The organism is Thalassolituus sp. UBA6592, assembly GCF_002433655.1.
Classification (GTDB): domain Bacteria; phylum Pseudomonadota; class Gammaproteobacteria; order Pseudomonadales; family Oceanobacteraceae; genus Venatoribacter.
Genome location: NZ_DJIO01000146.1, coordinates 511 through 58,181 on the forward strand (window position 1 = coordinate 511; position 57,671 = coordinate 58,181).

At 53.3% G+C, this 57,671-nt stretch carries 54 protein-coding genes and 1 pseudogene (1 of these 55 running past the window's edge); 21 read left to right on the forward strand and 34 right to left on the reverse strand.

Annotated features, from left to right (window positions below; all coding sequences use genetic code 11):
* A pseudogene (gene eno / locus B2Z72_RS14435) lies at window positions 1–461 on the reverse strand (phosphopyruvate hydratase); the annotation flags it as partial.
* A gap of 69 nt (window positions 462–530) precedes the next feature.
* Window positions 531–2,159, reverse strand: a complete 1,629-nt coding sequence (locus B2Z72_RS14440) for a CTP synthase (RefSeq protein ID WP_296983035.1) — start codon at window positions 2,157–2,159, stop codon at window positions 531–533.
* A gap of 242 nt (window positions 2,160–2,401) precedes the next feature.
* On the opposite strand from B2Z72_RS14440, the gene B2Z72_RS14445 reads away from it, so the two are divergent.
* On the forward strand, window positions 2,402–3,805 hold the full coding sequence (locus B2Z72_RS14445; protein ID WP_296983036.1) for a succinylglutamate desuccinylase/aspartoacylase family protein: 1,404 nt from the start codon (window positions 2,402–2,404) through the stop codon (window positions 3,803–3,805).
* 238 nt (window positions 3,806–4,043) lie between these two features.
* Complete coding sequence (locus tag B2Z72_RS14450; protein ID WP_297005150.1) at window positions 4,044–5,144, forward strand: hypothetical protein; 1,101 nt, start codon at window positions 4,044–4,046, stop codon at window positions 5,142–5,144.
* 111 nt (window positions 5,145–5,255) lie between these two features.
* Here B2Z72_RS14450 and B2Z72_RS14455 read toward each other — a convergent pair whose 3' ends face one another.
* Together B2Z72_RS14455 and B2Z72_RS14460 are read right to left on the reverse strand one after the other, a co-directional pair.
* Window positions 5,256–6,467, reverse strand: a complete 1,212-nt coding sequence (locus tag B2Z72_RS14455) for an alpha-hydroxy acid oxidase (RefSeq protein WP_349676697.1) — start codon at window positions 6,465–6,467, stop codon at window positions 5,256–5,258.
* Between the two features lie 91 nt (window positions 6,468–6,558).
* The gene (locus tag B2Z72_RS14460) at window positions 6,559–7,317 is read right to left on the reverse strand and encodes a Nif3-like dinuclear metal center hexameric protein (RefSeq protein ID WP_296982634.1); all 759 of its coding nucleotides are present in this window, start codon (window positions 7,315–7,317) and stop codon (window positions 6,559–6,561) included.
* An 80-nt stretch (window positions 7,318–7,397) separates the two neighbouring features.
* On the opposite strand from B2Z72_RS14460, the gene B2Z72_RS14465 reads away from it, so the two are divergent.
* On the forward strand, window positions 7,398–8,606 hold the full coding sequence (locus B2Z72_RS14465; RefSeq protein WP_296982635.1) for a trypsin-like peptidase domain-containing protein: 1,209 nt from the start codon (window positions 7,398–7,400) through the stop codon (window positions 8,604–8,606).
* Between the two features lie 113 nt (window positions 8,607–8,719).
* Here B2Z72_RS14465 and B2Z72_RS14470 read toward each other — a convergent pair whose 3' ends face one another.
* Window positions 8,720–9,616 (reverse strand): LysR family transcriptional regulator ArgP, encoded by an 897-nt coding sequence (locus tag B2Z72_RS14470; RefSeq protein ID WP_297005154.1) that lies wholly within the window; start codon window positions 9,614–9,616, stop codon window positions 8,720–8,722.
* Between the two features lie 133 nt (window positions 9,617–9,749).
* Here B2Z72_RS14470 and B2Z72_RS14475 point away from each other — a divergent pair, with 133 nt between their 5' ends.
* Entirely contained in the window at window positions 9,750–10,397 is a 648-nt protein-coding gene (locus B2Z72_RS14475) for a LysE/ArgO family amino acid transporter (RefSeq protein ID WP_296984421.1), read from the forward strand.
* A 156-nt stretch (window positions 10,398–10,553) separates the two neighbouring features.
* On the opposite strand, the gene hisC is transcribed toward B2Z72_RS14475, so the two are convergent.
* The 9 genes from hisC to B2Z72_RS14520 form a co-directional block, all read right to left on the reverse strand.
* Complete coding sequence (gene hisC / locus B2Z72_RS14480) at window positions 10,554–11,627, reverse strand: histidinol-phosphate transaminase (protein WP_296984419.1); 1,074 nt, start codon at window positions 11,625–11,627, stop codon at window positions 10,554–10,556.
* A gap of 5 nt (window positions 11,628–11,632) precedes the next feature.
* Complete coding sequence (hisD, locus tag B2Z72_RS14485) at window positions 11,633–12,937, reverse strand: histidinol dehydrogenase (protein ID WP_296984417.1); 1,305 nt, start codon at window positions 12,935–12,937, stop codon at window positions 11,633–11,635.
* Between the two features lie 9 nt (window positions 12,938–12,946).
* Window positions 12,947–13,597: an ATP phosphoribosyltransferase gene (gene hisG, locus B2Z72_RS14490; protein ID WP_296984416.1), complete on the reverse strand. Its 651-nt coding sequence runs from the start codon at window positions 13,595–13,597 to the stop codon at window positions 12,947–12,949.
* Between the two features lie 245 nt (window positions 13,598–13,842).
* Window positions 13,843–15,108 (reverse strand): UDP-N-acetylglucosamine 1-carboxyvinyltransferase, encoded by a 1,266-nt coding sequence (murA, locus tag B2Z72_RS14495; protein WP_296984414.1) that lies wholly within the window; start codon window positions 15,106–15,108, stop codon window positions 13,843–13,845.
* A gap of 9 nt (window positions 15,109–15,117) precedes the next feature.
* Window positions 15,118–15,357: a BolA family protein gene (locus tag B2Z72_RS14500; protein ID WP_296984413.1), complete on the reverse strand. Its 240-nt coding sequence runs from the start codon at window positions 15,355–15,357 to the stop codon at window positions 15,118–15,120.
* 120 nt (window positions 15,358–15,477) lie between these two features.
* Window positions 15,478–15,780, reverse strand: a complete 303-nt coding sequence (locus tag B2Z72_RS14505) for an STAS domain-containing protein (protein ID WP_296984411.1) — start codon at window positions 15,778–15,780, stop codon at window positions 15,478–15,480.
* Between the two features lie 11 nt (window positions 15,781–15,791).
* Window positions 15,792–16,253, reverse strand: a complete 462-nt coding sequence (mlaD, locus tag B2Z72_RS14510) for an outer membrane lipid asymmetry maintenance protein MlaD (RefSeq protein WP_296984410.1) — start codon at window positions 16,251–16,253, stop codon at window positions 15,792–15,794.
* Between the two features lie 2 nt (window positions 16,254–16,255).
* Window positions 16,256–17,038, reverse strand: coding sequence for a lipid asymmetry maintenance ABC transporter permease subunit MlaE (mlaE, locus tag B2Z72_RS14515; protein WP_296984423.1), 783 nt, complete (start codon window positions 17,036–17,038; stop codon window positions 16,256–16,258).
* Complete coding sequence (locus tag B2Z72_RS14520) at window positions 17,038–17,850, reverse strand: ABC transporter ATP-binding protein (protein WP_296984409.1); 813 nt, start codon at window positions 17,848–17,850, stop codon at window positions 17,038–17,040. Before B2Z72_RS14520 ends, mlaE begins: the two co-directional genes overlap by 1 nt.
* Window positions 17,851–18,033: 183 nt before the next feature.
* Here B2Z72_RS14520 and B2Z72_RS14525 point away from each other — a divergent pair, with 183 nt between their 5' ends.
* From B2Z72_RS14525 to yjgA, 12 genes are all read left to right on the forward strand, one after another.
* On the forward strand, window positions 18,034–19,008 hold the full coding sequence (locus tag B2Z72_RS14525) for a calcium/sodium antiporter (protein WP_296984408.1): 975 nt from the start codon (window positions 18,034–18,036) through the stop codon (window positions 19,006–19,008).
* Window positions 19,008–19,982 carry a KpsF/GutQ family sugar-phosphate isomerase gene (locus tag B2Z72_RS14530; RefSeq protein ID WP_297005157.1) on the forward strand — a complete coding sequence of 325 codons (975 nt, stop codon included), beginning with the start codon at window positions 19,008–19,010 and terminating at the stop codon, window positions 19,980–19,982. The genes B2Z72_RS14525 and B2Z72_RS14530 overlap by 1 nt, the downstream gene beginning before the upstream one ends.
* Complete coding sequence (gene lptC / locus B2Z72_RS14535; protein WP_296983567.1) at window positions 19,982–20,539, forward strand: LPS export ABC transporter periplasmic protein LptC; 558 nt, start codon at window positions 19,982–19,984, stop codon at window positions 20,537–20,539. Before B2Z72_RS14530 ends, lptC begins: the two co-directional genes overlap by 1 nt.
* The gene (gene lptA, locus B2Z72_RS14540; RefSeq protein WP_296983569.1) at window positions 20,529–21,134 is read left to right on the forward strand and encodes a lipopolysaccharide transport periplasmic protein LptA; all 606 of its coding nucleotides are present in this window, start codon (window positions 20,529–20,531) and stop codon (window positions 21,132–21,134) included. Before lptC ends, lptA begins: the two co-directional genes overlap by 11 nt.
* A complete protein-coding gene (gene lptB / locus B2Z72_RS14545; RefSeq protein WP_297005160.1) occupies window positions 21,131–21,856 on the forward strand; it encodes an LPS export ABC transporter ATP-binding protein in 726 nt (241 codons plus the stop codon). Before lptA ends, lptB begins: the two co-directional genes overlap by 4 nt.
* A gap of 151 nt (window positions 21,857–22,007) precedes the next feature.
* The gene (locus tag B2Z72_RS14550) at window positions 22,008–23,492 is read left to right on the forward strand and encodes an RNA polymerase factor sigma-54 (protein WP_296983572.1); all 1,485 of its coding nucleotides are present in this window, start codon (window positions 22,008–22,010) and stop codon (window positions 23,490–23,492) included.
* A 68-nt stretch (window positions 23,493–23,560) separates the two neighbouring features.
* On the forward strand, window positions 23,561–23,863 hold the full coding sequence (gene hpf, locus B2Z72_RS14555; protein WP_296983573.1) for a ribosome hibernation-promoting factor, HPF/YfiA family: 303 nt from the start codon (window positions 23,561–23,563) through the stop codon (window positions 23,861–23,863).
* 6 nt (window positions 23,864–23,869) lie between these two features.
* Window positions 23,870–24,328: a PTS IIA-like nitrogen regulatory protein PtsN gene (gene ptsN / locus B2Z72_RS14560; protein ID WP_296983574.1), complete on the forward strand. Its 459-nt coding sequence runs from the start codon at window positions 23,870–23,872 to the stop codon at window positions 24,326–24,328.
* A 22-nt stretch (window positions 24,329–24,350) separates the two neighbouring features.
* Window positions 24,351–25,214, forward strand: a complete 864-nt coding sequence (gene rapZ, locus B2Z72_RS14565; RefSeq protein ID WP_296983575.1) for an RNase adapter RapZ — start codon at window positions 24,351–24,353, stop codon at window positions 25,212–25,214.
* Entirely contained in the window at window positions 25,214–25,483 is a 270-nt protein-coding gene (locus tag B2Z72_RS14570) for an HPr family phosphocarrier protein (RefSeq protein WP_296983576.1), read from the forward strand. The genes rapZ and B2Z72_RS14570 overlap by 1 nt, the downstream gene beginning before the upstream one ends.
* A 107-nt stretch (window positions 25,484–25,590) precedes the next feature.
* On the forward strand, window positions 25,591–26,946 hold the full coding sequence (gene mgtE, locus B2Z72_RS14575) for a magnesium transporter (protein ID WP_296983577.1): 1,356 nt from the start codon (window positions 25,591–25,593) through the stop codon (window positions 26,944–26,946).
* A gap of 17 nt (window positions 26,947–26,963) precedes the next feature.
* Window positions 26,964–27,476, forward strand: coding sequence for a ribosome biogenesis factor YjgA (gene yjgA, locus B2Z72_RS14580; protein ID WP_296983578.1), 513 nt, complete (start codon window positions 26,964–26,966; stop codon window positions 27,474–27,476).
* Window positions 27,477–27,509: 33 nt separating this feature from the next.
* Here yjgA and B2Z72_RS14585 read toward each other — a convergent pair whose 3' ends face one another.
* The 7 genes from B2Z72_RS14585 to B2Z72_RS14615 form a co-directional block, all read right to left on the reverse strand.
* Entirely contained in the window at window positions 27,510–28,316 is an 807-nt protein-coding gene (locus tag B2Z72_RS14585; RefSeq protein ID WP_297005163.1) for a carbon-nitrogen hydrolase family protein, read from the reverse strand.
* Window positions 28,313–32,416: a YhdP family protein gene (locus B2Z72_RS14590; RefSeq protein WP_296983581.1), complete on the reverse strand. Its 4,104-nt coding sequence runs from the start codon at window positions 32,414–32,416 to the stop codon at window positions 28,313–28,315. Before B2Z72_RS14590 ends, B2Z72_RS14585 begins: the two co-directional genes overlap by 4 nt.
* A gap of 7 nt (window positions 32,417–32,423) precedes the next feature.
* Entirely contained in the window at window positions 32,424–33,875 is a 1,452-nt protein-coding gene (rng, locus tag B2Z72_RS14595; RefSeq protein ID WP_296983594.1) for a ribonuclease G, read from the reverse strand.
* 2 nt (window positions 33,876–33,877) lie between these two features.
* Window positions 33,878–34,450: a Maf family protein gene (locus B2Z72_RS14600; RefSeq protein WP_296983583.1), complete on the reverse strand. Its 573-nt coding sequence runs from the start codon at window positions 34,448–34,450 to the stop codon at window positions 33,878–33,880.
* Window positions 34,447–34,926 (reverse strand): rod shape-determining protein MreD, encoded by a 480-nt coding sequence (mreD, locus tag B2Z72_RS14605; protein ID WP_296983584.1) that lies wholly within the window; start codon window positions 34,924–34,926, stop codon window positions 34,447–34,449. The genes B2Z72_RS14600 and mreD overlap by 4 nt, the downstream gene beginning before the upstream one ends.
* 2 nt (window positions 34,927–34,928) lie before the next feature.
* Window positions 34,929–35,771 (reverse strand): rod shape-determining protein MreC, encoded by an 843-nt coding sequence (gene mreC / locus B2Z72_RS14610; RefSeq protein ID WP_296983585.1) that lies wholly within the window; start codon window positions 35,769–35,771, stop codon window positions 34,929–34,931.
* A gap of 168 nt (window positions 35,772–35,939) precedes the next feature.
* Window positions 35,940–36,977 carry a rod shape-determining protein gene (locus B2Z72_RS14615; protein ID WP_297005166.1) on the reverse strand — a complete coding sequence of 346 codons (1,038 nt, stop codon included), beginning with the start codon at window positions 36,975–36,977 and terminating at the stop codon, window positions 35,940–35,942.
* Between the two features lie 140 nt (window positions 36,978–37,117).
* On the opposite strand from B2Z72_RS14615, the gene gatC reads away from it, so the two are divergent.
* The 3 genes from gatC (at window position 37,118) to gatB (ending at window position 40,566) form a co-directional block, all read left to right on the forward strand.
* A complete protein-coding gene (gene gatC, locus B2Z72_RS14620; protein WP_296983588.1) occupies window positions 37,118–37,405 on the forward strand; it encodes an Asp-tRNA(Asn)/Glu-tRNA(Gln) amidotransferase subunit GatC in 288 nt (95 codons plus the stop codon).
* A gap of 234 nt (window positions 37,406–37,639) precedes the next feature.
* The gene (gatA, locus tag B2Z72_RS14625) at window positions 37,640–39,091 is read left to right on the forward strand and encodes an Asp-tRNA(Asn)/Glu-tRNA(Gln) amidotransferase subunit GatA (protein WP_296983589.1); all 1,452 of its coding nucleotides are present in this window, start codon (window positions 37,640–37,642) and stop codon (window positions 39,089–39,091) included.
* An 11-nt stretch (window positions 39,092–39,102) separates the two neighbouring features.
* A complete protein-coding gene (gatB, locus tag B2Z72_RS14630; RefSeq protein WP_296983591.1) occupies window positions 39,103–40,566 on the forward strand; it encodes an Asp-tRNA(Asn)/Glu-tRNA(Gln) amidotransferase subunit GatB in 1,464 nt (487 codons plus the stop codon).
* Between the two features lie 74 nt (window positions 40,567–40,640).
* Here gatB and B2Z72_RS14635 read toward each other — a convergent pair whose 3' ends face one another.
* The 12 genes from B2Z72_RS14635 to B2Z72_RS14690 form a co-directional block, all read right to left on the reverse strand.
* Window positions 40,641–41,915: a tetratricopeptide repeat protein gene (locus B2Z72_RS14635; protein WP_296983592.1), complete on the reverse strand. Its 1,275-nt coding sequence runs from the start codon at window positions 41,913–41,915 to the stop codon at window positions 40,641–40,643.
* Window positions 41,906–43,408: an adenylate/guanylate cyclase domain-containing protein gene (locus tag B2Z72_RS14640; protein ID WP_296983593.1), complete on the reverse strand. Its 1,503-nt coding sequence runs from the start codon at window positions 43,406–43,408 to the stop codon at window positions 41,906–41,908. Before B2Z72_RS14640 ends, B2Z72_RS14635 begins: the two co-directional genes overlap by 10 nt.
* 416 nt (window positions 43,409–43,824) lie before the next feature.
* Window positions 43,825–44,238: a ClpXP protease specificity-enhancing factor gene (locus B2Z72_RS14645; RefSeq protein ID WP_296984040.1), complete on the reverse strand. Its 414-nt coding sequence runs from the start codon at window positions 44,236–44,238 to the stop codon at window positions 43,825–43,827.
* An 11-nt stretch (window positions 44,239–44,249) separates the two neighbouring features.
* The gene (sspA, locus tag B2Z72_RS14650; protein ID WP_297005169.1) at window positions 44,250–44,876 is read right to left on the reverse strand and encodes a stringent starvation protein SspA; all 627 of its coding nucleotides are present in this window, start codon (window positions 44,874–44,876) and stop codon (window positions 44,250–44,252) included.
* A 101-nt stretch (window positions 44,877–44,977) separates the two neighbouring features.
* Window positions 44,978–45,733 carry a cytochrome c1 gene (locus tag B2Z72_RS14655; protein WP_296984036.1) on the reverse strand — a complete coding sequence of 252 codons (756 nt, stop codon included), beginning with the start codon at window positions 45,731–45,733 and terminating at the stop codon, window positions 44,978–44,980.
* A gap of 2 nt (window positions 45,734–45,735) precedes the next feature.
* Window positions 45,736–46,962: a cytochrome b gene (locus tag B2Z72_RS14660; RefSeq protein ID WP_296984035.1), complete on the reverse strand. Its 1,227-nt coding sequence runs from the start codon at window positions 46,960–46,962 to the stop codon at window positions 45,736–45,738.
* Window positions 46,962–47,558: a ubiquinol-cytochrome c reductase iron-sulfur subunit gene (petA, locus tag B2Z72_RS14665; RefSeq protein WP_296984034.1), complete on the reverse strand. Its 597-nt coding sequence runs from the start codon at window positions 47,556–47,558 to the stop codon at window positions 46,962–46,964. The genes B2Z72_RS14660 and petA overlap by 1 nt, the downstream gene beginning before the upstream one ends.
* 227 nt (window positions 47,559–47,785) lie before the next feature.
* Window positions 47,786–48,178 carry a 30S ribosomal protein S9 gene (gene rpsI, locus B2Z72_RS14670; RefSeq protein ID WP_296984033.1) on the reverse strand — a complete coding sequence of 131 codons (393 nt, stop codon included), beginning with the start codon at window positions 48,176–48,178 and terminating at the stop codon, window positions 47,786–47,788.
* Between the two features lie 4 nt (window positions 48,179–48,182).
* Window positions 48,183–48,614: a 50S ribosomal protein L13 gene (gene rplM / locus B2Z72_RS14675; RefSeq protein WP_296984031.1), complete on the reverse strand. Its 432-nt coding sequence runs from the start codon at window positions 48,612–48,614 to the stop codon at window positions 48,183–48,185.
* Window positions 48,615–48,931: 317 nt separating this feature from the next.
* Window positions 48,932–49,243 (reverse strand): hypothetical protein, encoded by a 312-nt coding sequence (locus B2Z72_RS14680; RefSeq protein ID WP_296984030.1) that lies wholly within the window; start codon window positions 49,241–49,243, stop codon window positions 48,932–48,934.
* A gap of 76 nt (window positions 49,244–49,319) precedes the next feature.
* Complete coding sequence (locus tag B2Z72_RS14685; protein WP_296984029.1) at window positions 49,320–51,146, reverse strand: ATP-binding response regulator; 1,827 nt, start codon at window positions 51,144–51,146, stop codon at window positions 49,320–49,322.
* An 11-nt stretch (window positions 51,147–51,157) separates the two neighbouring features.
* Window positions 51,158–51,787 carry a response regulator transcription factor gene (locus tag B2Z72_RS14690; protein ID WP_296984028.1) on the reverse strand — a complete coding sequence of 210 codons (630 nt, stop codon included), beginning with the start codon at window positions 51,785–51,787 and terminating at the stop codon, window positions 51,158–51,160.
* A gap of 784 nt (window positions 51,788–52,571) precedes the next feature.
* Here B2Z72_RS14690 and B2Z72_RS14695 point away from each other — a divergent pair.
* Both B2Z72_RS14695 and B2Z72_RS14700 read left to right on the forward strand, forming a co-directional pair.
* Complete coding sequence (locus B2Z72_RS14695) at window positions 52,572–54,056, forward strand: hypothetical protein (protein ID WP_296984027.1); 1,485 nt, start codon at window positions 52,572–52,574, stop codon at window positions 54,054–54,056.
* A gap of 191 nt (window positions 54,057–54,247) precedes the next feature.
* Window positions 54,248–57,367, forward strand: coding sequence for a hypothetical protein (locus B2Z72_RS14700; RefSeq protein ID WP_296984026.1), 3,120 nt, complete (start codon window positions 54,248–54,250; stop codon window positions 57,365–57,367).
* Window positions 57,368–57,452: 85 nt separating this feature from the next.
* Here B2Z72_RS14700 and B2Z72_RS14705 read toward each other — a convergent pair.
* Window positions 57,453–57,671: part of an EF-Tu/IF-2/RF-3 family GTPase coding region (locus tag B2Z72_RS14705; protein ID WP_297005171.1), annotated on the reverse strand (this coding region is incomplete at its 5' end). 454 nt of the annotated region lie beyond the right edge of the window; the window shows 219 of its 673 annotated nt.

The following is a 57,671-nucleotide window of genomic DNA, read 5'->3' on the forward strand; positions in this document are numbered from 1 at the left end:
ATGATGTTCATCATAGGTACAGGCATGGAATAAACACCGGCAGTACCGTTGATATCAGCGATGTGTTCGTACAGTTCAACGCCTTTCGCTGCAGCAGCGGCTTTGGCAGCAGCCAGAGACACAGCCAGAATCGCGTTGGCACCCAGTTTGGATTTGTTTTCAGTACCATCCAGCTCCAGCATTTTGTTGTCCAGAGCACGCTGGTCCAGCGCGTCCATACCGAGCAGAGCAGGTTTGATGGTGTCATTGATATTGGCAACGGCTTTCAGAACGCCTTTGCCCAGGTAACGGCTTTTGTCACCGTCACGCAGTTCCAGTGCTTCACGGGTACCGGTGGATGCACCACTTGGAGCACAGGCAGTACCAAAGAAACCGCCTTCCAGGGTTACATCGGCTTCAACCGTCGGGTTACCGCGGGAATCCAGAACTTCGCGTGCTTTAATATCGATGATGTTTGCCATGCTTGTCTCCAATAACAGAGGCTTTCTGATGCCGCCCCGGACAATCCGCCCGGGCAACGACGTCAAAGATTAATGTGTCTTTTTATGTTCGAGTGCTGCTGCGATAAAGGCCGAGAACAGACCGTGGCCATCACGCGGGGTAGAAGTAAATTCCGGGTGGAACTGACAACCCACAAACCATGGGTGATCAGGTACTTCCACTACCTCTACCAGTTCGCCGTCTACCGAACGGCCAGCAATACGCAGACCGGCTTTTTCCAGGTCCGCAACCAGAGATGAGTTCACTTCGTAGCGGTGACGGTGACGCTCAGTGATGACGTCTTTCCCGTACGCTTTGGCGGTGGTGGATTCCGGAGTCAGTACACATTCCTGGCCACCCAGGCGCATGGTGCCGCCGAGGTCAGACTCTTCGGTACGGGTTTCCACGTTACCGGAAGCGTCCTGCCATTCAGTGATCAGACCAACCACAGGGTGTTTGGTATCGCTGCTGAATTCAGAAGACTGCGCGTCATCCCAGCCAACCACGTGACGGGCGAATTCAATCACAGCCACCTGCATACCCAGACAGATGCCCAGGTACGGAATTTTGTTTTCACGGGCGTACTGAACCGTGCGGATTTTGCCTTCCACACCACGGTTACCGAAACCACCTGGTACCAGAATAGCGTCAACGCCCGCCAGGATATCAATGCCTTTACGCTCAACGTCTTCAGCATCGATGTAACGGATATTCACTTTCGCTTTGTGGTGAATACCGGCGTGATCAATGGCTTCGATCAGCGACTTATAGGCATCCAGCAGATCCATGTACTTACCGACCATGGCGATGGTGACTTCTTTTTCCGGGTTCAGCTTGGCATCGGCCACAGCATCCCACTCAGACAGATCCGCTTCGCGACAGGTCAGATCGAATTTCTCCACGATCAGGTCATCCAGACCGGCTTCGTGCAGCATACGAGGAATCTTATAGATGGTGTCTGCATCTTCCAGCGGAATAACAGCACGCTCTTCTACGTTGGTGAACAGAGCGATTTTACGCAGTGCGGAGGCGTCGATCTTATGATCTGAACGACAGATCAGCACGTCAGGCTGCAGACCGATGGTGCGCATTTCTTTCACAGAATGCTGAGTTGGCTTGGTTTTGGTTTCGCCAGCCGTCGCGATATAAGGAACCAGAGTCAGGTGCAGAGACAGAGCGCGCTTGGAGCCCATTTCCACTTTCATCTGACGCACGGCTTCCAGGAACGGCTGGGATTCGATATCACCCACGGTACCGCCGATTTCCACCAGCGCGACGTCGGAGCCTTCGGCACCTTCCAGTACGCGGCGTTTGATCTCGTCAGTGATGTGCGGAATCACCTGCACAGTACCACCCAGATAGTCTCCACGACGTTCTTTCGCCAGCACGTCCGTATAAATACGACCGGTGGTGAAGTTGTTACGGCGTGACATGGTGGTGCGGATGAAGCGCTCATAGTGACCGAGGTCGAGGTCAGTTTCAGCGCCGTCGTTTGTCACGAACACCTCACCGTGCTGGAAAGGGCTCATGGTGCCAGGGTCGACGTTGATGTATGGATCCAGCTTGAGCATAGTGACCTTAAGGCCACGGGCTTCCAGAATGGCAGCCAGAGATGCTGATGCGATGCCTTTCCCCAACGAAGAAACAACACCACCCGTGACAAAGATAAAACGTGTCATAGAAGGTCCGCGAATACGAGATTTAGAAGTCAAAACGGAAGGTCAGGCGCCTCCATGGCGTCTTCCTGAACCCTCACTCAGGATGGGAGGGCAGAATACCAGAAGAGGCTATCCGGGTAAAACCAAAAGCACCGCTCCGGCACATTTTTCTTACCGGTCAAAAACAGCCAGCAATCTGCGAACTCTCCCGCCCGGTATATGTCTACAATTAGCCAAATACTCAATTAAGCCGGATCTGTCCTATGCGCCTTTTTCAGGCCACCAACCTGCCTTTCATTACTATTCTCCTGCTCCTGTCACACACCAGCGCCCGCGCCACCGAGCTGGCCAACGAAGAGGATGTCGCCCCCCTGCCGGTAACCGTACCTGCTGCCGCTGCAAACAGTCAGCAATCGTCTGCCCAATCGGATGAAAGCGCTGAGCAAACTGGCTCTGAAAAAAGCGGCCAGACAAAAATTGGAGCAGTGGCGGACGCTACCGCAACGGAAACCGCACAGGAACCTCAGTTCAGACCGGCTCCGCTGACCATCCTGGGTAATTCCGTTGGCATGGGCCAGTTCCGCAAACTCTCCTGGAGCCCTGAACAATATTTCTCCAGTATTGAAACCCCGGTTCCGGTTCTGGTCGCGCGCGGTAAAAATCCTGGGCCGACCGTGTGCCTGACCGCCGCCATTCATGGCGATGAACTGAACGGCATTGAGATGGTACGCCGCCTTATGTATCGCCTGGAGCCGGATAAAATGAGCGGCAGCGTGATCGGTATTCCGATTGTGAACCTTGATGGCTTCCGTCGTGGCAGCCGCTACCTGTCTGACCGCCGCGACCTGAACCGCCATTTCCCCGGCAATCCGAAAGGCAGCGCCGCCGACCGCATCGCCTATTCATTATTCACAGAAATCATTGCCCCGCACTGTAACTATCTGGTTGATCTGCATACCGGCTCACTGAAGCGTACTAACCTGCCGCAGATCCGCGCCGACCTGACTGATGAGAAGGTGTTCAATTTCAGTAAGCATTTTGGCGGTATCACGGTACTGCATGGTCAGGGCAGCAGAGGCATGCTGCGCCGCGCAGCCATGGATGCCGGTATTCCATCAGTGACACTGGAAGCCGGTGGCCCGAATGCGCTGGAAGAAAGCGCCGTGGATGGCAGCGTAAAAGCCATCGAGACTCTGCTGCAGAACCTGGAAATTCAGCCAACACTGAGATTCTGGGGCGCGCCGCAGCCCGTGTTCTACCACTCTGATTGGGTGCGTTCAGATCAGGGCGGCATTTTAATGTCTGTGGTGTCTTTGGGTGACAAAGTAAAAGAAGGCGAAGTGCTGGGCCATGTCACTGATCCGATTACCAATACCGGAAGCAATATCGTTGCCCCCTTCTCTGGCCGCGTGATTGGTATGGCAGTCAATCAGGTGGTACAGACAGGCTTTGCCGCCTACCACCTGGGCGTTGAAAAAGAAGCGGAAGAAGTTAAGGAAGAGGCGCTGGATAAAGACAAAGCAGACACCACTGTCCCGCTGACCAGCCCGGCAAACCAGCCAACGGATGCTGAGAGTGATGCAGATGCTGCGGATGCCACAGAGTCGTCCAGTGCAGACACAGCCCAAAATGACAATCCGGACGCAGCGGAAAACGCAGACCAATAACCCGGATAGCCCCTCCAGCACACACCTGATACCTGCTTCAGCCAGAGCCGGTCACTGTTTCAGCGACCGGCTTTTTTGCTTCCCCCGCCGCCGATGCAGCCATTCCCGCCACCAGTCCACATGCCCCACCAGACATAAATATCTGACTTATCAATAGTTTGGTACACATCACATAAACGAACGTACCGAACAGGCATAATCGCGCCCCCGTCGTATCAGCACTGATTAAGGACAAAATGTGAAGACTCTGAAAGCCGGCTTATTGGCCGCTCCTGCCCTGCTGCTGGCCGCCTGTGCCAGCGCCCCGAAAGACACAACGCCTGTTAATGACACCAGCGTTATCCGCTCAGAATACCGCATGGATGGCGTTATTTTTCCGGCCGCTAAAATGACCGAAGTGCGCTACACCCGCGCCGATCAACAACGCATTGATGAAACAACCGAATTTGATTCATGGCTGGCGCGTAAACTCACCGGTAATGCTGAGTCCACAGTTATTACGCGTCTGGACCGCAACCTGATCTGGGAAATCCACAAAGAAAGCAAATCCTATACTGAATGCCCGCTGACAGGTTGCGACGATGCAACACTGTGGGATCAGATCCGCTCCGACATGGGCGGAGACGAAGACACATCAGAAGATGAAGATAACGCGTCATCGTTCGATCCGACCGGCGGTGAATCCTGTCAGCTGACGGCACAGAAGCCTGTATTTAAAGTCACCGCGAAAGATAAAGGCCGCACCATCAATGGCTACAAAGCTGACCAGTATGTCGTCAGTCTCGAAATCGCCATGAAAGATAAAGACGGTAATAAAGACACCAACCTTATCACCATGGATTTCTGGGTAGCGGAACACGATGCAGCCATTAACTCTGCCCTGGCCATGGAAAAAACCTTCAGCGATGCGCTTTACAGCAAAGTAAACCCGCTGGATCGCTTTGTCAGTGCCGACATTAACGCATTACTGGCCAGCATGTTGGCCAACAGCGCTGAACTGAAAAAAATCGGTGAACAACTGAGTAAAATTCAGGGCTACCCGGTATCCGTGAAGATGGAGTGGTTCAGCGAGAAAAACACCTGTCCGCAAACAGCCGCAACGGAAGAAAAAGAGGATTCCGCGTCTTTTGATGTCAACGATCCGGTCGGTTCACTGGGCAGTATGGCCTCTGGGTTCCTCTCTGGCATCGCCAAAAAAGAAGTCGAAAAACGCTTTACACCAACTGCAGACAAACCGGTTCTTACCTATATTCAGAACGTAAAAAGTATCGGTATCGAAGGCCGTCACGACAGCCTGTTTAACGTACCGCATGGCTACAAACTGCAGGACCGTCGCTGATATTTGGCAGTGAATAAATCCGGAAAATAAAAAAGCCGCTGTCGATAACGTCAGCGGCTTTTTTTATTTTCAGCTCTGTTTTTGGCTATCTGAATACAGCCCTGAGCTGCGCTATTCGTAGTCAGAGAAATACCCACGTGGAATCAGCAGGTTGTCACGGCGCATATTGCGGATATCCCGTTCGCCACACAGCGCCATGGAGATATCGGCTTCTTTCTGCATCACCTGCAGCGCTTTGGTGACACCGTCTTCGCCCATGGCTCCCAGGCCATACACAAACGGACGACCCGCCATGGTCCCTTTGGCACCCAGGGCCAGCGCTTTCAGAATATCCTGGCCGGAACGGATACCGGAATCCATAAAGACTTCTGTCTGACCGCGTACCGCATCAACAATGGATGGCAGCATACGAATGGACGACAGCGCTCCGTCCAGCTGACGGCCACCATGGTTGGAAACCACAATGGCATCGGCACCGAAGTCTGCAGCTTTGCGTGCATCCTCAGGATCGAGAATACCTTTAAGAATTAATTTGCCGCCCCACATTTTGCGGATCGCCTCGACTTTATCCCAATCCAGACGCGGGTCGAATTGTTCGGCGGTCCAGCTCAACAGGGAAGATGCATCTTTAACACCTTTGGCGTGCCCCACAATATTGCCGAAGAAGCGGCGTTTGGTCTGCAGCATTTCCAGCCCCCAACCCCATTTGGTTGCCAGGTTGAGCATGGTCGGTAACGTCAGTTTCGGCGGCGCAGATAAACCGTTTTTCAGATCTTTATGGCGCTGGCCGAGAATCTGCAGATCCAGTGTTAATACCAGAGCAGAACAACCGGCATTTTTTGCACGCTCAATAATGGCCGCAAGAAATTCCTGATCCCGCATCACATACAACTGAAACCAGAAGGGTTGCGTAGTATGCGCAGCGACATCTTCAATCGAACAGATGGACATGGTCGATAACGTAAACGGCACACCGAATTTTTCCGCCGCTTTTGCTGCTTTAATTTCGCCATCAGCATGCTGCATTCCCAGCATACCCACAGGTGAAATAGCGATCGGTAACGACACTGGCTGACCGATCATTTCTGAGGCGGTGCTGCGCCCGGACATGTCCACAGCGACTTTCTGGCGCAGGCGGATATCGGCAAAATCAGAGGAATTTTCACGGAAGGTCTGTTCGGTATAACTGCCGGACTCGGCATAGTCATAGAACATTTTGGGAACGCGTCTGCTGTAAATCTTACGCAGATCTTCAATACAGGTAATGACTGGCATGGCTAGGACTTCGGAAAGATGGGTGATAATGGAATAAATCCAACCCATTCAGTGTATCACCACACAGGCGCGCAAAAGGGGCGCCTGTCTGGAAACATAATTCCATACCAGTAAGAAAACTGCGTATTTAAATCAATGGTCAGACCGGGTTATCGATATCGATGAACTCAACATCCAGATCAAACTCGCCAGCCAGATATTCGCCCAGCGCTTTCACGCCGTAGCGCTCAGTAGCGTGATGCCCGGCACTGAAAAAATGAATACCGGTTTCCCGCGCCAGATGTACGGCCGGCTCGTTAATTTCACCGGTCAGAAACGCATCCACTCCGGCATCCACTGCCTGTTGCAGATAACTCTGTGCAGCACCCGTACACCAGGCAATGGTTTCAATGGTGTCGTTATCTTCGCCAATATGCATAGGCTCACGCTGCAGACATTCACCCAGCCAGGCGCAGAATTCCTTACCACTCATAGGCCGCGGTAAACGGCCAATATTACCGACAGAGTAAGGATCGGCATCGTTTAACAAACCATCGGTCTGCAGATTCAGTATGTCTGCCAGCTGGGCGTTATTACCGTACACAGGGTGAGCATCCAGTGGCAGGTGATAAGCGATCAGGTTGATATCATTAGCCAACAACGCCTTCAGCCGTTCTTTTTTAATGCCGGTTACGCGCGGATCTTCGCCTTTCCAGAAGTAGCCATGATGTACCAGAATGGTGTCTGCGCCGAGGGCGATAGCCTGATCAATCAAAGCCTGATTGGCCGTGACACCAGTGACGATACGGCTGATATGTTCACTTCCTGCGACCTGCAGACCATTTGGGCAATAATCCCGGAAACGGCTGGTTTGCAATAAAGTGTCAAGGTGCTTCAGAAGTTCCTGTCGATTCAGCATGATGGGCCTCGGTACGGGTTCTGGTATTATTGGCGGTTTACTATGTCCGCCAGTTTATGTGCCCCGGGGAGGTTCAGCAAATGCGTCCGCTGCAGTCTGTTATCAATATTATTGTGGTCCCTGCCCTGACCGGCCTTGCGGTAGCGTTAGCTGTGCTGCTTTGGGCCCCGGGTCAGAATCCGGCAACGCCTGCTCTTCCTGCAGGAAGCGAACTGAATACCGATGGTACCCAGGTAGCTCAGCCACCGGTCAGCAGTGGCCCGGTGAGTTATGCCGACGCTGTCGACAGAGCGGCGCCAGCGGTGGTGAATATTTACACCCGCAAGGTGGTCAAGCGCAAAACGCATCCGTTATTCGACGACCCCTTCTTTCAGCGTTTCTTCCGTACTAACCCTGAGCCCAATGAACGCATTCAGTCCAGCCTGGGTTCCGGTGTCATTATGTCGCCGGACGGCTATGTGCTGACCAATAACCACGTCATTAACGGTGCCGATCAGATTGTGGTCGCCCTGCACGATGGCCGTGATGTGAATGCACAGGTCGTCGGTACCGACCCGGAAGCCGATCTGGCAGTGCTGAAAATAGATCTGGCCGACCTGCCTTACATGCAGGTAAAAGAAAACAATAAACTGCGTATTGGTGATGTGGTGATGGCTATTGGTAACCCGTTTGGCGTTGGTCAGACGGTTACCCTGGGTATTGTTTCAGCCACTGGCCGAACCGAACTGGGCATTAATACCTACGAAGACTATATCCAGACCGATGCAGCCATTAACCCAGGGAACTCAGGTGGTGCACTGATTAACGCCCACGGCGAACTGGTCGGAATTAATACGGCGATTTATTCCAAATCCGGTGGCAGCCAGGGTATTGGCTTTGCTATTCCGGCTTCCGTCGCCATGCGCACCCTGACGGATATCGCCACCCATGGCACAACCATTCGCGGCTGGCTGGGTATCGAAGTGCAGGAATCATCACCTCAGCTGCTGAAAGCACTGGGCCTGCCGGAAGCATTGACCGGCCTTATTGTTACCGGTATTTATGAACACGGCCCGGCGGATAAAGCCAAACTGAATGTGGGTGACATTCTGGTGAAAATTAACGGTGAAGAAGCCGATAACGCCCGCCGGGCAATGAATCAGATTGCCGCACTGCGCCCCGGTGACCAGATCGACCTGGAGTACATTCGCGAAGGCAAAACCGGTACGACCCATGCCATTGCTGGTCAGCGCCAGCCCCATACGGCTGCCAATGCCTCTGAAATCCCGCCGGCTGCAACGGTCGAGTAATGGTTTAACAAACCACCGGAAACAGCGGGCACAGGTTGCCCGCTGTTTTGTTTTGAGCGCTGAATAAATTCTTTTTCAGTGCGCAGAGTCTATTTTTTCAACCCGCACAGTGCCTATTTTTTCATCGGCAGAAGCACCTTACCCGCGACATCACCAACCGCCAGCCGCAGTTGCTTCAGCGTCTGACTTTCAGTCTGCCAGTAATGCCAGTACAAAGGCACATCCAGATAATAGCCCGGCACCACATCCACCAGATCGCCATTCTGAATATGCTCCGCCACCTGAATCTGTGGCGCCATACCAAACCCCAGCCCCGCAAGCATCATACGGATAAAGCCGCTTGATGAGGGGCAACGGTGTGCCCGCTGTGGCTCACCAACCGGAGAGTTGGCTGCAAGGAAACGGTGCTGCAGGCGATCGTCGGCGCTGTAAATCAGGGTTGGCAGCTGCGCCAGCGGTGTACGCCTTTTTATGCTGCGGCTGCGCAGCGCAAAGCGCTCGATAAATGCCGGACTGGCCAGCGAACGATAACGCATAACCCCCAGCGGAATACTCAGCCCGCCGTTGACCGGCGCCGGCTCGGCACAGATACAGGCCATCACTTCCCCGTTACGCATGCGCTGTAACGCTACATCCTGATCTTCAATCACCAGATCAAAATCGATATTGCCGACGTCTTCACAGGCAGACAAAGCCTGCGCCAGCCAGGTATCCACACTGTCCGCATTCACCGCCAGCCTTACCCGCAAAGGTCCGGCGCTCTGATCAGGCAGCACCAGACCCTGCTCCAGCTGATGCACCTGCTGCAAATGGTTGGTCAGACGCTGACCCAATTCCGTTAATCGCGGTGGCGTGGTTCGCAGCAGAACCGGTTGCCCGAGCCGGTATTCCAGCTGACGGATACGCTGACTGACCGCTGGCTGACTGATATTGAGTTTACGCGCCGCGCGTTCAAAACCGCGCTGCTCGATAACCGCCGCGAGTGCTTCCAGTGCCGGATAATCAATCATAATTTCTACTTATATCTCATAAGATTTATTATTTTGAATAATATCAGCCTAACGACTATCTTGCCCGCTGTTAAGACACATTAAGCGCAGTTGCCACAAAACAATAAGGTAACTGCAGACAGAGGGTATCCCCGTGAACGTACTGACAGGCGACCTGTTAAATACCTTTTCTCAGCTGCTGGCCGGCTTCCTGCTGACCGCCGGGCTGATTGTTTCTATCGGCGCGCAGAATGCCTGGGTGCTGAATAAATGCCTGCGTAACGACAACCCATGGGCCGTGACGTCAGTGTGCATCGCTATCGATGCCACGCTGATTTTTGCCGGTGTGTTTCTGATGGATAAAATTCAGCAGCAACTGCCATTATTAGTGCCGGTATTTACCCTGCTGGCCATTGGTATCCTGACCTGGATGGGCCTGAAGGCATTGCAGCGGGCAATCAACAATAACAGTGACGGTCTGCTTGCCAGCGCCGGTCATATCACCCGCAGTGGCTGGCATGCGGCTGGTCAGGCCGCCATGATTTCACTGTTTAATCCGCATGTGTATGTCGACACCATGGCATTAATCGGCAGTGTCGGCGCACGCCAGGCATCGCCTGCGGTATTCGCTGCCGGTGCATCACTTGCATCATTCTGCTGGTTTACCATGATGGCCATGGGTGCAAAAAAACTGCGCCACCTGCTGAGCTCTCCCGCTCACTGGCGGGTATTCGACGGTCTGATGGCAGCGGTGATGTTTCTGGTTGCCACCTCGCTGGTGTTTGATGTGCTGCTGCCTTAGCCGCTGTCGTGGGATGTATTGAGCATAAAACGGAGGCAAACGGACAATAAAAAAGCCTGAAGCGCGCTAACGTTTCAGGCTTTTTTACTTCTGGCTTTTCGATATAAAAATAACAGACATAGCGACAGACACAGTAACGAACCTGTCGAAAAACGGTCAGAGCATCTCTTTTAACGCATCCAGCAGAATCTGATTCTGCTCATCGGTACCGATAGTAATACGCAGGAACTGAGCGATACGTTCAGTCTTAAAGTGGCGCACAATAATGCCCTGCTCACGCAGAGCGGCAGCCAGCTCACCGGCATCCTTCTGCCCATGACGGGCAAACACAAAGTTGGCAGCAGACGGCAGTACGTCGAAACCAAGCTCCGTTAAACCGGCATTCACCTGCTCGCGGCTGGCGATAACTTTATTACAGGTATCATTGAAGTAGTCACGATCATCAAACGCAGCGGCAGCACCGACCAGCGCCAGACGATCCAGCGGATAGGAGTTAAAGCTGTTTTTAACCCGCTCCAGCGCTTCAATTAAATCTTCATGCCCAACGGCCAGACCAACACGCATCCCCGCCAGAGAACGGGATTTAGACAAGGTCTGGGTAACCAGCAGATTCGGGTATTTATTCACCAGTGCGATGGCACTTTCACCACCAAAATCCACATAAGCTTCATCGACCAGCACAACGCTTTGGGTATTGTTCTGCAGCAGTTTTTCAATCGCTGCTAACGGCAATAAGCGTCCGGTCGGTGCATTAGGATTAGGGAAAATAATCCCGCTGTTTCCATTTGCAGAAACACTCGCACTGATGAAATCATCGACGTTAATCTGAAATTCTTCGTCGAGGGGAATCTGTTTGGCTTCGATGCCATATAAACCGCAGTACACCGGATAGAAGCTGTAAGTAATATCCGGGAACAGCAGCGGTTTGCCATGCTGAAACAAACCGTGAAACGCATGAGCCAGCACTTCATCCGAGCCGTTACCAACAAACACCTGACTGGTTTTTACGCCGTAATAATCTGCCACAGACTGCTTCAGCTTATCGCCATTCGGGTCCGGATATAAACGCAGATCATCTGTCAGTTCGGCCTGCATGGCCGCCACCGCTTTGGGAGACGGACCGTACGGGTTTTCATTGGTATTCAGTTTTACCAGCCGTGTCATTTTCGGCTGTTCACCCGGTACATAAGGCACCAGATTTTTAACAAACGGACTCCACAGCTGGCTCATTGTTTTCAGTCCTTAATGCGGAATTCAGCGCTGCGGGCGTGAGCAGTCAGGAACTCACCACGGGCCAGGACAGAAGCGGTTTTACCCAGTTCAGAAGCGCCGTCAGCGGAGCACATAATCAGTGACGAACGCTTCTGGAAGTCATACACCCCCAGCGGCGAAGAGAAACGCGCAGTGCCGGACGTTGGCAGTACGTGGTTAGGCCCGGCGCAGTAATCGCCCAGCGCTTCTGCGGTGTAACGACCCATAAAGATCGCACCGGCGTGGCGGATTTCCGGCAACCAGCTTTGCGGATCTTCGACAGAAAGTTCAAGGTGCTCCGGTGCAATGCGGTTAGCAATAGCAATGGCGTCGGCTTTATCTGCTGCCAAAATCAGCGCACCACGCTCACTCAGCGAGGTACGGATAATTTCTTCACGTTCCATGGTTGGCAGCAGTTTGTCGATGGAGGCTTTTACCGCATCGAGGAATTCTGCATCGGTAGACACCAGAATCGCCTGAGCGTCTTCATCGTGTTCTGCCTGGGAGAACAGGTCCATGGCAATCCAGTCCGGATTGGTCTGGCCATCACACACCACCAGAATTTCAGACGGACCAGCGATCATATCGATACCGACCTGCCCAAATACCGCACGCTTGGCAGTGGCCACATAGATGTTGCCTGGACCAACAATTTTATCCACGCCCGGTACGGTATCAGTGCCGTATGCCAGTGCGGCAACGGCCTGCGCACCACCAACGGTAAAGACGCGGCTCACACCGGCAGCGGCAGCGGCAGCCAGCACCAGCTGATTCAGCTCGCCGCCCGGAGTCGGCACCACCATGATAATTTCCTGCACACCGGCAACGTGGGCCGGGATAGCATTCATCAGCACGGATGAAGGATAAGCCGCTTTACCGCCCGGTACGTACAGACCCACACGATCCATAGGCGTCACTTTCTGGCCCAGCATAGTGCCGTCGGCTTCGGTGTAGGTCCAGGAATCCTGTTTCTGTTTTTCGTGGTAGCTGCGCACGCGTTCCGCGGCTTTCAGCAGCGCTTCGCGACGCTCCTGCGGCAGGGCATCCAGTGCAGCCTGCAGCTGTTCCTGATTCAGTTCCAGCTCGGCCATGGATGTCGCTTCCATACGGTCGAACTTATTAGTGAATTCGATCAGGGCTTCATCGCCACGGGTGCGGATGTCATAAATAATATCGGCAACGGTTTTCTGTACGCCGGCATCGGATACGGATTCCCATGACAGCAGGCTGTCCATCTGTTGGGCAAAATCACTTTGGGCAGAGCTGAAACGACGGATTTCAATAGTCATTTTTTCACCTTATTTCTGTGCGTCACGCTGACGTTCTACGGCGGCTTTCATCTGGTCAATAATCGGCTGAATCTGCGCGTGCTTCACTTTCATGGCCGCGCGGCCAGCGACTAAACGCGAGCTGATCGGTGCGATCAGATCACGGGCTTCCAGACCATTGGCCTTCAGCGTATTGCCGGTGTCTACGATATCCACAATCATATCGGCCAGCCCCATAATCGGCGCCAGTTCCATGCCGCCGTACAGTTTAATAATGTCGACCTGACGGCCCTGCTCTGCGAAATAGCGCTTGGCCACGTTGACGAATTTGCTCGCTACTTTCAGACGGCCCTGAGGCATTTCTGCACCTTTCAGTGCAGCGGTCATCAGACGGCAGGTGGCGATGTTCAGATCCAGTGGTTCACACAGGTTATCGCTGCCATATTCCATCAACACGTCTTTACCGGCCACGCCCAGATCGGCAGCGCCATACTCAACGTAAGTCGGCACGTCGGTGGCACGGATCACCACCAGCTTGATATGGTCATGATTGGTATCGAAAATCAGCTTACGACTCTTTTTAATATCCTCGGCCGGATGGATACCGGCTTCCGCCAGCAGTGGCAGAGTGTCATCGAGAATACGCCCTTTTGACAGAGCAATGGTCAGTGGTTGAGTCATGAGTTGCTGATCCTCTTTTTTCAGCGTGTTTTAAGTCAGTTTCAGTTTTTCAATAGCAGGCTGTGATTTTCACGTTTGAAGGTAGTGCCTGCTCACTGCAATGGCAATACAGACAATGAAAGCGTCGGCGAAGCAGCAGGGGCAAGGCAAAAAGCGGCGAAAAAACGGAGTGTACAAATTGTACATGAGTATTTTGAGACGCTTTTTAACACAGCACCTGCAATGCAGGCAGCTTTCACAAGCTATCAGCCAGATATTCTGCGGATATTCGCACCCAACTGCTGAAACTTTTCTTCAATACATTCATAGCCGCGGTCAATGTGATAAATACGGTTCACATCGGTCGCGCCTTCGGCCATCAGGGCCGCAATCACCAGCGACGCCGAAGCACGCAGGTCGGTCGCCATAACCGGAGCAGCCTGCAGCTTCTCTTTACCGGTTACGATGGCAGTATTGCCTTCAACGGCGATATCCGCGCCCATACGCACCAGTTCCTGAGCGTGCATAAAGCGGTTTTCGAATACGGTTTCAATCACGGTACCCGTGCCTTCGGCCAATGCATTCAGCACCATAAACTGTGCCTGCATATCGGTCGGGAATGCCGGGTGCGGAGCGGTTTTGATATTTACCGCTTTGGGACGCTTACCGTGCATATCCAGCTCGATCCAGTTGTCACCAATGGTAATATCGGCACCGGCTTCTTCCAGCTTATGCAGAACCGCTTCCATGATCAGCGGATCGGTATCTTTGGTTTTCACCCGGCCACCGGTCACGGCTGCCGCTACCAGATAGGTACCAGTTTCAATACGGTCCGGCAGCACATCGAAGGAACAGCCGTACAGTTTCTCAACACCTTCGATCACCATGGTGTCAGAGCCGGCACCTGAAATCTTAGCGCCCATGGCATTCAGACAGTTGGCCAGATCCACGACTTCCGGTTCACGGGCCGCGTTTTCAATGGTGGTGGTGCCTTTCGCCAGTGTCGCTGCCATCATCACGTTTTCGGTACCGGTTACGGTCACGGTATCGAAGAAAATATTAGCGCCGGTCAGACGACCGCCAGGCACGACGGCTTTAATATAGCCATCCAGTACTTCAACTTCAGCGCCCAGCGCTTCCATACCACGGATGTGCAGATCAACCGGACGGGAGCCAATGGCACAACCGCCAGGCAGGGATACTTCGGCTTCGCCGTAACGCGCTAACAGCGGACCAAGAACCAGAATCGAAGCGCGCATGGTGCGCACCAGATCGTAAGGCGCTACACAGCTTTTGATGTTGGCGCAGTCGGTTTCGACCGACATATCTTCATCGATCGCCACTTCCACACCCATGCAGCCGAGCAGTTCCAGCATGGTCGTAATATCGTGCAGGTGCGGCAGGTTACCTACGCGCATAACACCTTCCGCCAGCAGAGTCGCTGACAGAATCGGCAGGGCAGAGTTTTTTGCACCGGAAATACGGATCTCACCGTTCAGCCGGTTACCGCCCTCAATTCTCAGTTTGTCCATAGAAAGCTCTTATTGTGCGCTGGCTTTTTCAGCAGGGGTAAAAGTGCGGATAGATACAGCGTGCAGACGGCCGTCTGCAATGTATGGATTCAGCAGTTTGTACACGAACTGCTGGCGTTTTACCGCGTTCAGACCTTCAAACGCTTCACCGACACCTTCCACCACGTTGTGGTAGCCATCGCCGTCGACGGTCCAGTTGATTTCAGGGGATTCAGTTTGCAGGACTTGCAGGATTTCTGCCGGGGACATACGGTTTACCGTTCAGATTTCGAAAGCGCCATATGATAGCGGATTTGCGCCCCGGAACGAAGCGCACAGGATAGGTAAAGTGACAGCCCGATCACGAAATTCAGTCAGGCATGACGGATATCAGGCAATCAGGGGGGCAAACAGCGGATCGAGATCGCTGATATCTATGATAGGACGCATATGTTCCGGCAGATTGAGGATGCTCAACTGGCAACCACTGGTTTCTGCCGCCCGCAGCCATTCCAGCACCAGCGCCACGCCGCTGCTGGACACCCGGGTAACACCCTGCATATCGACCGTCCAGCGGTCGCCGGCAGCACTGATCAGCTTTTTACCCGGTGCAATCACAGCGGTTACCGTGCTGTGCAGCAGGTCGCCGCTCAGCTCCGCGGTATGTTCGTCGATGCGTTTCAGCTCAGCCATAGTGTGCCCGATCAGTTCTTTTCAGCGCTGTTAAACAGGAAACGGCCAATCAGCTCTTCCAGTACAATGGCGGACTGAGTGTCGTCAATCCAGTCACCATCTTTCAGATAGTCTTCCTCAGCGCCTACGGTCAGACCGATGTATTTCTCGCCCAGCAGACCGGCGGTCAGGATGGAGGCTGAGGTATCCGTGGTCAGAGTGCTCATGGATTTATCAATCTCCATTTCCACCACCGCTGAATACCATTCGGTATCCAGATAGATGTTGGTCACCCGGCCAATGGTCACACCGGACATGGATACTTTGGCTTTTTCAGTCAGACCGCCCAGATTTTCAAAATGGGCTTTGATGGTATAGGTATCATCACTGCTGCGGATGGTCAGGCCACTGACGCGGAAAGCCATCAACACAATGGCAATCACGCCCAGAACCATAAAAGCGCCGACACTCAGTTCAATGTAACGCATGCGCATGTTCAGATACCCCCCAGCATCACGGCTGTCAGAATAAAGTCGAGTCCAAGTACGGCCAGTGAAGAAATCACCACCGTCTGAGTAGTTGCTTTACCGATCCCTTCGGAAGTCGGCACGGAGTCGTAGCCCTGAAAGACTGCGATCCAGGTAATCACCAGACCGAATACCAGGGATTTCACAACCCCTTTCACCACGTCTGAATAAAATTCTACCGAAGCCTGCATATTGCCCCAGTAAGCACCTTCATCAATGCCTACCAGATCAATGGCTACATACGCCCCACCCCAGATACCTACGGTGGAAAACAGCAGCGCCAGAATCGGCATAGAAATAAGACCAGCCCACAGACGCGGCGTTATTACCCGCTTCAGCGGATCGACACCCATCATTTCCATGGCCGTCAGCTGTTCTGTGGCCTTCATCAGACCAATTTCAGCGGTCAGGGCTGAACCGGCACGACCGGCAAACAGCAGGGCTGCGACCACCGGACCGAGTTCACGCAGCAGCGACAGCGCCACCAGCGTTCCCAATACGGTTTCAGAACCAAAGCTGACCAGAATGTTGTAGCCCTGCAGCGCCAGCACCATACCGACAAAGAAACCGGCGACGACGATAATAATCAGTGAGCGCACACCCACTGAGTAAATCTGCTTGATCAGATCAAAGAAACCGGCACTGCCCGGACCGCCCCACATAATCGAGTGCCACAGCATAATGGTGGCGCGGCCAATGGATTCGATCGCCCGGGTACCGCTCTGGCCGATGCTCTGCAGTTTGTTCAGCATCATTCCACTCCGCTCAGAATATCGCTGCGGTAATCCGCCGCCGGGTAGTGGAATGGCACCGGACCATCAGGATCGCCGTTAAGGAACTGCTTCACTTCCGCATTGCCTTCGTTGATAAGTTCTTCCGGGGTGCCAAAGCCGATCACTTTGCCGTCGGAGACGACACACAGGTAATCAGCAATGGAACAGGATTCTTCGACATCGTGGGAAACCAGCAAACTAGTGAGACCGAGCGCCTGATTCAGACCGCGGATCAGTTTCACAATCATGCCCATGGAGATGGGATCGAGGCCGGTAAAAGGCTCGTCGTACATAATGATTTCCGGGTCCATGGCGATAGAACGCGCCAGCGCCACCCGTCGTGCCATACCGCCCGACAGTTCTGCCGGTGACATATTACGCGCACCACGCAGACCAACGGCTTCAAGCTTCATCAGTACCAGATCGCGGATCATTGATTCCGGCAGATCGGTGTGCGTACGCAATGGAAAAGCAACGTTATCGAATACGTTCAGGTCGGTGAACAGTGCGCCGGTCTGAAACAGCATGCCCATCTTCTGACGGCGCAGCTCAAACAACTTTTTACGCGACAACTGAGCGACGTTCTGACCATCAACAATGACGGTACCTTTATCCGCGATCAGCTGGCCACCAATAAGACGCAGCAGTGTTGTCTTACCGGTACCGGACGGTCCCATGATCGCGGTCACTTTGCCACGCGGGAAATCCACATCCAGATTGTTGTAAATGAGTCTGTCCCCGCGACTGAAACTCAGATCACGGATAGAGACATAGGGCTGACTCGCAGTCATGCACAGTCCCTGCCTGATACGGTTTAATTGCCCGCTAGCTTAGCGGAATGTTCATTCAGAACCAACAGTCCTCGTTTAACGTCTCATACAGCTGAGCAAAACGATAAGTTGCAATTGCGTACAGAATCCCCTCCGGTACAATGTCGCGCTTTATTTCTGAACCCTCAGGACCTGCCCAATTCCATGCTGACTGCCCCTATGCTGACCGCCGCTGTTGCCGTAATCGCCGGACTCGTCCTGCTGGTCTGGAGCGCCGATAAATTTGTGATCGGAGCCGCGGCGACCGCCCGCAGACTGGGGATGTCTCCCTTATTAGTTGGCCTGACCATCGTTGCCATGGGCACCTCCGCACCTGAGATGTTCGTATCTGCCATGGCTTCCATCGACGGCGCAGGCAACCTGGCCATCGGTAATGCCATTGGTTCCAACATCACCAATATTGCACTGGTGCTGGGGGTAACCGCCCTGATCAGTCCGATTCCGCTGCAGAAAAAACTGCTGAAGAAAGAACTGCCGGTACTGGTGCTGGTGAGCATTATCGGCGGCCTGACGCTGGCCGATCTGGAACTGAATCTGCTCGATGCCATCATTCTGCTGACTGCCATGGCGGCCGCCCTATATCTGATGTTTCTCGGCTCCAGTGAGTCCGGTGAGTCTGTTGTAGAAGAAGACGAAGCAGAAGAAATTGAAAACACACCACTGCGCAAAGCCATTATCGAACTGGTAATTGGCCTGGTCGCACTGGTTATTGCTTCTAAACTGCTGGTGTGGGGCGCAACGGATATTGCCCACGCATTTGGCGTCAGCGATCTTATTATCGGCCTGACCATCGTTGCTATCGGTACCAGCCTGCCCGAGCTGGCGGCGTCTGTGGCCAGTGCCCTGAAAGGCCACCACGATATTGCTATCGGTAACGTGATCGGCTCGAATATGTTTAATTTACTCACTGTTATGCCGATTCCCGGCCTGCTCGCCGTTACTCAGGTTGACCCGCAGGCGCTGTATCGTGATTACTCGGTTATGATGGTGCTGACCGTTGCGCTGGTGATTATGTTCCTGGTGAACTACCGCAGCGGCACTCTTGGCCGTTTTTCCGGTCTGTTACTGACAGCCAGTTTTATTGGTTACATGTCGTCTTTATATTTTATGGCAAGCTAATGACTACCAATTTTGATTTTGATTTTCTGCAATCCGCCCGTCGCACCATAACCCTGGAGCAGGAAGCGATCGGGCACCTGATCGACCGTCTGTCCACAGATTTCGCCATCGCCTGCAAACTCATCCTCGAATGTAAAGGCCGTGTGGTGGTTACCGGCATGGGGAAATCCGGCCACATCGGCACCAAAATGGCCGCCACTCTGGCCAGCACCGGCACGCCGGCATTTTTTGTTCATCCGGGCGAAGCCAGTCACGGTGATATGGGCATGATCCAGCCGGAAGACGTGGTCATCGCGCTGTCGAATTCCGGTGAAAGCAGCGAAGTAACCAGCCTGCTACCACTGTTCAAACGCCTCGGCACGCGCCTGATCAGCATGACCGGTAAACCGGAATCAACACTGGCCACCGCAGCTGACGCGCATCTGGATACTGGTGTTGAACAGGAAGCCTGCCCGCTGAATCTGGCACCAACCTCCTCTACCACCTGTGCTCTGGTGGTTGGCGATGCCCTGGCTGTGGCTCTGCTCGAAGCCCGCGGCTTCACCGCCGAAGACTTTGCCTTCTCTCATCCAGGTGGTTCACTGGGCCGTCGTCTGCTGCTGAAAGTCGAAGACATCATGCACGCCGGCGCCGAACTGCCAGTCGTCGAACCAGCAACGACGCTCTCTGAAGCCCTGCTGGTCGTGACGTCCAAAGGTCTGGGCATGACAACCGTGCAGCTGGATGGCCAGATGCAGGGGATTTTCACCGACGGTGACTTACGTCGCGCCATCGACAACGGTGTAAATATTCACACCGCCACCATGGCAGACGTTATGACCTATGGCGGTAAAAGCACCACGCCAAAAACCCTGGCAGCCGAGGCCCTGAAGCTCATGGAAGACAACAAAATTAACGCTCTGGTGGTTAAGGAAGGCGACAAAGCCGTTGGCGTTATCAATATGCACGACCTGCTGCGAGCGGGCGTGATCTGATGCGTAAGCGCTGGTTGCTGCTGATCATCACGGCATTTTTCGGCCTGGCTCTGCTGGCAGTAGATCGCTACACCAGTGAACTGACACCAGCCGGAGCTGATCAGGCTGATAACGAGCCGGATTACTACGGTGAGAAGCTGATCAGCCGCCAGTACAGCGACGAAGGTATTCAGTCGCAGAAATTCACTGCAGACAGCTCCAGCCACTATCCGGGTATCGGCAACACCTATTTCAGTCAGCCGGAATTTACCGTGCTCGACGAAGAGGGTTCGCAATGGCTGATCTCTGCGGTTGAAGGCACCATGACAGATGCGGATAAAACCCTGCAGCTGATCAATGACGTAAAAATCCGCCCGCTCGACACTGCAGCCAATCATAATCTGCTGATCCGCACTGAGCGCCTGACATACCACCACAGCACCGGCATCGCCGAAACCGATCAGCTCGTCACCATTACCAGTGACCGCGCCAACATGACGGCCGTTGGTATGCGCATGGACGTTCCGGCTCAACATATCCGCTTTAATGCAGAGGTTAACTCACGTTATGAACCTTAAGTCTCTGACCGCTCTTCCCTTCTCTCTGCTGCTGGCGATTCTGACATCAGCGGCTCAGGCCTTGCCGGAAGACGAACAACAGGAACTGGTTATCCGCTCCCAGCAGGCGGAAATGGATCGCCGTACCGGTGTCGTGATTTATCAGGGTAATGTCATTCTTACTCAGGGTACGCTTAAGATCGAAGCCGACCGGCTGGAAATCCTGCATGAAGGCAACGTATTAAAAAGCGCCGTCGCCGATGGTAAACCGGCACGTTACCAGCAGCAGATTAATGTCGGTAAGCCAGTCACTTACGCCAATGGTAAGCGCATTGAATATCTGAGCGATCAGCGTGAAGTAATCATCACCGGAGACGCCAATCTGAAACAGGGTGGCGATCAGTTCAGCGGTCAGCGCCTGACTTACGATATGAATGCCGAGACGGTCAAAGCCAACGGTGGCACCAGCACAGTTAAAGAAGGCGAAGAAAAGCCGGAAGACTCCCGGGTACGGATGGTGATCCAGCCTAAGAAAGACGATAACGCCGCGGAATCATCCGGCAATAACGCGGAGCCGTCCGGCAACAGCACTGAGCAATCCGGAAGCAGCCAATGAAAACACTGAAGGCAGAACATCTGGCCAAAAGCTACAACGGCCGTGAAGTAGTCAAAGACGTGTCCATGGAAGTCAGCAGCGGCCAGATCGTCGGCCTGCTGGGTCCGAACGGTGCGGGTAAAACCACCTGCTTTTATATGATCGTCAACCTGGTACAGGCCGATAAAGGCACGATAACCATCGACGGCGAAGACATCAGTCACCTGCCAATGCATGGCCGGGCACGCAAAGGTATCGGCTATCTGCCGCAGGAAGCTTCCATCTTCCGCAAGCTCAGTGTGTCAGACAACATACTGGCCATTCTGGAAACCCGCAAAGACCTCAACCGCAAACAGCGTCTGGAGCGTCTGGAAGGCCTGCTCGACGAGTTCAACATCCAGCATATCCGCGACAGTCTGGGCATGGCCCTGTCCGGCGGCGAACGCCGGCGGGTGGAAATTGCCCGCGCTCTGGCCGCCGAACCGTCCTTTATTTTGCTCGATGAGCCTTTCGCCGGGGTTGACCCAATTTCCGTAGCTGACATCATGGACATTATCCGTCAGCTGAAAGCGCGCGGAATTGGTGTACTGATTACCGACCACAATGTGCGGGAAACCCTCGCCATCTGTGAAAAAGCTTACATCGTCGGTGGCGGTCACATTATTGCAGAAGGAAATGCCGACGAAGTACTCGCCAGCGAACAGGTACGTAAAGTGTATCTGGGGGAGGACTTCCGCCTCTGATCAGAGCAGCGAATGGATTCAGATACGCAGGAGGATACTCCTGTGCAGTGGGACTGGCCCAACCTGAAGTGACCAACAAATCAGGTTGTGGGTTCCCGGCCTTGGCGTATAATGCACAGATTGTGCCGACTATGGGTAAGTACTGAACTCTATGAAAGCGTCTCTTCAGTTAAAGATGGGTCAGCAACTGACCATGACCCCTCAGTTACAGCAGGCAATCCGTCTGCTGCAGCTCTCTACCCTTGACCTCCAGCAGGAGATTCAGGAGGCACTGGACGCCAATCCTATGCTGGAAATGGAAGAGCACGAGGGTGACGATACAGCGGATCACTCCTCTATGGAGGTGTCCGAGAGCAAAACAGAAGTTACTTCCAAAGACGATTCCGATACTCCGGAACTGGACGAACAATGGTCCCAGGAACAACTGCCGGACGATCTGCCGGTAGACAGCCAGTGGGACGATACCTATCAGGCAACAGCCGGTGTTTCTTCCGGCAACAGCAACGCCATCGACGACGACTTCGATTACGATTCCCGCCACGCCTCCACTGAAAATCTGCAGGATCACCTCGAGTGGCAGCTTAACCTGACACCAATGTCCGACGCTGACCGCGAAATCGCCACCATGCTGATTGATGGCGTGGACGACGATGGTTACCTGCACACCACCATTGAAGATGTGGTGGAAAGCATGGACCCGGAACTGGAAATCGAAGAAGAAGAAGTTCTGGCCGTCCTGCATCGCCTGCAGCAGTTTGATCCGGCCGGTGTTTTTGCCCGCGATCTGCGTGAATGCCTGTTGCTGCAACTGGCGCAGCTGGCACCGGAAACCGAATGGCTGAAAGAAGCCCGGCTGGTAATCAGTGACTACATCGAATTACTCGGCAGCCGCGATTACCAGACCCTGATGCGCAAGACCCGTCTGCGCGAAGATGATCTGAAATCTGTACTGTGCCTGATTAAAGAACTGAACCCGAAACCCGGTGCCGGCGTCAGTGGTGAACAGGCAGAATACGTTGTGCCGGATGTGATCGTGCGTAATGTGCGCGATGAATGGCGGGTCGAACTGAACCCCGACATCGCACCCAAACTGCGGGTGAATGCGGATTACGCTGCACTGGTGCGTCGTTCAGACAACAGCACAGATAATGCTTTCCTGCGTGATCACCTGCAGGAAGCGCGCTGGTTTATCAAAAGTCTGCAAAGCCGCAATGAAACCCTGCTGAAAGTGGCCACCAAAATTGTTGAGTATCAGATCGACTTCTTCGAAGAAGGTGAAGAAGCGATGAAACCTCTGGTGCTGCACGATATTGCCGAAGCGGTTGGCATGCACGAATCGACGATTTCCCGTGTGACCACACAGAAATACATGCACACCCCGCGTGGTATTTTTGAACTCAAGTACTTTTTCTCCAGTCATGTCAGCACAGATGGCGGCGGCGAATGCTCGTCCACTGCTATCCGCGCCATGATCAAAAAGCTGATTTCAGAAGAAAATGCCCGTAAACCACTCAGTGATAACAAAATCGCAACTATGCTTGGAGAACGCGGTATTCAGGTTGCACGACGCACCGTAGCCAAGTACCGTGAAGCTATGTTGATTCCACCTTCAAATGAACGTAAACAGCTGATTTAGAACACTGAATTTAATCCTGAAGCTGATTAAATAGTAAAAAACAGAACCAGCACACAAGGAGCCTGGAAATGAAGATCAATATCAGCGGTCACCATGTAGAAATTACCGAAGCCCTGCAGAGTCATGTCGACGACAAGATGTCGAAGCTGACCCGCCACTTCGACAACATCACCAATGGTCAGGTTACTCTCACTGTGGTGAAAGGGCGCATGACAGCAGAAGCAACCGTCCACGCCAGTGGCACAGATCTGAACGCCAGTGCAGAAGGCGACGATATGTACGCCGCCATTGATCAGATGGTAGAAAAGCTGGATCGTCAGCTTCTTAAACACAAAGAAAAACTGGTAGCACGTCAGAAAGGTCAGGGCTGATTTTTTATGGAACTGAGTATCGGCGACATTCTTACGCCAGAACGCGCATTAATTAATGTAGAAGTCTCCAGCAAGAAAAAACTGCTGGAGTTTCTGTCTGGCTTTGTTGCCGAGCAGCTCAGTGACTGCTCAGCCGACGATATTTTCGACAGCCTGCTCAGCCGCGAGCGGTTGGGCAGCACCGGCATTGGGGAAGGCATTGCCATTCCCCATTGCCGTCTGCGCCAGTGCACTCAGGCCATCGGCATTCTGTTGCGCCTGGCCGAACCTGTGGACTACGACGCCATCGATCAGAAACCGGTCGATCTGGTTTTTGCTCTGTTAGTGCCGGAAGAAGCCACCGAAGAACATTTAAAAGTACTGGCCATGCTGGCCAGAAACTTCAGCGAAGCGGGTTACCGGGAAGCCCTGCGCAATGCCCCGGACGCTAAATACCTCTATCAACGGGCGCTCGCCAGCGCTTAACCCAGGGATATGGAGATAACCGATGCGCCTGGTAGTCATCAGTGGACGTTCAGGATCAGGTAAATCCAGCGCACTGCACGTGCTCGAGGATCAGGGCTTTTATTGTATAGATAACCTGCCCATCTCCATGCTTCCGACTCTGGTCACCCAGACCGAAAGTGAAGAAAAGCTGTCCCGGGTGGCCGTCAGTATCGACGCCCGCAACCTGCTTCACGCCTTCGATAACATCGACGAAATCCTGCACCAGCTGCCCAATGATGAATACCGCCTGGATGTCATCTATCTGGATGCCAGCGAAGAAGTTCTGCTGCAGCGCTTCAGCTCCACCCGGCGTAAGCACCCACTGACCAGCCCACACCTGTCGCTGGCGGAAGCCATTGATCAGGAAAAAGAACTGCTCGACCCCATCGCCAATCTGGCGGATCTGACCCTCGATACTACCAATATGTCGGTACACGAGCTGCGCAGTCAGATCAAAATGCGGGTCGCAGACAAATCCAGCAACGATATCGCCATTCTGTTTGAATCCTTCGGCTTCAAACACGGTATTCCCATCGATGCCGATTATGTTTTTGATGTGCGCAACCTGCCGAATCCCTATTGGGACCCGGGCCTGCGTGCACACACAGGGCTGGAACAGCCAGTGATTGAATTTCTTGGCAACGAGCCACAGGTGGCGCTGATGAAAGACGATATTGCCGGTTTCATCCGTCGCTGGCTGCCGGCCTTTATCGAGGCAAACCGCAGTTATATGACCATCGCCATCGGCTGCACCGGTGGCCAACACAGATCCGTTTATGTCGCCGAGCGATTGAAAGAGGAATTCGCTGATCTGTACAGCAATGTGCAGATCCGCCACCGCGAGCTGAGCAACCAGGAGTCCTGATGATTAAAACCCAGCTGACCATTATCAATAAACTGGGCCTGCATGCCCGGGCTGCCGCCAAACTGGTGTCGACTGCCTCGGCCTTTTCCAGTCAGGTAAAAGTCGGCTATCCGGAGCGTATGGTTGACGGTAAAAGCATCATGGCGGTGATGATGCTGGCCGCCAGTAAAGGTACCGTTCTGGAACTGCACGCCGAAGGTAACGATGCGGAGGCTGCGGCGGAAGCCATCACCGATCTCATCAACCGCCGCTTCGACGAGGAAGAATAGGTTTTAAAACAATTAATTACACGCATTCTTGCGAGTAGTTTCATGGTATCTGTTGTCTGACCCGGATACACTCTCAGTTCATATAACCCGCCCCGGAACAAGGTACGATGGCAGAGCAAAGCGAACGCGCCCGGACAAAACTGCACAGTCTTAACGCAGCTCTTGAGAGCGGCGCGATGACGCAGGTCCGCCGTATCCTGAACTCGGGTCTGGCGCCGGTTGATATTGCCCACCTGATTGAATCCTCACCGCCTAAGGCGCGTAAGATTCTGTGGGAGATGGTCGACAAGGAACTGGAAGGTGAAGTACTGCAGAATCTGAGTGAAGAGCTGCAGGGTCACTTCCTGAGCGATATGAGCGCCGAAGAAGTCGCCGATATCGCCTCCGAGCTCGACACCGATGACGTCGCCGATATGCTGCAGGCGCTGCCGGAACGTGTGACCCAGGAAGTTCTGGAGTCCATGGACCAGCAGGACCGGGATCGCCTCGAGTCAGTACTGGGTTATGCCGAGGACAGTGCCGGTGGTCTGATGAACACCGACACCATCACCATCCGTCCGGACATCACTCTGGATGTGGTGCTGCGCTATCTGCGCCGCCACAAATCCCTGCCCGCCATGACGGATAACCTGCTGGTCGTCAGCCGTAACAACGAATTTATCGGTACCCTGGCCATCAGCAAACTGCTGGTCAGTGACCCGCATCAGACCGTGCGGGAAGTGATGAGTACAGACGCCAAAATCATTCCTGCCACCATGCATGACAGCGACGTTGCCAAACTGTTCGAGCGCCACGATCTGGTATCCGCTCCGGTTGTCGACGACGATGGCGTGCTGGTTGGCCGGATCACCATCGATGACGTGGTTGACGTTATCCGCGAAACTGCGGACCACTCACTGATGAGTATGGCCGGTCTGGACGACGAAGAAGACACCTTCGCTCCGGCCCTGAAAACCAGTCGCCGCCGTGCGGTATGGCTGGGTATTAACCTGCTGACCGCGCTGGCAGCCTCCGCCGTGATCGGCATGTTCGACGAAACCATCGAAAAAGTTGTCGCACTGGCTGTACTGATGCCGATTGTTGCCAGTATGGGCGGTATTGCCGGCAGTCAGGTACTGACCCTGGTGATCCGTGGCCAGGCACTGGGACACCTCAGCGGCAGTAACTTCCGCTGGCTGTTTAACCGGGAAATCATTGTCGCCGCCATCAATGGTGTGCTGTGGGCGGTGGTTATCGCCATCATCACCTTTGTCTGGTTCAGGGACCCGCAGATCGCCCTGATCATTGCCGCCGCCATTGTCATCAACCTGCTGGTTGCCGCTGTGGCCGGCGCTGGCCTGCCTCTGCTGCTGAAAGCACGGGGAATTGATCCTGCCCTTGCTGGCAGCGTGGTTCTGACTACCGTCACAGATGTGGTAGGATTCCTCTCCTTCCTCGGGTTAGCGACCCTGTTCTATCTGTGAACCGAATACCAAATACTATGAAAGATGATCAATACGAAGACGACGACATCGAATATGTCAGTAAGTCTGAACTGAAACGTGATGCTGAACGCCTGAAAGTCATGGGCAAAGAGCTGAGCGAAATGACACCGGCCAAATGGGCTGAGCTGCCGATTTCAGAGAATCTGCGCAGCGCCCTGAAAGAAAGCCAGCGTCTGAAGCAGAATGAAGCCAAACGCCGTCACCTGCAGTACATTGGCAAGCTGATGCGCGAAGAAGATGTCGATGCCATTCAACATGCGCTGGATCTGATGGACCCGTCGAGCGAAGTCTTTGGTCGCCTGATCCGTCAGCAGGAAATGTGGCGTACCCGCCTGATTAACGACAACAACGGCCTCAATGACTTTATTGAGGAATATCCGCATGTTGATCGCCAGCAACTGCGCAACCTGGTACGTAACGCCAGTAAAGAAATGAGCAGTGAACCGCCAAAACCTGGCAGTAACTACAAGAAGCTGTTTCAGCTGATCCGCGAAGTCATGGCTGACTGAGCGCCACGGCGCCCGCAGCCCCACTTCTGCACATCACTCCGCTGTATTTAACGCCACGTGATTCAGCGGCATAGCCCGGCGGATTTCCTGCAATCGCTGCAGATCAATATCCGCCAGGCTGACACCGGGTTCTTCGCCCGCCATGGTCAGCACTTTTCCCCAGGGATCGATGACGCAGGAATGTCCCCAGGTCTGGCGCTTGTCATCGTGCCAGCCACACTGGTCTGCAGCAACGATATAGCACTGATTCTCCACCGCCCGGGCAGTCAGCAGCGTCTGCCAGTGCACCTGACCGGTTTTATGGGTGAACGCCGCAGGCACCAGCAGGACTTCTGCACCGGCCGCGGTTAATGCCTGATACTGTTCCGGGAAACGCACGTCAAAGCAGATACTCAACCCCAGCTTGCCCACCGGACTGTCGATAACCACCAGCTCATTGCCCGGCGCAAAGCGTCTGGATTCTTTATAGCTGCCCTGAGTGTCGCCCACATCCACATCAAACAAATGAATTTTATCGTAGCGCGCAACCTGATGACCGCGATGGTCGAACACCAGACACGCAGAACGCACCCGCGGATCTCCGTCAGGGGAATTCTGCGGCACCGCACCGGCCACCAGCCAGATACCAAATTCACGCGCCCACTGCGATAACTGTTTCACCCAGCCATCATCGTCGGCCAGAGCCTGAAACTGGCTGCCGTCGAGGGTCAGAAACATCTCGGGTAACAGCACCAGCTGCGCTCCGCATTCTGCAGCTTCACGCACCATCAACCGGGCTTCACCCATGTTGTAAAGCACATCGGCCTGACTGTTCATCTGTACTACGGCTACCTGACTCATTCGTCATCGTCCTCCATCAGATTAAAGACATCCAGAACACTCATTACCCGGCGCCAGATACCGCGCTTCTCTTTTTTGCCGTCAATGGTATTGTTGAAGGCTTTATCAATTTTCAGATCCGGCTGCTGCCAGGTACCGGTAAGGTTATAGCGGGCGCTGGTGAAGCGCGCCAGTTCATCACCGATCAGCTTTTCCGTGACATAGATGGAGGCCGCCACCGGCGGTGCCAGACCCGCCAGCAACGCCACAATCGGCAATGTGCTGGAGACCGGGAAGGTAACTACCATCTTCATATCCAGGGTTTCATCCACCAGATTGGTACTGCCTGAGGTCAGAAAAGTACCGCCGGTACCGTCCATACTCAGAGGCTCGGTCAGCGTCAGCAGACCATTTTCAATTTTGGCTTTGCCGCGGAAAACGTCAAACGCCACGCCCTCCTGATAGATATCAGAGAAATCGAGCATCAGACGGCGGGAAATGGCATTGAAGTTAAGGGCACCGAAGGCTTTCAGCGCACCGGTGCCTTCTGCCGCCATGCTGCCATTGCGGATGCGCAGGCTGGCCAGGCCATTCAGTGTCGGCGTATTGAACGCCATGGGTGAACCGTCCCAGCTCATCTGCAGCGAGGCATTCATATCATTGCCTTCGATCACCGCCTCCTGACGGAAGGCGCGCTGTATTGCACCCAGATCCTTACTGGTCAGGTTGAGCACATCCAGCCGGGTTTTATGGCCATCCGCTGTGTGATCCCAATACACGTCACCTTTTACTTTCAGCCCCTTGGTATCACTGTCGATGACATGAAAGACGGTGCCTTTGTCCTGAGGTCTGGCTTCCAGCTGCCAGCGCCCGAAGTTACGGGTGCCAATGTAGAGCTCCGTCAGAACCATGTTAAATGCCGGAATATCCGCCGGCATCATATCCTGCAGCGGATCTTCCGGACTGAAATCTGCCTGGGATGACGTTCCGCCTTCAGCTGCGCGCTGTTCATCATCCAGCTCCGCCAGCGACTGTGGTTCCTCAGCTTGCGGTGGGAAATGGATGTAATCGAGGTTCAGATCAATCGGACTGTTGTCCGGATAAAGAGTGGCCTTACCTTTGATCAGCTCGCTGTTGAAATCGAAGGTCCACTCGTTCCAGCGCTGATTGGCAATAACCGTCGCCGGGCCGGAGGGCGTTCCCCACAGATTAACGTCATCAAGTGCAATATTGATCATTCGCACCGGCCCGGACTGAGCAGCAGCATGCTTAGCCGTACCTGTGGAGGCCGTTGCGCCATTCAGCGTCTGACGACGTTGCGCAGCCTGCTGTTTTTCTTCCGCGTCCAGCAGCGCCATCATGTGCTGCCAGGTTTCCCACCAGACATCGGCCTGCAGGGTTTCACTGATGCTGCCGCGGATTTCCAGACCTTTGTCGCTGGGCAGGAAAGGTTCGGTATCACCGAGATAAACCTGCCCGCGGTTCAGCCCTTCATCATCCAGTGCCAGCGCCGCTCTCACCCGGTCGTCATACACCAGATTAATGCGGGTTTCGCGTCCGGGCTGCACTTCCACCGCCAGCTGGCGCTCTTCATCCGCCGCCTTACCGTAGGGGTAAGGCAGGTCGATCACGGTATCTTTAAGAGGCGTATTCAGCAGGAATGTGAGGTTATCACCGCCAATAGCCAGATCCGCGCTGTAATTCATCCGCCCACTGACCGGATCGAGCAGCACTGTCGGCAACCATTCGCGCACTTCGGCAATGCCCGCATCACCATCGGCATGCAGCTGAATATCAAAACCCTCTCCGCGTTTCAGCGAAGCAATCCTGCCATTAAACGCACCGCCAAAGGTCTTGCCGTTTAACGCATCGGCGTTCAGCCCGTCGGCGCTGGTGTAATTAAGCCGCCCATTGATATCACTGAACGCGAGGTTCAGATCCGGCAGTGTGAGCTGTGTGTCTTTGATATCGGCCTGCAGGCGGATGTCGGGCAGCGCAGCCTCCTCTCCCAACGGCATCTTCAGCTGTAACGCTGCATCCACCGGGCCGTCGGCCTGCCAGCTGTCGAGCTGGTTATTCACCAGCGACTGCAGCGGTGTTGCCGTGAAATACTGAATGGCTTCGCCGGCATCGCCCTGCAGATGGGCCCGCACATCCAGTAAAGAGTGTCCGTCGCGTCCGGGAGTGATGGTCACACGACCACTGCGGTTAACCAGAGTACCGCCAAGCGTGCGCCCCTGATCAATATGCACGTCCAGCTCCGGAGCGCGTAGCAGCAGACGCCCGGAAAGCTCCTCTGCCGCCGGCCAGTCCGCCAGATATTTCACCCGCGCATCGCTGAAATTGAGATACAGCTGGGCGGAATCCGTGTTGGCAATATGCTCATCGTGCAGAGGACGGCGCATGACGAAAGCAGCATCAGTGAAGTGTCCGTCGGTGACGCTGTCATCAATCCAGCTGCGGATGCCATCGTTCAGCAGCGCTGGCACCAGCTGATGACGCAGCGAGGCCTCGGCCTTTGGCATCCCCACCATCAGATTGATGGCTGATTCTTTGTTGCTGCCAATACGCGGCAGAGTTAAGCCAAGTTCAACCGCCACCGGCCAGATGCCGGGATCGTCTTCGGTACCGGAAAGATAGCCGTTCAGACCATTAACCTGCAGACGGGCATAATCCGGCTCCACTGACCAGAAAAAACTGCCGTGGGCCTGCTTAAGATCCCAGGCATTGTCGTAAATACCGCTGAGCAGCATACGGAAATCTTCACTGTCGACATCCAGACGGCCACCGTGTGGCTGCAGCTGCACCTTGCCTGAGATATCCTCAAAGGCCGGAATACCGCTGTAGGCGTCGGTGCTGACCTCATGCAGGTTCGCTTTAACATCCATTTTCCACGGCGTGCCGGGGATTGCCGACAGATGCACAGCACTGGCCTGGCCACGGGCGTTGATGTTACTGATATAACGATCAAACGGTGCCGGCAGCAGACTGTGGCGGCTGAGGAAGTCGGTTGCTTCGGCAATATCCGCCTGTGGGATACCCACCTGCCAGCCCTTGTAAATCAGGCCGGTGGAGGCTTTCAGCGCAATAGAACTGAGACTGAAATCATTGAAAGGTAGGGTCTGATCAAAGTGCGGGCGCACCTGCAGGTGCCAGTCCTCACCATTGTGTTTACCCGCCACCCGCAATGTGCCATTGCTCAGGGCAATTGGCTCAGCTTTAGTCGCGATGGTCAGCTGGGGAATATCGGCATTCAGGTACAGAGAGCTTAAGTCGCCATCACTGACCGTAAGCCAGGCTTCTGCGCCGGCGCTGAAGTTATCCACTTTCAGACCAGACGGCAGATTATCCGGAATAAAACGGCTCCATTCCTGCGACTGTACGTCGAGATAAACTTCGCCATGTTGTTTGTTCCAGGGCCACAGATCACCCTGCATGGAGGCCATGGCGCGGATACTGGCCACCTGCTCGCGCCCCCATTCAATATGGCTGTCGAATTCGTGATTGGGTCCCTGATTGCGCAGCGCCAGACGTTCAACGTTGAGCACTTCGCGGGTCTGATCCGGATCAAATGCCACCAGCTGCCAGTCGGTCAGTTCAATGGATTTCTGCAGCTGCAGCCAGCGCAGCCACAGCGGCTGTTCATCACGCCCGGCGGAGGAGCGGCTTTTATCCGGCTGAGCCGGTTGCTCAGCGGGTTTATGGGCAGCCAGATCCAGCGCCCACTGACTGCCAATACGCCAGTCCGGGCCGCCCAGATGGTGCACCTCGGAAGCCACGCCATTGATGATGATGTGCTGAAAGACCGGCAAGCGATAAAACAGACTGGCGCTGACATCCAGTTCGGCCTGCACACTGCGTACGGAAATGCCGTCGCCCGCCGGGCCGAACTGAATGTCGCGGATCTCAACGTTGGGGGATAAGCGGTTCCAGCCACCTTTTAACTGGCCGATATACACCGGCTGGCCGAGCGCTGCTGACAGCTGCTGCTCCAGATCCGCACGGTAGGTTTCCACCAGCGGAATCAGCTGACGGCCAAGACTGGTATAAAGAGCAAGCGCTACCGCGGCCACCACCAGGGTGACCCAGATCTGAGTCCACAGCGCGCGCAACCAAAGCATAAGCGGCCTATTGAAGAATGATGTCGTACTGGTCCTGAGCGTAAAGCGCTTCGACCTGCAGTTTGATCGCTTTACCGATAAAGGCTTCGAGGTCAGCAAGACCCTGACTGTCTTCATCCAGCAGTCTATCCACTACCGCCTGGCTGGCCAGCACCAGATAGTTACCGGCACCGTAGGCGCGGTCCTCACGCAGGATTTCGCGGAACAGCTCGTAGCAGATGGTTTCTGCTGTTTTCACCGAACCGCGTCCTTCGCAATGCGGACAAGGTTCCATCAGCATCTGTTCCAGACTTTCGCGTGTGCGCTTACGCGTCATCTCCACCAGCCCCAGCTCAGAGACGCCACTGATCTTGGTTTTGGCGTGATCTTTTTCCAGCACTTTTTCCAGCATACGCAGAACCTGACGCTGATGTTCCACTTCTGCCATATCGATGAAATCGAGGATGATTATGCCGCCCAGATTACGCAATCGCAGCTGGCGACCAATGGCAGTAGCCGCTTCAAGATTGGTTTTAAAGATGGTTTCTTCGAGATTACGGCGACCAACAAAACCACCGGTGTTCACGTCAATGGTGGTCATGGCTTCGGTCTGATCAATCACCAGATAGCCGCCGGATTTCAGCTGCACTTTGCGCTCCAGCGCACGCTGAATTTCGTCCTCGACGCTGTACAGTTCAAACAGCGGTCGCGGACCCGGGTAATAACCTATGCTGTCGGCAACTTCCGGCACATACTGCTGCACGAACTGCTCGATTTTCTGAAAGGTCTCACGCGAGTCGATAAAAATCTTACTGACTTCCGGGCGCGCATAATCGCGCAGAGTACGCAGCGACAGCGGCAACTCGTCATAGACCAGACTCGGGGCTTTATTGTCTTTGATGCGCTCTTCCAGCTTGCGCCACAGACGGCGCAGATAGCGGGTATCGGCGAGAATTTCCTCTTCGCCAACGCCTTCGGCAGCGGTACGCAGAATAAAGCCGGCTTCACCGGTCAGGCCCTCACCTTCCATGCAGGCATGCACCAGATCTTTCAGGCGGTCGCGCTCGCCGCCTTCTTCGATACGCTGCGACACGCCGACATGATCCGCCCCCGGCATATACACCAGATAGCGGGAAGGGATGGATAGCTGAGTCGTCAGACGCGCACCTTTGGTGCCGATCGGGTCTTTGGTGACCTGCACGATCAGCGCCTGACCTTCATGTACCAGCTGGGTAATCGGAGTATTGCTGTCGCCCTTGCCGATTTCAGCAGCGTGAATAAACGCCGCGCGTTCCAGACCAATATCGACGAAAGCGGCCTGCATACCAGGCAATACGCGCACGACCTTGCCTTTATAAATATTGCCCACCAGACCACGATGATTGGTGCGCTCAATAAATATTTCCTGCAGGACACCGTTTTCAACGATGGCCACCCGGGTTTCCGTCGGGGTGACATTCATCAGAATTTCTGCGTTCACGTTCATTCCTTATTCCAGATACTGATACCGGCCTGCGCAAGCAGTGCGGCCGTTTCTGTCAGCGGCAGGCCCACCACATTGCTGTAGCTGCCTTCGATACCGGCCACCAGCACGGCTCCCAGCCCCTGAATACCATAGGCACCGGCTTTATCTGCCGGCTCGCCTGTGGCGACGTAATCATTAATTTGCTGCTCAGTCAGCGCACAGAAGCGCACCCGGGTAATCACCGTCAGTACACGCTCTGCATCAGCACCCACCAGCGCTACTGCCGTCATCACCTGATGTTCACGGCCGGACAACGAACTGAGCATGCTGCGGGCATCCTCATCATCAACGGGTTTACCGAGAATGTGCCCTGCCAGAACCACACTGGTATCTGAGCCAAGTACTGAATCGTCCGGATAACGCTGTGCCAGTACTCTGGCCTTCTCCAGCGCCATACGTTCAACATACTGTTGTGGATCTTCCCCGGCTATCGGCGTTTCGTCGATATCAGCAGCTTCGCAGCGGAACTGCACGCCAATCTGTTGCAGCAGTTCACGACGGCGTGGCGACGCCGAAGCAAGAATCATCATTTCAGGTTAAGCCTTACTTTCACGAAGTGGCCCAGTGCATAGACCCATGGCCACAGCAGCGCGGAAGTCAGCGCCGGTGTCCACAGGGTAACCGGTGTCACCTGATCGCTGACCACAGCACTGCTCCAGTAAATCAGCAGCTGTTGCACGCCGATGAGCAGGAAGACCACACCGGTCTGCTGCAGAAAATTGAACATCATCATGCGGCGGTACAGCACCTGCAGCACGAAAATATGAACTGCCATGGTCAGAATATGAGTACCGATCAGCGTATCGTGTTCCACGTCCAGCATCAGGCCCAGAGGCAATGCCAGCCAGATACCAAAGGTCGAAGGCGCATTCAGAACCAGCAGAGTCACCACCAGCAGTACCCAGCTGGGCTGCAGCCAGAGCAGAATATCCGGCATCGGCATGTGTTCCATGACGAATGCCAGAAAGAGAGTCACCAGAGCAAGAATAACAGCACGGATATCCATGATTATTGCTCCGACCAGAGTTCAGAGGGCGGCACTTTGCCGGCAGCTTTGGAGAACACCAGCAGCAGATGGCGACTGCGGTCCAGCTGCGCACTTGGTGCGGCTTTTACTGCGGCAAAAGATTTACCGGGAATATTTTCAACGCTGGTCACCGTCGCAACCGGATAGCCACGCGGATAACGACCGCCAAGACCGGAGCTGACCAGCAGGTCACCCTGTTTGATATCTGCGGTGTTGGGCACGTAAATCAGCTCAAGTTCGTCCAGAGAACCAGTTCCCACGGCAATGGCGCGCACCCCGTTGCGGTTTACCTGCACCGGAATCGCATGGTTGGAGTCGGCAATCATAAGAACACGGGAGCTGTACGGCATAACATCAATGATCTGCCCCAGCAGACCATGGGCATCAAGTACTGGCTGGCCGATAAAGGCACCATCTTCGCCGCCCTTGTTGATCAGAATCTGTTGGCTGAAAGGGTCCGGGTCCACGGCAATTACAGAGGTGACCAGTACGCGGTCATCGACCTGTTCAGAGGCGCTCAGCAACTCCCGCAGTTCCGAGTTTTCCGCTTCTAGCGACGCCAGTCGCTGAGAGCGCAGCTCGAGCACCAGATTGCGCGCCGCCAGCTGTTTATTTTCCGCCATCAGTTCCTGGCGGGTGGAAGAGGATTCGCTGAACCATTCACTGACGGCAGCAGGCACCACAGCGATCTGCTGCGGCAAAGCCAGAAGGTAACCGGTAACATAACGAACGGGTTGGCCCCAGGGAGTGATACTGTCCATCCACATCAGAGCCAGAGAGAGCACCACTATGCCCACGACCCGTTGCCGCTGGTAGGGCGACACCTGAAACTGCGACTTAATAACCTGCTCCCGCCGAAACAATCACAAAGCGCTTACTATACCGTCTGCCCCCTGCTGTCACCAGTAAAGAGGGCGTAAAGGCACAGTCGCGAGAAAGATATACCAGAATAAAAAAACGGAGCCGGAGCTCCGTTTTTCGGTATCAGAAGGTCATTCCTGACCCAGGACTTCCAGCTGAGATTCGCTGGCCGTTTCCAGGAAGCGGCCACCACCACGCGCCACACAGGTCAGCGGGTCTTCAGCAACGATCACCGGCAGGCCGGTTTCTTCGCTCAGCAGTTTGTCGAGATCACGCAGCAGCGCGCCACCACCGGTCAGCACCATACCGCGTTCAGCAACGTCGGACGCCAGTTCTGGCGGAGATTGCTCCAGAGCGCCTTTCACCGCCTGAACGATCTGCGCCAGGGATTCCTGCAGAGCTTCCAGAATCTCGTTTGAGTTCAGGGTAAAGCTGCGCGGAATACCTTCAGCCAGGTTACGGCCACGAACGTCGATTTCACGGACTTCTCCGCCCGGATAAGCGGTACCGATTTCCTGTTTGATGCGTTCAGCCGTCGCTTCACCGATCAGGCTGCCATAGTTGCGGCGGATGTAGGAAACGATGGCTTCGTCGAAACGGTCACCACCTACCTTCACAGACTCCGCATAAACTACGCCACTCAGGGAAATGATGGCGATTTCAGTGGTACCACCACCGATGTCCACCACCATTGAACCACGCGCTTCATCCACCGGCAGACCAGCACCGATCGCTGCGGCCATAGGTTCATGAATCAGATAGGCTTTGCTGGCACCGGCACCCAGAACAGAATCAACAATGGCGCGGCGCTCAACTTTGGTGGCCTGATAAGGAACACACACCACTACGCGCGGGCTTGGTGGCAGGAAGCTGGTTTCGTGTACTTTTTTGATGAAGTACTGCAGCATTTTTTCAGTCACTTCAAAGTCAGCGATAACACCGTCTTTCATTGGACGGATTGCCTGAATGTTGCCCGGAGTACGCCCTAACATACGCTTAGCTTCAGTACCTACCGCTGCAACACTTTTCTGATGACCCTGCAGGCGGATCGCCACTACCGATGGCTCGTTCAGTACGATTCCCTTGTCACGCATATAAATCAGGGTATTGGCTGTTCCCAGGTCGATTGATAAATCGCTGGAAAACATGCCGCGTATCTTTTTAAACATCCAGATGATTCCTGTTAACAGGTAGCAAAAATTGTTGGTAACTCTAGCAATGGTGGGGATTTAGAGCAAGGCGCATTTATGCTACGCTCGGCCCCCACCGTAATCTATTTCCACTGATCTCATTATACTGGAGTAAGCACATGGCTCTGGACCAGCAACAGGTTCGTGACATTGCCGAACTGGCCCGTCTGCAACTGGACGATGACCAGATCGCCGAATACCAGAAAAACCTCAGCAATATTCTTGACCTGGTTGATCAACTTTCTGCCGTTGATACCAGTTCTGTTGAGCCGATGGCACACCCGCTGGACGCTGTTCAGCGACTGCGTGCTGATGTCGTCACCGAAGAAAATCAGCGCGAACACTTTCAGCAGTGTGCACCTCAGACTGAACAGGGCTATTACCTGGTACCGCGCGTCGTTGAATAGCAGTTGAATAAAACACGCCACCAGAATCAGGCAATAAATTGCTGAAGACTCTGCAACATACCACGGGCCAGACCGGTTATCCGGGGCAGCAATCACAGAATGAATACTGTGACAGTTTCGCCAAAGCGTCAGTGGACAACGCCTTATCAGCAGTACTCATTGTTAACAGCGCAGGCCGAAAACGGCCGGTAAGAGCAGAAGCCCGGAGAAAAGTTCCGGCAACAAGGAAACATTATGCACAACAAAACCATTGCTGAGATTGCCCGCGATCTCGCAGCCGGTGAATACAGCAGTGTTGAAATCACCAGCGAACTGCTGAACCGTGTAAAACAGCTGGACGGTGACATCAACAGTTTCATCACCGTCACCGAAGAGCAGGCACTGGCACAGGCCAAAGCCGCTGACGAACGCCGCGCGGCCGGTAACGCCGAAGTCTGGACCGGCATCCCGATGGCCCATAAAGACATTTTCTGCACCAACGGTGTGGTCACCAGCTGCGGCTCAAAAATGCTGAGTAATTTTGCCGCACCTTACGACGCCACCGTGGTCGATAACTTCAATAAAGCCGGTGCAGTTTCTCTGGGTAAGCTGAACATGGACGAATTCGCCATGGGTTCATCCAACGAGAGCTCTTTTTACGGCGCGGTCGCCAACCCGTGGAATAAAGAACACGTGCCTGGTGGTTCGTCCGGTGGTTCCGCTGCTGCGGTTGCCGCAGGTTTCGTACCCGGCGCTACCGCCACCGATACCGGTGGTTCAATCCGCCAGCCAGCAGCCTTCTGTGGTGTTACCGGTATTAAACCGACCTACGGCCGCGTGTCACGCTGGGGCATGATTGCTTATGCATCCAGTCTGGATCAGGGCGGCTGTATTACCCGTAACGCAGAAGATGCCGCCATGATGATGAACGTGATGGCCGGCTTCGATGCCAAAGATTCCACCTGTGTTGATCAGCCGGTACCGGATTACACCGCCAGCCTGAACGACAGCATCGAAGGCATGACCATCGGTCTGCCAAAAGAATATTTCAGCAGCGACCTGAGTGCAGAAATGCAGCAGGCGGTACGCGATGCTATCGCTGAATATGAAAAGCTCGGCGCCAAAGTAAAAGAAGTATCCCTGCCCAACGCCAAACTGGCGATTCCGGCTTACTACATCATCGCGCCGGCAGAATGCTCTGCCAACCTGTCGCGTATGGATGGTGTACGTTTCGGCTATCGCTGTGAAGATGCGCAGGACATCAACGATCTGTACAAACGCTCCCGTGGCGAAGGCTTTGGTAGCGAAGTGAAACAGCGGATTATGGTCGGTGCTTACGCCCTGTCTGCCGGTTTCTACGACGCTTACTACAAAAAAGCCCAGCAGGTGCGCCGCCTGATTAAAAATGACTTCACAGCGGCACTGCAGGAAGTGGATATTCTGGCTGCGCCAGTAACTCCGACGCCGGCATTTAAACGCGGTGAAAAAACCTCCGATCCGGTAGAAATGTACCTCGAAGATATTTTCACCATTTCCCTCAACCTGGCAGGTATGCCGGGCATGTCGATTCCGTGTGGCATGGTGGATAACCTGCCGGTGGGTCTGCAGCTGATCGGTGATTATTTCGCCGAAGGCCGTCTGCTCAACGCAGCACACAAATTCCAGCAGGCAACTGACTGGCATCTGAAAACACCAGCGGGCATGTGAGGAGCGATACGATGGAATGGGAAGTAGTAATCGGCCTTGAGATTCACGCTCAGCTGGCCACCAAATCAAAAATTTTCTCCGGTGCTTCTACTCAGTATGGTGCCGAAGCCAACACTCAGGCCTGTGCCGTTGATCTCGGCCTGCCCGGTGTGCTGCCGGTATTTAACGAAGAAGCTCTGCGCATGGCGGTAAAATTCGGCCTGGCGATTGACGCTGAGATCGGCAAAAAATCGGTTTTTGACCGCAAAAACTATTTTTATCCGGATCTGCCGAAAGGCTATCAGACCACCCAGCTGCATCACCCGATTGTTGGTATGGGTCACATTGATATCGAACTGGACGACGGCACGACAAAACGTATTAACGTTACCCGTGCTCACCTCGAAGAAGACGCCGGTAAATCCGTCCACGAAGGTTTTGCCAGCATGTCCGGTATTGACCTTAACCGTGCCGGTACGCCACTGGTAGAAATCGTATCTGAACCGGAAATGCGCAGCGCCAAAGAAGCCGCCGCCTATTTCCGTAAAATGCACAGCATCGTGACGTATCTGGGTATCTGTGACGGTGATCTGTCCCAGGGCTCCATGCGTTGTGACTGTAACGTTTCCCTGCGCCCGAAAGGTCAGGATGAATTCGGCACCCGTACCGAAATTAAAAACGTGAACTCTTTCCGTAACGTTGAGCGTGCCATCGAAGTCGAAATCGAACGTCAGATGGACATCCTCGAAGACGGCGGCAGCATTGTGCAGGAAACCCGCCTGTACGACGCCGACAAAAACGAAACGCGCAGCATGCGTTCCAAAGAAGTCGCCAACGATTACCGTTACTTCCCGTGCCCGGATCTGCTGCCGGTTATTATCGATGATGATTATATCGAAGCCGTTCGCACGACTCTGCCGGAACTACCGGACGCCAAATGTGCGCGTTTCGTTAACGATCACGGCCTGTCTGCCAAAGACGCTGCAGTACTGGCCTCCGACCGCGAACTGGCACAGTACTTCGAAACAGTAGCTGACGCTGTTGGCGACTATAAGCTGGCCGCAAACTGGGTACAGGGCGATGTCTCTGCTGCGCTGAACCGCCTGGAGATCAGCGTCACTGAACTGCCGGTTTCTGCGGCACAGCTGACGCATATCCTTGAACTGATTAAAGACAGCACACTGAACAACGGTGGCGCCAAAGAAGTCTTCAACGCATTGGTTGAAGGCAAAGGTGACGACAGCGTTGAAAGTGTCGATAAACTGGTCGACTCACTGGGTCTGAAACAGGTATCCGATACCGGTGCTATCGAAGCCATCGTGGCACAGGTGCTGGCTGATAATCCGAAACTGGTGGAAGGCTATCTGGCCACACCGGAAGATAAACGCGGCAAAGCGATCGGTCCGTTTATCGGTTTAACCCGTAAGGCTGCTGCCGGGGTTAATCCACAGGTAGTAATGGATGTACTGAAGAAAAAACTGAGCGAACTGGGTTAATTCCCATTAGCCAGAAATAAAAAAACCGGGCATCGCCCGGTTTTTTTATGCGTAAAATAGCGACCTTTAAATTTTTACATTGTTTCTGTATTAAACATCTGTAAAGTTTGTTTACGCAGAATAATCCGTTTCAGATAGGTCTGAGCGATGTGGTTTTCAGGCTCGACCATTAATACGGAATCAAAATAATCCGAGGCTTCATCATAGCGGCTCTGATTAAACAGTACGCTGCCAAGCTCAATATAATCTTCAATACTGGCCTTTAACGCATCACGTGCCTGCGCATAAAGTGCCCGCGCCTCTTTATGCTGTGGCTCTTTATGCAGTATGTCCTCCATAGCCTCCATTGCCCCACGATAATCACCATCGGCAATCATCTTGCGGGTATCGCTTAAAATGGAATCGGATTCCAGCGCCAGACGCTGACGCACAATTTTTTTCAGCATCAGAGAAGCCGGCGCGTATTCCTTATCTGCATCCACCGCTTTTACTGCCCGCTCTTCCGCCTGTGCCAGATCACCACGACGGAAAGCACTGTCGGCAAGGTTAGTCAGGTAAATGGCGTCTTTACGTTTCTGTAAACGATACAGGCCATTAACGCCCTCACGGGCAGTAGCCTCTGTTGCACGCGCTTTTTTAAATGCTTCTGCTGCAGCATCAAAATCACCGGACAACATGAAATGATACCCCTGGCGCACCTGCGCCATACCGTTGCGCCGCTGCTCCAGATAGGTTTCAAACTCGCCCATATGCTGATCGTAAGCCAGCGAATTATCGTACTGATAAGCGAGGATTTCTTTACTCAGGCTTTCGGCCTGCTGCTGCCTGCGCTGCTTCTTATTTATATCCTGAGCGTTGCGTAACGACCTTTGCACGCCCCACAACTGACTTTCAAGTTCGCTGATACGCCGGGCATTTTCCGGACGGTTCAGCATGCGCCAGTAATATTTCTCTGCATCCGCGTAATCCGGATCCGTACGCATTATTTTGTTAAATTCTTTCAGGGCCTTTTCATAATCTTTGGCAGCCAGTGCTTTCTGCCCCCGGTTATAGGCAGCCTTACTCTCTGTACGGATCTGATTTTTCAGCAGCTCGATGGTTTCCGGCACAACAGGGGCCAGATCACCATAAAACCGTGCCTGCTGATATTCGCTCAATGCTTCATGCAGGTAGCCACTGCCGCGCAGAAAAGTCGCCCGTTCAACATGACCTTTAACGTCTTCCGATACCCGCTCGTAAATATCCCTTTTCTGCGCTGGCGATAACATGCTGTACACAGATGTACAGCCAGCGAAGGATGTCAGTACCAGTACAGCAACAAGGTAACGCAATAGACTACTTATGCGCATGTTAATGCAACGACCTCTACGGGTTGACTGAAGCCTTTTATATGAAGCGGATCTGCCGGAACCGCACCGATATTGGCACCACTTTCTTTATACAATGCAGCAGGCATAAGAATTTCCCCACCTTTTGCATGTGAGCACAGACGGGCAGCAAGATTGACCGGCGCTCCGACACTGGTGAAATCCATACGGTCAGCCGATCCCATATTGCCGGCAACCACTTCGCCCTGATTAATACCGATACCCGTATTCAGCGTCACCTGCTCACGCGCGGCACGATCATGGTTCATAAAAATAATGGCCTGCTGAATATCCATGGCCGCCCGCAGCGCACGCAAAGGTGCGTCATCGCCTTCAAACACAGACATCACCTCATCACCTATGAATTTATCGATATCCCCGCCATGGCGACGGATAATCTGCGCCTGCAGTTCAAGATAGCTGTTAACAACCTCCACCACTTCTGCCGGCTCACGGTTTTCACTCATCGCGGTAAATCCACGGATATCACTGAACAGGAAGGTCTGCAGCCGCTTACTGCCGCCAAGCGCCATTTCACGACGACCATCACGGATATGGTCCAGCGTTGAACCAGAGACAAACTTCTGCATCTGACGGTGCTCACGCAGACCTTTCACCATGCGGTTAAATTCCCGCGCCAGAAATCCGATTTCGTCACTGGTCTTCACTCTCAGGACAACATCCAGATCATTGTCGGCCACCCGCCGGGCAGCATCCGTCACCTGCAGAATTGGCCGGCTGAGCCGTTGGGAAATCCACCAGGCCAGAAAAATCGCCGGGATCAGGATTAACAGCGTTGTTATGGTCGACAGCCTGCCCGCCTGACGCACAGGCCCGGCCACGGCTTCACGGTCGTAATACAGCACCACAGCACCGACAACGTGACTGCGGCCATTGGCGTGAAAAATAACTGGGCGGATAAAACGATAGGCTTTGGTTTCTTTGCCTGAAGCAGAAAAAGCAGCAGAGTCACGACGGATTTCCCTGCTTTCAGCACTGTGCAGCCAGGACGTCAGCTCACCGTCAGTCAGTGCCGGAGCCGCGTTTCTGAAGCCGGCAAAGTAAGAAAAAACGTAATGGTCGCCTGCGGGCTCCAGCGCATAAATAGAAATATCCAGCAACTGACTGGCGCGATCTTCCTGTGCTTCCTTGATCATCTCTTCAAGGTTTACACGGTTCTCGTAAGTGCGCTCAACAATGGCATTAAAAGAGGCGTCGGCCACCCGGCCAATCGCCATATTGCCCACTTCAATAGCTTTCCCGCGAATGGATTCCTCCATCAGACCGACCAGAAAGTGGTTGAGCGTTATCACCGACAGAAGCACGACCAGCACCATGGCCAGAATCAGTTTAAGTTTGAGACCACCCCAATGCAGAAGTCGGCGATGCGCCCGCTGAAAATACCTGAGCAAATCTGCGGCACCACGCTGCACCGGTTCGGACATACGATAAAACAGTGGCTTCGGATCAGACATTGCTGCTCTCAACCTGATTAATAGAACCGGGGAAATATGTCCCGGACTGCATCATTACGTTCATCTGCCCGGTGTTCTCCTGCCCACGCGAACCACACGTCCTGTGATTCTTTCAGGAGATGCGCACCGGCGAACACCGGAGCAACACGGGTACATTCCCCAGGTGCCGTTACTCCAGAGTGTGCAATCCATGCATTACTGTTTGAGATTGCCCTCTGATCAGGGCATGTAACTGCATGATAGTTTCAGCAGTCAATTTACTGCCTCTCCATCATGTCATACAAAGATAGCGCCAACTAACCTGCTCGCATTCATAGCCGGCGAATAAAATACCGCTGGCAAAACAGGCGATGGACAATTGAAAAACCGCCCGGAGGGCGGCTTTCTTGGCCACTGAAGCGGCCGGACTGACAGAATTACTTAACCACCTTAAGCGATGGTTTGCCACTGCCGGGGGACTCGTGAGATTTCCCCGGGCCTGGTGTTGGCCGCGTCGGTGGCTGATCCGGATCCGGAGCACCGGCCTCTGAACCAAACACCATGCCCTGGCCATTTTCCCGGGCGTAGATCGCCAGAATGGCCACCACAGGCACAAACACCTGCATCGGGACACCACCAAAACGGGCATTAAATGACAGGCCGTCGTTATCTATTTCCAGCGACTTTACTGCCGATGGACTGATATTCAGCACGATCTGACCGTTATTAACGTAATCCTGCGGAACCTGAACACCCGGCAACGCGGCATCCACCAACACGTAAGGCGTGCAATGGTTGTCGAGAATCCACTCATTGAGTGCCCGCATCAGGTACGGACGGCTGGGTGTCATGGTATCAGTCATCAGTCACGCATTTCCCGTTCAGCTTCAGACAGGCTGGCCTGGAAGCTTTCGCGTTCAAACAGACGCTCCATGTACTGCAGCATTGGCTTGCACTGTTTTTCGTTCAGCTCGATACCCAGTACCGGCAGACGCCACAGGATAGGTGCAACACAGCAGTCCACGATGGAAAACTCTTCACTCATAAAGAATGGCAGTTCAGCAAAGATCGGGCTGGTAGATACCAGACTGTCAGTCAGCTCTTTACGCGCTGCATCAACGTCTTTGCCTTTACCGGTCAGGATGGTTTCAACCAGCACAGCCCAGTCTTTCTCGATACGGTTCATCCACAAACGGCTCTGCGCACGGGCAACCGGGTACACCGGCAGCAGTGGCGGATGCGGGAAACGCTCATCGAGGTATTCCATCATTACGTTTGGCTCGTAAAGAACCAGATCACGGTCGACGAGAGTCGGCAGTGAGTTGTAAGGGTTGAGGGTCGCCAGATCTTCTGGCTTGTTGTCCGGATCCACGTCATGGATCTCGACTGCTACGCCTTTTTCGGCCAGCACGATACGAACACGATGGCTGTAATGATCAGCTGCATCTGAATAGAACGTCATGGAAGAGCGCTTTGCCACAACCCCCATAGTTTCCTCACTTATCTGAATAAAATCTGATTAACCTAAAACAAACGCAGCCCGGACCGCTTGCACGGCCGGGCTGGCGCTGTCAGTAAGACAGAATCGTCTTATTTAACGTCTTTCCAATATTCTTTGTTCAGCATGTAAACAGGAACAAAGAAGATAGCCAGGAAGAGAAGTACCCACCAGCCAAGGCTCTGACGCTCAAGTGCGATTGGTTCCGCCATGTAAACCATGAAGTTTACCAGATCGTAAACCAGTTTATCGAACTCTTCTTCGCTCAGCTCACCTTCCTCTGCGAGGTACAGAACATTTTCATGCTCTTCAGTGATTTCCTGACCAGTCAGAGTGTCATAACCGACTTTGACTTCAGCGGTTCCCATTTTCTGAGTGCCCTGCAGGTGACCCAGAACGTTAGGCATACCCACGTCTTTGAAGACCACGTTGTTCACGCCCCATGGACGGCTCGGATCTTCGTAGAAGCTGTGCAGATAGGTGTAAACCCAATCCGGACGACGAACGCGCGCTACCAGAGTCAGATCTGGTGGCGGGTTACCGAACCAACGCTTGGAGTCAGCCTTGTCCATAGAGATGGTCATCAGGTCGCCGAACTTCTTGTCAGCAAATACCAGATTTTCCATCATCAGTTCTTCCGGGATACCCAGGTCTTTCGCTACACGGTTGTAACGGGCGTGCCCCATCGAGTGACAGCCCATGCAGTAGTTAGCGAAAGTTTGTGCACCACGCTGCAGAGAAGCAGTGTCGTGCAGGTCAGTGCGGTGTTCTTCCAGATGGACATTGCCACCGGCTGCCATAGCAACCGCCGGAATAAACGCTGCAATTAATGCAAATACCTTTTTCATTCTCAGTGGCCTCCGGTTACACGCTCTGGTACTGGTTTTGTTTTCTCCATGCGGGTGTAGAACGGCATCAGCAGGAAGAAAGCAAAGTAAATAACTGACGCGATCTGAGCGATCATGGTCAGGGTTTCAGTTGCAGGTTGTGTACCCAGCCAGGTCAGCAGCACAAAGTCGATAGCGAACACGACGATGAAGATTTTGCTGATCCAGCCTTTGTAGCGCCAGCTCTTAACCGGGCTGCGGTCCAGCCATGGCAGTACGAACAGAACTGCGATAGCACCGGCCATACCGATTACACCGAACAGCTTATCCGGAACCGCACGCAGGATGGCGTAGAACGCACCGAAGTACCATACAGGAGCAATGTGCCCAGGTGTCTTCAGACCGTTAGCCGGTTCGAAGTTAGCGTACTCCAGCATGAAACCGTTACCTTCAGGGAAGAAGAACATAACGGTACAGAAAATCATCAGGAAGACCACGATACCCACCATGTCGTGCACAGTGTAGTAAGGGTGGAACGGTACGCCGTCCAGCGGTTTGCCGTTTTCATCTTTCAGTTTCTTGATATCAACGCCGTCAGGGTTGTTAGAACCCACTTCGTGCAGCGCCAGCAGGTGCAGAACCACCAGCATCACCAGCACCAGAGGTACCGCGATTACGTGCAGAGCGAAGAAACGGTTCAGGGTGGCGCCGGAGATCAGGAAGTCACCACGGATCCATTCAGTCAGTGCATCACCGTAAGGCAGTACAGAGAACAGGGAGATAATTACCTGTGCACCCCAGTAAGACATCTGACCCCATGGCAGTACGTAACCCATGAAGGCTTCAGCCATCAGAGCCAGATAGATCAGCATACCGAAGATCCAGATCAGCTCACGTGGCTTCTGGTAGGAACCGTACAGCACAGCACGCATCATGTGCAGGTATACAGCGATAAAGAAGAAGGTAGCGCCAGTGGAGTGCATGTAACGCAGCAGCCAGCCCCATTCAACATCACGCATGATGTATTCAACGGAAGCGAAAGCGCCTTCAGCACTTGGCACATAGTTCATGGTCAGCCAGACACCGGTCAGGATCTGGTTGGCCAGCATCATCATCGACAGAACGCCGAAGAAGTACCAGAAGTTAAAGTTCTTCGGAGCATAGTACTTGGACATATGCTTTTCATAGGTCTGAGTAACCGGCAGACGATCGTCAATCCAGCCCATCAGAGTATTTTGGTTCTTGCTCATCAGGCTTTCTCCTCGTCTACACCGACCACAATCACGCTGTCACTCTCGTACATATAAGGCGGTACTTCCAGGTTAATAGCCGCCGGAGAGCCTTTGAATACGCGACCAGACAGGTCAAAACGGGAACCGTGACAAGGACAGAACCAGCCGCCTTTCCAGTTAGGATCGAACGGTTCTGGTTTCACTTCTGCATTGTACTTAGGAGCACAACCCAGGTGGGTACAAACGCCCAGCAGTACGATCAGTTCGGGTTTAATCGAGCGGTTAATATTGTCAGCATATGCAGGCTGCTGGGTTTTTACCGTGTTCTCCGGATCTTTCAGACGATCCGCCAGGCCAGGCAGGTTATCCAGCATTTCCTGGGTACGGCGTGCGACATACACAGGCTTACCCCGCCATTCTGCAGTCAGCATTGCACCCGGCTCAATTTTGCTGATGTCGATCTTCGCCGGAGCGCCTGCCGCTTTTGCCCGTTCACTTGGAACCCAAGATTTAACGAACGGCACCGCAACAAAGCCCGCACCGACAGCGCCGACAGCAGTGGTCGCGCCCAGAAGCAGAGTGCGCCGACCTTTATTCACGCCGTCTTGACTCATTACCATCTTCTCCCATCAAAAAAATTCTTTCCTGCCAGACGCTGGCTGCCCGTTTTCTTTTTTCTGAGCACAGTCGTCATAGCATACAGAGCGGCGCACATAGTAAAGAAAACAAGGAAGGGAGACAACCTGAAAAACCCACAGGCAATGGGGATTTGCCCATAAAAAAAGCGCCCATTGACATAAGACAATGAGCGCTTTTGCAGAAGCAGATTCTTCGCAGCGAATTAACGCTTGGAGAATTGTGGTTTCTTACGTGCTTTACGCAGACCAACCTTCTTACGTTCAACCTCACGGGCGTCACGGGTAACATAGCCCGCAGCACGCAGAGAAGGACGCAGAGTTTCGTCATATTGCATCAGAGCACGGGTGATACCGTGACGGATCGCACCGGCCTGACCGTTGCTGCCACCACCGGCAACATTAACGATGATGTCGAACTTCTCCAGGCTTTCGGTCAGCTCGAGAGGCTGACGTACTACCATGCGGGAAGTTTCACGGCCAAAGTAAACATCCAGAGGACGCTTGTTGACAACGATGCTGCCAGTACCAGGACGCAGGAACACACGTGCAGTGGAAGTCTTACGACGACCGGTACCATAGTATTGAGTTACTGCCATTATCTTATCCCAGTTTCAGTTCTTGCGGCTGTTGAGCAGTATGAGGGTGCTCAGTGCCAGCATAAACTTTCATTTTCTTGAACATGGCACGACCAAGAGGATTCTTAGGAAGCATGCCTTTAACTGCCAGTTCGATTACCTGTTCTGGCTTGTGATCAATCAGTTTCTCGAAAGAAATAGATTTCAGACCACCAGGGTAACCAGTGTGACGATGGTACATCTTATCACTGGATTTCTTACCGGTAACTTGAACTTTGTCTGCATTAATCACGACGATGTAATCGCCGGTATCAACGTGTGGAGTGTATTCTGGCTTGTGCTTGCCTCTCAGACGGCGAGCAACCTCAGTAGCCAGGCGACCCAGCGTCTGTTCAGCTGCATCAACTACAAACCAATCACGTTTTACGGATTCTGGTTTCGCGCTGTATGTTTTCATCAATTTCTCGCCTTCAAGGGCAGGTTGATTCAAAAGAGGGCGGCATTCTATAGGAAGGATTTGCCTTCCGCAAGTACTGCTGCCGATAAATTAACCGATCTGCCACCCGCGGTGGACTCCGGTTCAGTTTGCGCACGGAGGCAGACTGGCCGGCGCGGCATTTTTGCCACCCTGCCACGGCCTTATAAGGCACAAAAAGGCCGCTTCCGTTTCCGGTAGCGGCCCCTTTTATTGAGCTGCGATCAGTGCTGTACATCAACTGCGGGCATTATAACAGACTGTCAGCCAGGTTTCAGCCAGCGGATGACAGAATCTGCTCAGTAATGCTCCGGCTCACGAAACTTCACCAGACCAAAGATCAGGGTAAGCATAGTGACCATGATATACAGCAGGATTGCCAGCGCCATCAGCGTGGACGATGCCTCCTGCTGATCAAAGCCCAGCGTCTGCCCGGTATAAAAGCCACCCAGTGCCAACACAAAGCCAATCAGAATACAGGCCACCAGAAAATAGCCCTTGCCATCATCCAGTGAAAGAACTTCTTCCAGCACCTTCTGCTGAATCAGCCAGTAGGCACCAAAACACAGTGCTGCCGCCAGCACCATTCCGATCAGAAAATACGCGAGCATGTCTCCGCCCCTCTGGCATCCGTTTACAGAAAGCCTAGTACAGGCGCAGCCACACGCAAGAAAGCTGACCCATTTATCAGCTGATCACGATGCCTTCTTCAGCTTCAGCAGACCTCGCCCGCTTAAGAATCCGGGAAACGACAATCCGCAGCTGGGGCGGCTTAATCGGCTTATGCAGATAAGGCAGACCACAGGCGGCAAACTCTGCCACAACCTCGTCACTGGTATCACCGGTAACAATCAGTGCGGGAACATCCGCCACCAGACGACGTGCCTGAGCGACAAACTGACAGCCGTTCACATCGCCAGGCATACGGTAGTCAACGATCATAAAATCCGGAGAGCCGTATGTTTCAAGCCCAGCCAGAGCTTCTGGAACACTCAGGTAGCTTTTACACACAGCACCCCAGGATTCCAGCAACGAGCGCATGGCATTCACAATGACCGCTTCATTATCCAGAACCAGGATATTAAGTCCGGCAAACACATTAGTGCTGTCGACACGACTTTCCTGCAGGGCCACCTGAGCGACCGGCTGATCACAGATAATGGGCAGATACAGAATAAAGTCTGTTCCCTCTCCCGGCACTGAGCGCACTTCGATGTCATGCTGCAGAATATTCAGCACCCGGCGCACGATAGCCAGGCCAAGCCCAAGCCCCTGGCGACGGTCCCGCTCCTGATTCTGCACCTGGAAAAATTCCTGAAAGATGGCTTCCTGGTTTTCTTCCGAAATACCGATACCGGTATCGCGGATATGCAGCGCCAGACGGTTATCTCCGGCAGGCTCACAAAAAACATCGACGCCGCCTTTTTCCGTATAACGGAAGGCGTTCACTAACAGGTTGGTAATGACGCGCTCCAGCAACATAGGATCAGAACAGACAACATGCTCAACCTGACTGACACTGAAGGTGAGGTGGCGGATGTGTGCCTCCAGCCGGAACTGCGCCTCCAGTTTGCCGAGCAGATGATCGATACGGAAGTGAGCCAGATCCGCCTGCACACCGCCTGAGTCCAGCCGCGATACGTCAAACAAAGCGTCTAACAGCTCATTAAGAGAATCCAGCCCTTGCCGGATATTGGCCAGATCCTGCTGCAACTCCACAGCACTGGCTTTGCTCTCCAGCACTTCTGCGTAGAGATTCACCGCCTGCAGTGGCTGGCGCAGGTCGTGACTGGCAGCAGCAAGAAAGCGCGATTTATCCGCACTCGCCTGATTGGCACGATCCGTCTGCTCACGCAGATCTTCGATCAGATCCAGGTTTTCATACTTCAGCCGGATAGAACGGTCGATAACGCCATGCACTGTTTTACTGAAGCCTATGGTTGCCAGCAGATAAACCACCGCGCCAAACCCCAGCCAGCGGTATGCCCACTCCTCCCCTCCCTGCAAAACCAACATGGCTGCCAATGGCAGCATCAGTGGAGCGGCATACAGGATGTAGGAAAAAGGCCGGGATGACATAGACACCATGCTGCCGGCAATCATGGTGACAAACGTAAGCGTCAGATAGGCGAGATTTTTAATATCAACGCTGTCAAAAAGTACAACACCAGCCACACCCCAGACGCAGCCGGTGAGAAAGATAAGTACAGAGAGCTGCTTGCCGTAACGCACCAGCTCTTTGTATGTGTGCACATAAGCACCGGGGCGGAAATAATGCAGCAGGCGCACAGCCAGAATCAGATAAAGACAGGCGCACCAGACCAATACCGTATGGCCATAGTCCGTACCGGAAAACACCACCAGTAGGGGAATAGTGCCAAGCAGGTTCCCCGCCAGGATCGTCGGTGTATTACGGCGGACAATGCGGATCTTTTCTGCGGTGACTTCATTTTCATAGCTGGATTCAGTACCAGCAGCCTGTTCCTGTCGGGAGAACAGCGAATCCTGCATCATCCCCATAGCCGTCAGTCCAGCCCCAGCTGGTGTGCTTTCTCACTGGATTCAGACCGGCTCTGCGCACCCAGAGCATTGAAAATAGCACTGACATGGGATTTAACCGTGGCCACGCTAAGGCACAACTGCTCGGCAATCGCCTGATTGGAAAGCCCCTTACGTACCAGGCGCAACACTTCCAGTTGCCGGGGAGTAATATTGTGCTGAGCGGCCCACTTTTCACTCTCCAGCGCAAAAGAACGATCGGTGCGCGGGTCATTATCCCCCGGATACACCACCTGTCCGCCAAGAACGCTGTTAATCACCTGCACAATCTTTTCGCCGGATGAAGATTTCGGAATAAAGCTCATCGCCCCCAGATCCATTGCCCGTTGCATATCGCCCGGGTCGCGTGAGGCCGACACAATCACAACCGGTGTCAGGTTATTGCGCTCGTTCAGCTCTTCCAGCAGAGTAAACCCATCCATGATGGGCAACCTCAGATCAATCAGGGCAACATCAAAAATACCGGAGAGTATTTTCTGCAGTCCATCCCGACCGTTATTCACAGCCTCGACATCCGCCTCCAGAGAAGATGTCCTGAGAATACCTTTCAGACCATCAGCAAATAACTGGTGATCATCAACCAATAATATTTTCATGCCTGTACCTCAATGCTTAGGCTCAGCCTTTGTTTTTATAAAACCGGAGGCTTTCACTGTTGAAGCAGATGTTACCCTATAAACGGTGGCCAATAACCCCTATGGCATACATTTACATACAACAGAAACGCAAACTGGCGCCAGATCTCCGGACCAGGCCCTTACCAGAAATTGTACTAACGTACTTTTTATCCAGATAGATAACCCTTACCCTTCGTGCCTGAACCTTCACTGCATACAAATTTATTGCAGCTTCCGCCGGCACCTCACCAACCTGCTGAATCATAGAATCATTCTTAAGTAGGATATATACACTCAGCGCCACACCCCTGATTTATTTCTGACGTGCCAGACAATACAAACAATGCCTGCCAACACAAACAAACGTCAGCCAATACGAACTGATGTCAGAATCTGCGACTCCAAAAAATAAGCCGATGTCCTGAAAATTCCCAACAGGACAACAGACTCTTATTTCAACAATTCCGACTGCCTGACATTCTTATGATCTGATAAACACACAACACCTATTCTGTATATACACTCTGAGACACTCCAGCCGGATTATTTAAATTAAAAATATAAACTTTTCACTTACTTACCCGCCTCGATTATTAACAAAAAAGAATAATTAAATATATTTTTCCATTCCATTCTTTTGACGGATAAAAAAAATTAAATCTGCAATTAACATTACCCACACAAAAAGACACAAAATATTTCTGGTTTCAGTCGACCAGAAGAAGACCTCCTGAAATTTAAACAACCAAGAAACCATAAAGCCATGGATACTAAAGAAAATAAACTTAGCAGAAGCGTCGCTGCTGCGTTGATAGCAATCGCAGGCAACACTTATGCTGTAGCAGATGATGCACGGGAAAATTACGACCTGAATGGTAACGGTCTGATTGAAATTAACAGCCTTTCGGATCTGAATAAAATCCGCGACTACAGTGACCCGGAATCAGAATTTAACCTGAATGCTCCTGGCTGCCCGGACGAAGGCTGCACCGGCTTTGAATTTACAGCCGATCTCGACTTTGACACCAATGGCGACAGCGTCATCGATGAAAACGATGACTACTGGAACGAAGGCCTGGGCTGGCAACCTATTGGCACGGACAGCAATCCCTTCGGTGCTGTATTTGAGGGTAATGGCCACAGTATTAAAAACCTGTATATCAATCGCCCTGATAGTAATGATGTCGGCCTGTTTGGCTATATTCGCCTGTCCACAGGTATCCGGAATCTGATCCTTGATGGTGCTTTGACGTCAGTCACAGGTAAAGACTACGTTGGCCTTCTCACCGGCCATTCAGTTAACACCCCCTACATCAACCTGGCGACTGCCGGTGATGTTTATGGCGAAAACTACGTCGGCGGCCTTGTTGGCTCCACAACACCGGCAGGAAGCTATAGTCATATCTCACACAGCTATACCCGTGTGAATGTCGTAGCTACTGGCAACAATGTCGGCGGCATTGCTGGTGAAATAAACAGCGCTAATATCGAGTACAGCTTCTCGGCCGCCAACATAACTGGCAACACTGATGTTGGTGGGATAGTAGGTATCGGTGCGAATGGCTCTCCGGCATACACCTATTTTACCGGTAACATTACTGCTACAGGCGCGGCCGGAGGTCTGGTAGGCAGCAACAGATATTCGTCGTTGAATATCTATAAGTCATGGGCCAATGCAACATTTAACACCGACAGTTCCGCAGAGAATATAGGCGCACTGATTGGCTACGCAGGAAGCGTAACAATCAATGATAGTTACTGGGCAACAGAATCCGCTGAATATGCCGATGGCAGCGGCCTGGCAACCATTAACAACAGTAGTGGTCATGAGGAGTCTGTATTGCGCTGCCCGACAGCAGCCAATGATACCGATTGCACCACTGACAGTACCCTCTATCGTAACTGGCATACTGCTACTTACCAACTGGAAGACGAAACAGAAGTTCAATACTGGGACTTCGGCACCGCAGAGCAATTACCGGCACTGAGCTTTTACGGTTACGTGCTGCGTGACAGCGATGGTGATGGCGTATGGGACTTTGAAGATGCCTACCCGGATGATCCAACCCGCAGCGAGCCTGATCCGGCACCGGAAGAAGAACCTGAAAATACAGATCCGGAAAATGAAGGTGCACCAGAAGAAGCCCCGGAAAATGAATCCTCTGGTGGTGGCTCATCCGGTGGTGGCTCTCTGATCTGGCTGTTTGGTCTTGCACCACTGATGACTCTGCGCCGTAAATCCTGCTGATAGAAATCAGAAAAAAATAAAAAGAGTCCGTTAAACGGGCTCTTTTTTATCTTAAATTTAAACAGCAAAAATTCATTCCATCCTTTCGCAGGATTATCGGCAAGACACTTAGCGATAAAATATCTTTTCACCTTAAGCGCCCGTCCAATCTCACCACCCTTCCGGGTAATCACACGACCAGGCAAATAAACATGAATAAATGTAAATATTTTCTGTCGCCTGTAATACTGGTTTTATCCAGCTTTCAGGTTCAGGCTGAAAACGGCCGCAGCGACTACGACATTGATAATAACGGTCTGATTGAAATCAACGACCTCGCTGATCTCAATGCGATGCGCTATTCACTCAATGGAACCTATTTGTACGGCAGCAGCGCGGGATGTCCGGAAGATGGCTGTTTTGGCTTTGAACTGACAACCGACCTCAATTTCGACACCAATGGTGACGGTATTCTGAATAGCGCTGACGCTTACTGGAATAATGGCGCTGGCTGGATCCCTGTTGGCTCCATCGGTGATACATTCACGGCCCAACTGCACGGCAATGGGCATGTTATATACAATTTTTATGTAAACCGTCCGAATACAGACTTTATCGGATTGATTGCCTCGGTTGAAAACTCAATCATCAACGATGTGCACTTTCGCGGCCCGCTCAGCGCTATCACTGGTTCGCGCTACGTCGCTCCCTTAGCCGGCCGGATTATTAATACACAGATAATAAACAGCAGTGCCGATATTGATATTTATGCCTATGGAACCGTCAGTGGCGGACTGATTGGATCCGCAGAGAACAGTTCGATCATCAGACACAGTTATGCCCAGGGTAATATCACCGCTGAATCCTGGCGTAACGGAGGTCTTGCAGGCCGCTTACTCGCCAGCTCAGTGATTGAAGGCAGCTTTGCCACAGGCAATATCAGCAGCACTGGCAGATCAACCAGTGGCGCAATGTCTGGCGGCCTGGTCGGTGCCGTTCAGGAGCAATCCCGTGTCAGTAATAGTTTTGCTACAGGCAAGGTTAAAGGCTATAGCTCGGCCTCAAGTCTTATAGGCACCATGACCCAGAGTTTCGTTGATCACTCGTTTGCTACCGGACACGTCACCTACGATTCAACCCAATCTCCGGCAGGCCTGATCGGGAACATTTCCAGTGATGGCGGTGAGTACATCAGCTACAACCATTGGGCAACGGATACAACCGGCCGGACCAACATGGTCAATGGGACTTTATACACAGCCACAGGAAATGCCGGCGCCACTCTGGTGCAGATGCAATGTCCGGCAGCCGGCAGTGATACTGGCTGCAGCGCGGTTACTTTATATTCTGGTTGGGAAAACGAAAGCTATGAAGACAGCAGTCTTTCTTCCGTAGCTTACTGGGATTTCGGTGACAGCAATCAGTTGCCCGGCCTGTTAATTAAAGGCGTGGTTTATCGCGACGGTGACGCTGATGGCGTCCTCGATCAGGACGATGCATTTCCCTACGATCGGGAAGAACATTCCGATATGGATGGCGATAGTACAGGTGACAACAGCGATCCGGATATTGACGGTGATGGCGTAAATAATGACGAAGACCCATTTCCCTACGACCCGACCGAATGGAGTGACCGGGATGGCGACGGCGTCGGCGACAACAGTGACGCATTTCCTGACGACAGCAGTGAATGGCTGGACAGTGATGGCGACGGTATTGGCAACAATTCTGACCCGGATAATGACAACGACGGTGTGCTTAACGAAGATGATGCCTTCCCTCTGGATCCGACCGAGTGGTCTGACAGCGATGGCGACGGTGTTGGTGATAATGCCGATGCATTTCCGTTTGATGCCACCGGCTCCGTTGCTGCCGATGTTGTAGATGCAAATGGTAATGGCCTGATCGATATCCATACGCTGGGGGATCTTAATGCCATTCGCTACGGCCTCGACGGCAGTAATCTTTATGGCCGCAGCGCAGGTTGTCCTGGTGCGGTTTGTGTCGGTTTTGAACTGATGGCTGACCTCGATTTTGACACCAATGGCGATGGCGTACTGGACGGCAATGACGCGTTCTGGAATGACGGCGCAGGCTGGCAACCCATAGGTTCCTCATCAGCGCCGTTCACAAGCCAGTTTGATGGCAATGGCCACCGCATCAGTAACCTGTATATCAACCGCCCATCCGAAAATGATGTCGGTTTATTTGGCTACACCAGCAATGCCGATGTGCGCTTGCTGGATCTCAACGGTGAACTGATGTCTGTGTCCGGTAATTCCTACGTCGGTGCCGTGGCTGGCTACGCCCGCAACACCAATATCAGTGGTACCTGGATTCGCGGTGACGTCACCGCCGCAACCTACGTTGGTGGTGTCGTCGGAATTATGGCCGGTACCAGCGATGAAGGACATCAGATTATTTACAGCCACAATATGGGTGATGTCACCGCGACAGCGGCCAATGGCAGCGCCAGAGCAGGTGGCTTAATCGGTCATTCCGATGGTATCAACATCATTAATAATGCCGTTTATGGCAATGTGGCGGGTTATGAAGCCGGTGGTCTGGTGGGGCTTATTGCCAATGACGCTATACTGGAAAATAACTATGTGCGCGGCAATGTTCACGGTGAAAATACCGCAGGTGGATTAGTGGGCTATGGCTACAATAACACCCTCTCTGTTAATAATGCTTATGTATCCGGTGTTATCAGCGCAGCACAGGAAAGCACCCTGACCGGCGCTTTTATCGGGCGGGCTGACGGCATATTAATCACCAACAGCTACTGGACAACCGAAAGCACTCAGGAACAGCCCTGGGGCAGCTACAACGTTCTGGATGAAAACAGTGCGGAATACAGTGTCGTCAGCGATGCGGCACTGCGTTGTGCAACGGCAGCCAACGATACCAGCTGCACCAGTGTAACGCTGTTTAATGGCTGGTCAGATATAACCTATACCGCCCCTGACGGCAGCGACATGAGCTACTGGGATTTCGGCACAGAAGAACAATTACCGGTACTGACTTACGCCGGCATTATCCTACGCGACAGCGACGGTGATGGCATTCTTGATGAACCGGTTGGAGAAGAGCCGGAAGAACCCGGTGAAGGCGAAGAACCCGGTGAAGGAGAAGAACCTGGCGAAGAGACCCCATCTCCTGCCGAACCAGGTGACGGTGGTACTGCCCCGGATAACGGCGACAGCGATTCTTCCGACAGCGATTCTTCCGGTAGCGGCTCATCCGGTGGTGGTTCACTGCTGTGGCTGCTGGCCCTGGCACCGCTCAGTCTGATGCGTCGCCGAAGTGTGCAGATTTCAGGAAAAATCTGAAATTAAAATATCGTCTTAAATAAGCTAAAAAAATAAACCCCGGCATGCCGGGGTTTATTTTTACGTCGTTTAAAAACCAGTAAGATCAGTGTTCGCGGGTAGCGCTGAACTGAATATCCGGCCAACGCTCCTGAGTCAGGCTCAGGTTAACCCGTGTAGGTGCGATATAAGTCAGATAACCGCCACCATCAATGGCCAGGTTTTCAGAACCTTTGCGTTTAAACTCTTCCAGTTTTTTCGCATCGTCACAGTAAACCCAGCGCGCCGTATTCACACTGACCGGCTCGTAAATACAATCAACTTT

Coding starts and splice junctions, on each gene's coding strand:
- B2Z72_RS14440 (WP_296983035.1), bottom strand. CDS start 2,159: ATGACACGTTTTATCTTTGTCACGGGTGGTGTTGTTTCTTCGTTGGGG.
- B2Z72_RS14445 (WP_296983036.1), top strand. CDS start 2,402: ATGCGCCTTTTTCAGGCCACCAACCTGCCTTTCATTACTATTCTCCTG.
- B2Z72_RS14455 (WP_349676697.1), bottom strand. CDS start 6,467: ATGGGTTGGATTTATTCCATTATCACCCATCTTTCCGAAGTCCTAGCC.
- B2Z72_RS14460 (WP_296982634.1), bottom strand. CDS start 7,317: ATGCTGAATCGACAGGAACTTCTGAAGCACCTTGACACTTTATTGCAA.
- B2Z72_RS14465 (WP_296982635.1), top strand. CDS start 7,398: ATGCGTCCGCTGCAGTCTGTTATCAATATTATTGTGGTCCCTGCCCTG.
- B2Z72_RS14470 (WP_297005154.1), bottom strand. CDS start 9,616: ATGATTGATTATCCGGCACTGGAAGCACTCGCGGCGGTTATCGAGCAG.
- hisC (WP_296984419.1), bottom strand. CDS start 11,627: ATGAGCCAGCTGTGGAGTCCGTTTGTTAAAAATCTGGTGCCTTATGTA.
- hisD (WP_296984417.1), bottom strand. CDS start 12,937: ATGACTATTGAAATCCGTCGTTTCAGCTCTGCCCAAAGTGATTTTGCC.
- hisG (WP_296984416.1), bottom strand. CDS start 13,597: ATGACTCAACCACTGACCATTGCTCTGTCAAAAGGGCGTATTCTCGAT.
- murA (WP_296984414.1), bottom strand. CDS start 15,108: ATGGACAAACTGAGAATTGAGGGCGGTAACCGGCTGAACGGTGAGATC.
- B2Z72_RS14500 (WP_296984413.1), bottom strand. CDS start 15,357: ATGTCCCCGGCAGAAATCCTGCAAGTCCTGCAAACTGAATCCCCTGAA.
- B2Z72_RS14505 (WP_296984411.1), bottom strand. CDS start 15,780: ATGGCTGAGCTGAAACGCATCGACGAACATACCGCGGAGCTGAGCGGC.
- mlaD (WP_296984410.1), bottom strand. CDS start 16,253: ATGCGCATGCGTTACATTGAACTGAGTGTCGGCGCTTTTATGGTTCTG.
- mlaE (WP_296984423.1), bottom strand. CDS start 17,038: ATGCTGAACAAACTGCAGAGCATCGGCCAGAGCGGTACCCGGGCGATC.
- B2Z72_RS14520 (WP_296984409.1), bottom strand. CDS start 17,850: ATGACTGCGAGTCAGCCCTATGTCTCTATCCGTGATCTGAGTTTCAGT.
- B2Z72_RS14525 (WP_296984408.1), top strand. CDS start 18,034: ATGCTGACTGCCCCTATGCTGACCGCCGCTGTTGCCGTAATCGCCGGA.
- B2Z72_RS14530 (WP_297005157.1), top strand. CDS start 19,008: ATGACTACCAATTTTGATTTTGATTTTCTGCAATCCGCCCGTCGCACC.
- lptC (WP_296983567.1), top strand. CDS start 19,982: ATGCGTAAGCGCTGGTTGCTGCTGATCATCACGGCATTTTTCGGCCTG.
- lptA (WP_296983569.1), top strand. CDS start 20,529: ATGAACCTTAAGTCTCTGACCGCTCTTCCCTTCTCTCTGCTGCTGGCG.
- lptB (WP_297005160.1), top strand. CDS start 21,131: ATGAAAACACTGAAGGCAGAACATCTGGCCAAAAGCTACAACGGCCGT.
- B2Z72_RS14550 (WP_296983572.1), top strand. CDS start 22,008: ATGAAAGCGTCTCTTCAGTTAAAGATGGGTCAGCAACTGACCATGACC.
- hpf (WP_296983573.1), top strand. CDS start 23,561: ATGAAGATCAATATCAGCGGTCACCATGTAGAAATTACCGAAGCCCTG.
- ptsN (WP_296983574.1), top strand. CDS start 23,870: ATGGAACTGAGTATCGGCGACATTCTTACGCCAGAACGCGCATTAATT.
- rapZ (WP_296983575.1), top strand. CDS start 24,351: ATGCGCCTGGTAGTCATCAGTGGACGTTCAGGATCAGGTAAATCCAGC.
- B2Z72_RS14570 (WP_296983576.1), top strand. CDS start 25,214: ATGATTAAAACCCAGCTGACCATTATCAATAAACTGGGCCTGCATGCC.
- mgtE (WP_296983577.1), top strand. CDS start 25,591: ATGGCAGAGCAAAGCGAACGCGCCCGGACAAAACTGCACAGTCTTAAC.
- yjgA (WP_296983578.1), top strand. CDS start 26,964: ATGAAAGATGATCAATACGAAGACGACGACATCGAATATGTCAGTAAG.
- B2Z72_RS14585 (WP_297005163.1), bottom strand. CDS start 28,316: ATGAGTCAGGTAGCCGTAGTACAGATGAACAGTCAGGCCGATGTGCTT.
- B2Z72_RS14590 (WP_296983581.1), bottom strand. CDS start 32,416: ATGCTTTGGTTGCGCGCGCTGTGGACTCAGATCTGGGTCACCCTGGTG.
- B2Z72_RS14600 (WP_296983583.1), bottom strand. CDS start 34,450: ATGATGATTCTTGCTTCGGCGTCGCCACGCCGTCGTGAACTGCTGCAA.
- mreD (WP_296983584.1), bottom strand. CDS start 34,926: ATGGATATCCGTGCTGTTATTCTTGCTCTGGTGACTCTCTTTCTGGCA.
- B2Z72_RS14615 (WP_297005166.1), bottom strand. CDS start 36,977: ATGTTTAAAAAGATACGCGGCATGTTTTCCAGCGATTTATCAATCGAC.
- gatC (WP_296983588.1), top strand. CDS start 37,118: ATGGCTCTGGACCAGCAACAGGTTCGTGACATTGCCGAACTGGCCCGT.
- gatA (WP_296983589.1), top strand. CDS start 37,640: ATGCACAACAAAACCATTGCTGAGATTGCCCGCGATCTCGCAGCCGGT.
- gatB (WP_296983591.1), top strand. CDS start 39,103: ATGGAATGGGAAGTAGTAATCGGCCTTGAGATTCACGCTCAGCTGGCC.
- B2Z72_RS14635 (WP_296983592.1), bottom strand. CDS start 41,915: ATGCGCATAAGTAGTCTATTGCGTTACCTTGTTGCTGTACTGGTACTG.
- B2Z72_RS14640 (WP_296983593.1), bottom strand. CDS start 43,408: ATGTCTGATCCGAAGCCACTGTTTTATCGTATGTCCGAACCGGTGCAG.
- B2Z72_RS14645 (WP_296984040.1), bottom strand. CDS start 44,238: ATGACACCCAGCCGTCCGTACCTGATGCGGGCACTCAATGAGTGGATT.
- sspA (WP_297005169.1), bottom strand. CDS start 44,876: ATGGGGGTTGTGGCAAAGCGCTCTTCCATGACGTTCTATTCAGATGCA.
- B2Z72_RS14655 (WP_296984036.1), bottom strand. CDS start 45,733: ATGAAAAAGGTATTTGCATTAATTGCAGCGTTTATTCCGGCGGTTGCT.
- B2Z72_RS14660 (WP_296984035.1), bottom strand. CDS start 46,962: ATGAGCAAGAACCAAAATACTCTGATGGGCTGGATTGACGATCGTCTG.
- petA (WP_296984034.1), bottom strand. CDS start 47,558: ATGAGTCAAGACGGCGTGAATAAAGGTCGGCGCACTCTGCTTCTGGGC.
- rpsI (WP_296984033.1), bottom strand. CDS start 48,178: ATGGCAGTAACTCAATACTATGGTACCGGTCGTCGTAAGACTTCCACT.
- rplM (WP_296984031.1), bottom strand. CDS start 48,614: ATGAAAACATACAGCGCGAAACCAGAATCCGTAAAACGTGATTGGTTT.
- B2Z72_RS14680 (WP_296984030.1), bottom strand. CDS start 49,243: ATGCTCGCGTATTTTCTGATCGGAATGGTGCTGGCGGCAGCACTGTGT.
- B2Z72_RS14685 (WP_296984029.1), bottom strand. CDS start 51,146: ATGATGCAGGATTCGCTGTTCTCCCGACAGGAACAGGCTGCTGGTACT.
- B2Z72_RS14690 (WP_296984028.1), bottom strand. CDS start 51,787: ATGAAAATATTATTGGTTGATGATCACCAGTTATTTGCTGATGGTCTG.
- B2Z72_RS14695 (WP_296984027.1), top strand. CDS start 52,572: ATGGATACTAAAGAAAATAAACTTAGCAGAAGCGTCGCTGCTGCGTTG.
- B2Z72_RS14700 (WP_296984026.1), top strand. CDS start 54,248: ATGAATAAATGTAAATATTTTCTGTCGCCTGTAATACTGGTTTTATCC.